The 40,585-nt window shown below is 69.7% G+C and carries 35 protein-coding genes and 1 other RNA gene (1 of these 36 only partly in view); 24 read left to right on the plus strand and 12 right to left on the minus strand.

Annotated elements, in window-relative coordinates; genetic code table 11:
• The 4 genes in view from cobC to GPZ80_RS25180 are tightly spaced (at most 2 nt apart) and all read left to right on the plus strand, a layout consistent with a single transcriptional unit that may run on beyond the window.
• Positions 1–858: the 3' portion of an Rv2231c family histidinol phosphate aminotransferase CobC gene (gene cobC, locus GPZ80_RS25165; RefSeq protein WP_187223546.1), read on the plus strand. Its footprint begins 207 nt before the window's first position; 858 of the gene's 1,065 nt are visible here — the last part of the coding sequence; the start codon falls outside the window, past its left edge; it ends in the stop codon at positions 856–858.
• Positions 855–1,691: a Nif3-like dinuclear metal center hexameric protein gene (locus GPZ80_RS25170; protein WP_187223547.1), complete on the plus strand. Its 837-nt coding sequence runs from the start codon at positions 855–857 to the stop codon at positions 1,689–1,691. Before cobC ends, GPZ80_RS25170 begins: the two co-directional genes overlap by 4 nt.
• Complete coding sequence (locus GPZ80_RS25175) at positions 1,688–2,425, plus strand: zinc ribbon domain-containing protein (RefSeq protein WP_187223548.1); 738 nt, start codon at positions 1,688–1,690, stop codon at positions 2,423–2,425. The genes GPZ80_RS25170 and GPZ80_RS25175 overlap by 4 nt, the downstream gene beginning before the upstream one ends.
• 2 nt (positions 2,426–2,427) lie before the next feature.
• Entirely contained in the window at positions 2,428–3,504 is a 1,077-nt protein-coding gene (locus GPZ80_RS25180; RefSeq protein WP_312880570.1) for a bifunctional RNase H/acid phosphatase, read from the plus strand.
• Positions 3,505–3,542: 38 nt separating this feature from the next.
• Here GPZ80_RS25180 and ssuE read toward each other — a convergent pair whose 3' ends face one another.
• Positions 3,543–4,097: an NADPH-dependent FMN reductase gene (ssuE, locus tag GPZ80_RS25185; protein WP_187223550.1), complete on the minus strand. Its 555-nt coding sequence runs from the start codon at positions 4,095–4,097 to the stop codon at positions 3,543–3,545.
• 118 nt (positions 4,098–4,215) lie between these two features.
• Here ssuE and rnpB point away from each other — a divergent pair.
• From rnpB to GPZ80_RS25245, 12 genes are all read left to right on the plus strand, one after another.
• Positions 4,216–4,601: RNase P RNA component class A (gene rnpB / locus GPZ80_RS25190), an RNA gene on the plus strand.
• Between the two features lie 363 nt (positions 4,602–4,964).
• The gene (locus GPZ80_RS25195) at positions 4,965–5,252 is read left to right on the plus strand and encodes a hypothetical protein (RefSeq protein WP_187223551.1); all 288 of its coding nucleotides are present in this window, start codon (positions 4,965–4,967) and stop codon (positions 5,250–5,252) included.
• A gap of 6 nt (positions 5,253–5,258) precedes the next feature.
• Positions 5,259–5,684, plus strand: coding sequence for a hypothetical protein (locus GPZ80_RS25200; protein ID WP_187223552.1), 426 nt, complete (start codon positions 5,259–5,261; stop codon positions 5,682–5,684).
• The gene (locus GPZ80_RS25205; protein WP_187223553.1) at positions 5,668–8,586 is read left to right on the plus strand and encodes an ATP-binding protein; all 2,919 of its coding nucleotides are present in this window, start codon (positions 5,668–5,670) and stop codon (positions 8,584–8,586) included. Before GPZ80_RS25200 ends, GPZ80_RS25205 begins: the two co-directional genes overlap by 17 nt.
• 73 nt (positions 8,587–8,659) lie before the next feature.
• Positions 8,660–10,660: a magnesium transporter gene (locus GPZ80_RS25210; protein ID WP_187223554.1), complete on the plus strand. Its 2,001-nt coding sequence runs from the start codon at positions 8,660–8,662 to the stop codon at positions 10,658–10,660.
• Between the two features lie 4 nt (positions 10,661–10,664).
• Complete coding sequence (locus GPZ80_RS25215) at positions 10,665–11,282, plus strand: hypothetical protein (RefSeq protein WP_187223555.1); 618 nt, start codon at positions 10,665–10,667, stop codon at positions 11,280–11,282.
• Complete coding sequence (locus GPZ80_RS25220; protein ID WP_187223556.1) at positions 11,282–12,286, plus strand: C40 family peptidase; 1,005 nt, start codon at positions 11,282–11,284, stop codon at positions 12,284–12,286. The genes GPZ80_RS25215 and GPZ80_RS25220 overlap by 1 nt, the downstream gene beginning before the upstream one ends.
• Before the next feature lie 225 nt (positions 12,287–12,511).
• Entirely contained in the window at positions 12,512–12,994 is a 483-nt protein-coding gene (locus GPZ80_RS25225) for a hypothetical protein (protein WP_312880568.1), read from the plus strand.
• 8 nt (positions 12,995–13,002) lie between these two features.
• A complete protein-coding gene (locus GPZ80_RS25230) occupies positions 13,003–13,206 on the plus strand; it encodes a hypothetical protein (RefSeq protein WP_187223557.1) in 204 nt (67 codons plus the stop codon).
• 37 nt (positions 13,207–13,243) lie between these two features.
• Positions 13,244–14,653 (plus strand): RNB domain-containing ribonuclease, encoded by a 1,410-nt coding sequence (locus GPZ80_RS25235; protein ID WP_376771717.1) that lies wholly within the window; start codon positions 13,244–13,246, stop codon positions 14,651–14,653.
• The gene (npdG, locus tag GPZ80_RS25240) at positions 14,650–15,318 is read left to right on the plus strand and encodes an NADPH-dependent F420 reductase (RefSeq protein ID WP_187223559.1); all 669 of its coding nucleotides are present in this window, start codon (positions 14,650–14,652) and stop codon (positions 15,316–15,318) included. The genes GPZ80_RS25235 and npdG overlap by 4 nt, the downstream gene beginning before the upstream one ends.
• 1 nt (position 15,319) lies before the next feature.
• On the plus strand, positions 15,320–16,081 hold the full coding sequence (locus tag GPZ80_RS25245) for a helical backbone metal receptor (RefSeq protein ID WP_187223560.1): 762 nt from the start codon (positions 15,320–15,322) through the stop codon (positions 16,079–16,081).
• Between the two features lie 31 nt (positions 16,082–16,112).
• Here GPZ80_RS25245 and pip read toward each other — a convergent pair whose 3' ends face one another.
• Positions 16,113–17,069 (minus strand): prolyl aminopeptidase, encoded by a 957-nt coding sequence (pip, locus tag GPZ80_RS25250; protein WP_187223561.1) that lies wholly within the window; start codon positions 17,067–17,069, stop codon positions 16,113–16,115.
• Positions 17,070–17,103: 34 nt separating this feature from the next.
• On the opposite strand from pip, the gene GPZ80_RS25255 reads away from it, so the two are divergent.
• Positions 17,104–18,039, plus strand: coding sequence for a glutathione S-transferase family protein (locus tag GPZ80_RS25255; RefSeq protein WP_187223562.1), 936 nt, complete (start codon positions 17,104–17,106; stop codon positions 18,037–18,039).
• 152 nt (positions 18,040–18,191) lie between these two features.
• Here the strand turns inward: GPZ80_RS25255 and panB are convergent, their stop codons facing one another.
• The 3 genes from panB to secA2 all read right to left on the minus strand — a co-directional run bounded on the left by panB (position 18,192) and on the right by secA2 (position 23,737).
• A complete protein-coding gene (panB, locus tag GPZ80_RS25260; RefSeq protein WP_187223563.1) occupies positions 18,192–19,067 on the minus strand; it encodes a 3-methyl-2-oxobutanoate hydroxymethyltransferase in 876 nt (291 codons plus the stop codon).
• Between the two features lie 546 nt (positions 19,068–19,613).
• Positions 19,614–21,335: an NAD+ synthase gene (locus GPZ80_RS25265; RefSeq protein WP_187223564.1), complete on the minus strand. Its 1,722-nt coding sequence runs from the start codon at positions 21,333–21,335 to the stop codon at positions 19,614–19,616.
• Between the two features lie 56 nt (positions 21,336–21,391).
• On the minus strand, positions 21,392–23,737 hold the full coding sequence (gene secA2, locus GPZ80_RS25270) for an accessory Sec system translocase SecA2 (RefSeq protein ID WP_187223565.1): 2,346 nt from the start codon (positions 23,735–23,737) through the stop codon (positions 21,392–21,394).
• A gap of 103 nt (positions 23,738–23,840) precedes the next feature.
• Between secA2 and GPZ80_RS25275 the strand changes: the two genes are divergently transcribed.
• From GPZ80_RS25275 to GPZ80_RS25285, 3 genes are all read left to right on the plus strand, one after another.
• Positions 23,841–25,397: an alpha/beta hydrolase gene (locus tag GPZ80_RS25275; RefSeq protein WP_312880569.1), complete on the plus strand. Its 1,557-nt coding sequence runs from the start codon at positions 23,841–23,843 to the stop codon at positions 25,395–25,397.
• 75 nt (positions 25,398–25,472) lie between these two features.
• The gene (locus GPZ80_RS25280; protein ID WP_222719849.1) at positions 25,473–25,715 is read left to right on the plus strand and encodes a type II toxin-antitoxin system Phd/YefM family antitoxin; all 243 of its coding nucleotides are present in this window, start codon (positions 25,473–25,475) and stop codon (positions 25,713–25,715) included.
• On the plus strand, positions 25,712–25,972 hold the full coding sequence (locus tag GPZ80_RS25285; RefSeq protein ID WP_187223567.1) for a Txe/YoeB family addiction module toxin: 261 nt from the start codon (positions 25,712–25,714) through the stop codon (positions 25,970–25,972). The genes GPZ80_RS25280 and GPZ80_RS25285 overlap by 4 nt, the downstream gene beginning before the upstream one ends.
• 8 nt (positions 25,973–25,980) lie before the next feature.
• Here the strand turns inward: GPZ80_RS25285 and GPZ80_RS25290 are convergent, their stop codons facing one another.
• Both GPZ80_RS25290 and GPZ80_RS33820 read right to left on the minus strand, forming a co-directional pair.
• Positions 25,981–27,267 carry a glycoside hydrolase family 1 protein gene (locus tag GPZ80_RS25290; RefSeq protein WP_187223568.1) on the minus strand — a complete coding sequence of 429 codons (1,287 nt, stop codon included), beginning with the start codon at positions 27,265–27,267 and terminating at the stop codon, positions 25,981–25,983.
• A 63-nt stretch (positions 27,268–27,330) separates the two neighbouring features.
• A complete protein-coding gene (locus tag GPZ80_RS33820) occupies positions 27,331–28,101 on the minus strand; it encodes a GNAT family N-acetyltransferase (protein WP_187223569.1) in 771 nt (256 codons plus the stop codon).
• Between the two features lie 146 nt (positions 28,102–28,247).
• Between GPZ80_RS33820 and GPZ80_RS25300 the strand changes: the two genes are divergently transcribed.
• A complete protein-coding gene (locus GPZ80_RS25300; RefSeq protein ID WP_187223570.1) occupies positions 28,248–29,846 on the plus strand; it encodes an alpha/beta hydrolase in 1,599 nt (532 codons plus the stop codon).
• 55 nt (positions 29,847–29,901) lie between these two features.
• Here the strand turns inward: GPZ80_RS25300 and GPZ80_RS25305 are convergent, their stop codons facing one another.
• The 5 genes from GPZ80_RS25305 to GPZ80_RS25325 are packed head-to-tail and all read right to left on the minus strand — an operon-like array spanning position 29,902 to position 33,798.
• Entirely contained in the window at positions 29,902–30,300 is a 399-nt protein-coding gene (locus GPZ80_RS25305; protein WP_187223571.1) for a type II toxin-antitoxin system VapC family toxin, read from the minus strand.
• Positions 30,288–30,560 (minus strand): AbrB/MazE/SpoVT family DNA-binding domain-containing protein, encoded by a 273-nt coding sequence (locus GPZ80_RS25310; protein ID WP_187223572.1) that lies wholly within the window; start codon positions 30,558–30,560, stop codon positions 30,288–30,290. Before GPZ80_RS25310 ends, GPZ80_RS25305 begins: the two co-directional genes overlap by 13 nt.
• A gap of 12 nt (positions 30,561–30,572) precedes the next feature.
• Positions 30,573–32,087, minus strand: a complete 1,515-nt coding sequence (locus tag GPZ80_RS25315; protein WP_187223573.1) for an MFS transporter — start codon at positions 32,085–32,087, stop codon at positions 30,573–30,575.
• A gap of 9 nt (positions 32,088–32,096) precedes the next feature.
• Entirely contained in the window at positions 32,097–32,804 is a 708-nt protein-coding gene (locus GPZ80_RS25320) for an LppX_LprAFG lipoprotein (RefSeq protein WP_187223574.1), read from the minus strand.
• Positions 32,805–32,841: 37 nt separating this feature from the next.
• The gene (locus tag GPZ80_RS25325; protein ID WP_187223575.1) at positions 32,842–33,798 is read right to left on the minus strand and encodes a GlxA family transcriptional regulator; all 957 of its coding nucleotides are present in this window, start codon (positions 33,796–33,798) and stop codon (positions 32,842–32,844) included.
• Positions 33,799–33,878: 80 nt separating this feature from the next.
• Between GPZ80_RS25325 and GPZ80_RS25330 the strand changes: the two genes are divergently transcribed.
• The 3 genes from GPZ80_RS25330 (at position 33,879) to GPZ80_RS33825 (ending at position 40,256) form a co-directional block, all read left to right on the plus strand.
• A complete protein-coding gene (locus GPZ80_RS25330) occupies positions 33,879–35,129 on the plus strand; it encodes an MFS transporter (protein WP_246477471.1) in 1,251 nt (416 codons plus the stop codon).
• A gap of 133 nt (positions 35,130–35,262) precedes the next feature.
• The gene (locus GPZ80_RS25335; RefSeq protein ID WP_187223577.1) at positions 35,263–36,606 is read left to right on the plus strand and encodes a glutamine synthetase family protein; all 1,344 of its coding nucleotides are present in this window, start codon (positions 35,263–35,265) and stop codon (positions 36,604–36,606) included.
• 164 nt (positions 36,607–36,770) lie between these two features.
• Positions 36,771–40,256, plus strand: coding sequence for an FkbM family methyltransferase (locus tag GPZ80_RS33825; RefSeq protein WP_187223578.1), 3,486 nt, complete (start codon positions 36,771–36,773; stop codon positions 40,254–40,256).
• Positions 40,257–40,585: the final 329 nt, after the last annotated feature.

A 40,585-nucleotide genomic window follows, 5' to 3' on the forward strand; every position in this document is an offset into this window, starting at 1 on the left:
CGGCACGGCCGTGACGCGGACCAAGTGCTCATCCTCAACGGCTCCGCCGAGGGCTTCGCGCTGCTGCCGCGCCTGCGGCCCACCCTGGCCGCGCTGGTGCACCCGTCGTTCACCGAGCCCGAGGTCGCGCTGCGCCAGGCCGGGGTGCCGATCCAACGGGTGCTGCTCAGCGCCGACGACGGCTACGCCCTGCGCCCGGAACTCGTGCCCGACGCGGCCGACCTGGTGGTCGTGGGCAACCCGACCAACCCCACCTCGACCATGCACCCGGCCGACCTGATCCGCGCGCTCGCGCGACCCGGGCGAGTGGTGCTCGTCGACGAGGCGTTCATGGACGCGGTGCCCGGCGAGGTCGAATCCCTGGCCCACGACCAGGAAACCCCCGGTCTGCTGGTCTTCCGAAGCCTTACCAAGACCTGGGCGCTGCCGGGTCTGCGCGCCGGATACGCGCTCGGCTCCCCGGCCCTGCTGGGCCGACTCGCCGCCGACCGTCCACAGTGGCCAGTCGGTACGCTGGTGCTCGAAGCTGTCATCGCGTGCAGCGAGCCGCCCGCGGTCGCCGAGACCGAGGTGGCCGCCGTCGAAGCCCTGTCACACCGCGAGGACCTCGTCGAGGCGCTGGAAGAACTCGGTGTCACCGTGACCGGCTCGGCGGCGGCGCCGTTCCTCCTGCTGCGCGTCCCCGATGGTGAGCGCGTGCGCCAAGGCCTGCGGGAACGGGGAATCGCGGTCCGCCGCGCCGACACGTTCCCCGGCCTCGGGCCCGACCACCTGCGGGTCGCCGTCCGCTCACCCGAGCAGTGCGCGCCGCTGGTGGCCGCGCTGAAAGCCGAACTCGCCGTGGAGGTCACCCTGTGACGACCGTCGCCGACGCGGTGGCCGCGCTCGACGCCGCCTACCCGCCCGCGCTCGCCGAGAGCTGGGACGCGGTGGGCCTGGTGTGCGGCGACCCCGCCGAGGAGGTCACCGGGATCCTCGTGTGCGTCGACCCGACCGAGTCCACAGTGGACGAAGCGATCGAACTCGGCGCGCAGCTGATCGTCGCGCACCACCCGCTGTTGCTGCGCGGCGTGCACGGCGTTCCCGCGGACACCCCCAAGGGCTCGCTCGTGCACCGCATGGTCCGCGCGGGTGTCGCCCTGTTCTGCGCGCACACCAACGCCGACGCCGCCGACCCAGGCGTGTCCGACGCGCTCGCCGAGGCGATCGGCCTCACCGTCACCGGCCCGCTCAACCCCAACGCCGACGGCACCACCGGCATCGGCCGGATCGGCACCCTCGACCAGCCCGAGCCGTTCGCCGTCTTCGTCGAGCGGGTCGCCCGCGCGCTGCCCGCCACCGAGGGCGGTGTGCGCGCCGCGGGCGACACCAACCGGCGCGTCCAGACCGTCGCGGTGTCCGGCGGCGCGGGTGACTCCTATCTCAGTGCCGCCGCCGCGGCCGGTGTCGACGCCTACGTCACCGCCGACCTGCGCCACCACCCGGCCAGCGAACATCTCGCCGCGGGCGGGCCCGCCCTGGTCGATGTCGCGCACTGGGCCAGCGAGTGGCCGTGGTGCGACCAGGCGGCGGGCATCCTGCGCGCGGGCCTCGGCGGTACCGTCAGCGTCACCGTCTCCACCATCCGCACCGATCCTTGGACCGCCCAGTCCGCCGGGGCGCCAACCCGAACCGGGAGGTTCACCGGGTGAAAGCCGATCCCGCTGTCCAACGCCGTCTCCTCGACCTCGCAGGCGTCGACGCCGAACTGGCGCGCGTGCAGCACCAGCGGCGCACCATGCCGGAGCTGGCCGAGGTCGCCGACGGCGAGAAGGCCGCGCAGGCCAAGCGGGACGCGCAGGTCGCCGTGCAGATGCAGCTCGACGACCTCGACCGCGAGGTGGCGCGGCAGGAGAAGGAGATCGACGCCGTGCGGGCCCGCGAGGACCGCGACCGCAAGCTGCTCGCCGGTGGCACCGTCGGCGCGAAGCAGCTGACCGACCTCGAACACGAGCTGGCCACCCTGGAGCGCAGGCAGGCCATCCTCGAGGACGACCTGCTCGAGCTGATGGAGCGCCGCGAAGCCGTCGAGATGGACGGAAAGCACGCCTCCGTCGAGCTGGCCAGGGCCGAGGAGGCGCTGGCCGAGGCCAACCGCCGCCGCGACGAGAACCTCGCCGACCTCGACACCAACGAGTCGCGCCGCGACGCCGAGCGCGCCAAGATCCTGCCGGACATCCCGGAGGATCTGCTGGCCCTCTACGAGCGCAAGCGCAAGCAGAAGGGCATCGGCGCGGCCCTGCTGCGCGCCCGCCGCTGCGGCGCCTGCCGCATCGAACTCGACCGCCGCGAGATCTCCCGCATCAAGGACACCGCGGGCGACGAGGTCCTCGAATGCGAGGAATGCGGGGCGATTCTGATTCGGACCCCGGAGTCCGGCCTGTGAAGGTGATCGTCGAGGCCGACGGCGGATCCCGGGGCAACCCTGGCCCCGCGGGCTACGGCGCCGTCGTGTTCGACGCCGCCACCGGCGCGGTCCTCGCCGAGCGGGCGGAGGGCATCGGCCGCGCGACCAACAACGTCGCCGAGTACATGGGCCTGATCGCGGGCCTGGAAGCCGCCGCGGAACTCGGCGCGGACACGGTCTCGGTCCGGATGGACTCGAAGCTGGTCGTCGAGCAGATGTGCGGCCGCTGGCAGGTCAAGCACCCGTCGATGCAGCCCCTGGCTCAGCGCGCCCGCGAACTGGTCCGAGCCTTCCAGAGCGTCGAGTTCGACTGGATCGCCCGCGGGAAGAACACCCACGCCGACCGCCTCGCCAACGAGGCGATGGACCGCCAGGCAGGCATCGAGCCGAAGGTCGCCAAGCCCGCCAAGGCCCCATCGTGGACCGGCGCGCAGGGCGAGCCGACACGGTTGCTGTTGCTCCGCCACGGCCAGACCGCGATGTCGGCGGAGCGCCGCTACTCCGGCCGGGTCGACGTGGCCCTGACCGAACTCGGCGAGGCCCAGACCGAGGCCGCCGCCAAACGGGTCGCCAAACTCGATCACGTCGACGCCACCACCCCGATCGTCGCCTCCCCGCTCTCCCGCACCAGGGCCACCGCGAACGCCGTCGCGGCGGCCACGGGCGCCGAGGTCACCACCCACGAGGGCCTGATCGAAACCAACTTCGGCGACTGGGACGGCCTGACCTTCGCCGAGGCGAGCGCCCGCGACCCGGAACTGCACACCAGGTGGCTGTCGGACACCTCGGTAACGGCCCCCAACGGCGAAAGCATGGACGAAGTCCACCGCCGAGTCCGCAAAACCCGCGACGATTTGATAACCCGATACGGCGGCAAGACCCTGATCGTGGTCAGCCACGTAACCCCGATCAAATGCCTGCTGCGCATGGGCTTGGATGTCGGACCATCGCTGCTGTTCAGACTGCATCTGGACTTGGCGTCGCTGTCAATCGTCGAGTTCTACCCCGACGGCAACGCCTCAGTACGCCTGGTCAACGACACCTCGCACCTGGCCTAGGGAGAAGCCAAACCATCCGACCGGCAACCAGGCCAAAGTCAGCCGGTGAGCGCGACTGGCAAACGAGTAGCGGCCATAAGCCGCGCGAACTCGGACAACGTCTCGTTCAGAGCCACAGCCGCCAACGGACGTACAAACCCGCCCTCCTCAGGCGCGGCAATCATCCGATCGAGCACGAAATGCCCCGGCAGCACGTCATCAGCCCCAAGCGCGCGCAACAACGGCAACAGCGCGAAGTCGATGGCGACGATGTGCCCCTGCGTCCCGCCATTGGCCAGCGGCAACACGGCGATGGACTCGAGCACCCCAGAGGGCAGCAGGTCGAGCAGCGACTTCACCAGCCCGCTGTAGGCCGCCCGATACACCGGACTGGCCACCACGAGCCCATCAGCGCAAGCCACAAGATCGAGCGCCGCCCGGATCTCCGGATGGTCGACATCCTCGGACAGCAGCGCGACAGTCGGCAGGTCCCGTACCGCGATCGTGTGAACCCGGTGTCCCGCCCGCCGTAGCTCGACCTCGGCATGGGCCACCAAGATGCCCGCCCGGGCGCTGGCCGACGGGCTCCCGGAGATGATCACCACCGATGCCATCGCACACCTCCTCATCCCTCTCACCTGAGTAGATCAGGACGCCGCGACCTGCTCAAAGAGCGTCCACACCATGGGAGTGCCAGCCCAGGAGACGCGCTCCGTATCCTTGGTGTGCGGGCGAGTCGGCAGGGCGGCCGCGGCGGTGTGAAAGCATCGGCGAGGAAAGTCCGGACTCCGCAGGGCAGGGTGGTTGTTAACGGCAACCCGGGGTGACCCGCGGGACAGTGCCACAGAAAACAGACCGCCTGGTGAGAGCCAGGTAAGGGTGAAACGGTGGTGTAAGAGACCACCAGCATCTCGGGTGACCGAGGTGGCTAGGTAAACCCCACCCGGAGCAAGGCCAAGAGGGAGCCTCCGGGCTCCTGCGCAGACGTTCGAGGGCTGCCCGCCCGAGTCTGCGGGTAGGCCGCACGAGCCTGCCGGCGACGGCAGGCCTAGATGGATGGTCGCCCACCGGAACTTCGGTTCCGGGGACAGGATCCGGCTTACATGTCGGCTCGCCCGCCCTGTCCGCTCGAAATTTTGAACGCTGGACATACACCGATCGGAGTAACTTCGCGCGAGACGCGCCAGAAGTTCACCTGTGAAATGTCACACCCCGCGTGCACGATGTGGTGCAGGTGGGTGAACTCCGGTGGTGACTGGGAAATTCGGGTGGTCATCGGCTCTGACCAGCCCAGTTCGACCGATGATGTGTGTATCCAGAACACACTCGACGGGAGGGCCTGGGCCAGGTGGATCTACGGAGCGCATCAACTCAGCTACCGATCGTAATGACAATCATGTGCTCCTCATGAGACCCTCCTTGGGGCACAGCACAGACCTGCCGCGCCGGGTGGCACCGTCCGGCGCACTTGGGAGATCGAAATGACCACCCCGACCCTGATGACACTCGTTGACCTCGCCCAACAGCAGCCGACCGACGTCGGCACCACGGGCGTGCGCGACTGGATCCTCAACAACATCATCCCCCTGCTTCTCCTCGTGGTCGCGCTGCTCGTGCTCTGGCTCGGTGGAGGTAAGGGCGACAACGCCGGCGTGATGCGCAGGCTCGGCGGGGTGATCGTCGCCCTGGGCATCATCGGCCTGGCGGTGACCACCAACGCGGGTGAGGGCATCGGCCGCTGGATCGCCGGCCTGTTCACCGGAGGGTGACCTGACGTGCGGATCCGCACCGACGACGAGGTGTACCGGGTCGACGCCGTGTGGCTCGGCCCGCCCAAGGCGACTTTCCCCTGGCGCGCCCGCTACGTGGCCTGGGGCATCGGCACGGTCGTCTTCCTCGTCATCCTGACAATTCTTCGCAACGTGGGGATCGGCCTGTTCTGGTCGTTCTCCTGGGGGATGGTCGCGACCATAGCCATCACCATGTTCATCTGCTCGCGGATCAGTCACGAACGACCCCTTGGTGCGGTTCTTGGCATGTGGGTGCGCGAAGTGACGGCCCCTCGCGAGATCATCGAGGGAATCGGCGGCGCGGCCAGCGCCGCCCAGGTCCGTGTGCGTTCCGAACTGCCCCGGCGACGCCCGCGGGGCCGGAAGCGGAACAACGGTTACAGGGAGGTCAGCGGTGTTCGGACGCGGTAAGCGTGAGCCGGATGTGCTCGCGCCGTACCCGGCGGGACATTCGCAAGGCCAAGCGCAGGGGCAAGGCAAGCACGCGCGCTACGAGCAGGCGGCCGCGCGCAAGCGCGGGAAGCGCCTGCCCGGTGAGCAGAGCCTGCCCAGCTACACCCCGGAGATCGCGACACGCACGATCGATGGCCACCTGCTGCGCACCGGCACCGACGTCTACGCCTGGTACCGGCTCGCCCCGCAGCGCTGGTCCTTCCGGTCGGACTCGCAGCGCCAGGACCTGATCGCGGCCATCGCGGGCCAGTACGCCGAGCTGTCGGGCCGGTGGATGCACCTGCGGGTCACCACCCGGCCGTACCCGATCCGCATGTGGGCCGAGGCGCACGTGCACAACGCGGTCAACCGCCTGCCGGACGTGCCGGGCGCGCTGTCCTTCGACGACTACCTCGTCGGTGAGCAGCAGCAGCTCATGGGCCGCTCGATGGCGGAGAAAGAGGTCTACCTGGGCGTCCAGGTGCAGACCCGCAACGTCATGGACCGCGCCGTGGAGCGCGCCGCGCCGCTGCTGCGCAAGGTCTTCCCCGAGGCCGTCGACGCCGAGCTGCTGGCGATCGAGAGCGAGGTCGAGCACCTCGACCAGGTCATCGGCTCGGCCGGGCTCGAAGGCCGACCGGTCACCGCCGAGGAGATCTCCTGGCTGATGCACCGGTCGTGCTCACTCGGCCTCCCGGCGCCCCGCAACATGCCCGCCGTCCCCGGTGCGGCGTGGGAGCCCGAAGACCTGGCCAGCTTCACCGACGCCGCCGACTTCCACCAGGACCCGTACTCGCCCACGGTCACCGTGCGCGGCCGCACGGGCTCCAACGCCGGGGTCAAACGGCACGTCGCGGTGCTGACCGTCGGCATGATGCACGGGCTGCAGATCCCCGAGATCGACGACCCGTGGGTCCAGCGCGCCGACCGGCTGCCCGCCGCGGTGGAGTGGTCCGCGCGCATCTACGTGCGCAGGCCCGAAGAGGTCCAGGGCGAGCTCGCGCGGCAGATGAACAAGGTCCGCTCCCAGGTCAAGCACTACACCGACGAGCACGAGTTGGAGCCGCCGCAGTCGCTGGCCCGGCAGGCGAGCCGGGTGCTGGAGATCGACGACGAGATGACCTCGGGCTTCACCGCCCTGGCCACCCGCGTCCGCTCCTGGTGGCGCCTTGCCGTGTCCGGCCCGACCGACCGCGACGCCCTGCGCCTGGCCCAGGAGCTGCTCGACCTCTACAAGCCCAAGATCGCCATCGAGCACCCGGAGGCGCAGTACGCGCTGGCCAGGGAGTTCATCCCCGGCGAGCCGCTCGCCTCCGCCGCCTACCTGCGCCGAGGCTCGGTCGTCTGGGCCGCGTCCTCCGTGCCCACGGCTACCGCCGAGGTCGGCGACCGGCGCGGCATCCTGCTCGGCGAGACCTGCACCGCGACCCGTCGCCCGGTCGCGTGGGACCCGTGGATGGCCCAGGAGATCCGCGACTCGTCCGGCCTGACCGCGATGGTCGCCGGGCTCGGTGGCGGCAAGTCCTTCCTCGGCGGTGGCATCGTCTACAAGACGCTGCGCGCCGGGGCGCACTGGACGATCCTCGACCCGTCCGGCCCACTGGCGAAGCTGTGCGAGCTGCCCGAACTGCGGCCCTACGCGCGGCCGATCAACCTGCTCAACGCCCAGGCGGGCATCCTCAACCCGTATCGGGTGGTGGCCGAGCCCAAACTCGACCACTTCCTCGACGAGGAGGACCCGGAGCGCGCCTGGCGCCGGGAGAAGGCGCTGGCCGCCGCGACCCGTCGACGTCTCGTGCTCGACGTGCTGTCCGGCCTGCTGCCCTACGAGGTCTCGCGGCTGCCGCAGAGCCGCATCGTGCTGCTGCGCGCGGTCCGCACGGTCGGCGGTCGCGCCGACGCCGACCCGAGCCTGGTCTTCGACGCGCTGCGCCGCGACGCCAGCGAGCACCACGAGCACGCCGTCGTCGTCGCCGACTTCCTCGACGAGATGAAGGAGCGCATGTCGCTGCTCATCCCCGAGCGCGGCGCCGACCCGTACGACGAGCAGCGCGACGACCGGCTGACGGTCCTGACCATGGCCGGGCTGACCCTGCCCAAGGACGGCGTCGGCCGCGAGCACTGGACTGACGCGGAGGCCCTCGGCGTCGAGATGCTCAACCTCGCCGCCTGGCTCACCCAGCGCTCGATCTACGAGAAGCCCAAGGACATGCGCAAGGGGGTCTGGATCGACGAGGCGTTCTTCCTCTCCGAGGTCCCGACCGGCCGCGTCCTGATGAACCGCTTCGCGCGTGACTCGCGTAAGTGGAACGTCCGGGTGCTGCTGTCCTCGCAGATCCCGGCCGACTTCCTCAAGATCCAGGGCTTCGTCGCCCTCCTCGACTCGGTCTTCATCGGCCGCCTCGACGACGACCAGGCCCAGTCCGACGCGCTGCGCCTGCTCAAGGTCCCGGTCAACGCGGGCTACGAACAGGTCATCGCCAGCCTGGGCAGGCGCCCCGCGCAGCGCGGCGTCGAGCGCGACACCGCTCCCCGCCAGTTCATCTTCGGCGACGGCGCGGGCGGCGTGGAGCGCATCCGGATCGACCTGTCCGGCTCCCACCTCGAGCACCTGCGCTCGGTCATGGACACCACGCCCGACGCCATGCGCGAGCGCAACGCCCGCGCCGCACTGCCCGCGGCCCCCACTGCCCCGGAGGTGCCCGCCCTACCCGAACCGGAGCCGCTCGACGGCTCCACGATGCCCAGTGACGAGGAGTTCGAACGCGCGGCGGAATTCGAGCTCGGCCTGAGTGAGGACGACTTCCTCCTCGAGCCGGATCCGGAACCGTCCGACAAGAAGGACGGCGAGAAGAAACGCGGTCGTGAGGACGCGGCATGAATGATGATGTGCCGTTGCGAGAGTTGATCAAGCTAGTGCCCGGTAGCCCGAGCTCGAGGTTGGTGGACGTCACATGATCACGTTCCTGATGGTGGTGGTCGCCGCCACGCTGCTCTACGCGGCGCGGCGGAGGAAGAGATCACCCCATTCACGCAAGCGGCTCACGATGCTCGCGGTCATCGGCATCATCGGGTTGCAAGCGGTGATCGGCAGTCCCGCCATGGCGCAGGACAACAGCTGTGTCCCCAACCCGGAGCGCCCCGGCGCAGGCATGGTCGGCGCGCTCGACCCGCCGCAGGGCAACGGCGAGGCGAACAGCCCGTACCTGGTCTACGGCTACGCCGGCATGGTCTGGCACGTCTACGACGAGTCGTGCGGCGGTCTGGTGCCCAATGGCGTCAGCGACCCGGGGTCCACGATCGACACGTGGGCGGGCAACGAGCTGTTCAACATCGCCAAGAACATCATCGGCGCCACCAATTCGCTGCACTACACGCTGCTCAACGGCGGTGTCCTCGGCGGACTGAACGAGCAGATCGGCAAAGCGGCCGACTCGGTCTTCAACAACCTCTACACGCAGCTGTTCAGCGTGTTCATGCTGATCCTCGCTGTGCTGATGTTCCGCCAGATCTGGAAGGGCGACCTGGCCACCGTCAGCAAACGTGCTCTCTTCGCGTTCGCGGGCATGTGGCTGGCGGCTTCGTCGATGGTCCTGGTCACCAATTACGACCGGATCGACGACCTGATCGTGCGCACCACCTCCGGCATCCAGGCAGGCTTCGTCGACCCCGAGGACGACCGGGTCGTGCGCCACATCCTGCCGACCGAGCTGCACAACAAGGTCGTCTACGAGAACTGGCTGCGCGGCGAGTTCGGCAGCCCCGACGACCCGAAGGCCGCCGAGTTCGGCAGGCGCCTGCTCGACGCGCAGGCCTGGACGCGGGACGACATCGTCTCCGGGCGCGACGCCGACAACAACGCCGAGCAGGCGAAGAAGAACGAGTACAAGCAGATCGCCACCCAGCTCGGCTCGGCGACCGGCTACTTCAAGGGCACCGACGGCAGCCGCACCGGCGCGGGCATCCTCGCGATGTTCCAGTCGATCGTCTACTCGCTGTTCCAGCTCTTCGCGAAGCTCGCCGTGCTGCTCGCGCAGTTGTTGCTGCGGATCCTCGCGCTGACCGCCCCGGTGATCGGCTTGGTGGCGCTGGTCCACCACGACATCCTGCGCAAGGTCGGTCGCGCGGTCGGCGCGGTCGTGCTGAACGTGCTGGTCCTGGCCATTCTCGCGGGCATCCACTTCAAGTTCCTCGAAATGATCTTCTCTCCGGACGCCAAGCTGTCCCTGCTCACCCAGATGCTGCTGGCCGCGATCGTCACCTTTGTGTTCTTCCTCGTCGGCCGCCCGATGCGCCGCATGTGGCAGATGCTGGAGATGTCGGTCGGCGCGGCGGGCGCGTCGATGCCCGCCGCCGGGTCGGGGATCTTCTCCCGGTTCCGCCGCAACAAGCACCAGGGCACGACCCCTCAGGACGAGTTCTGGGAGACCGTCCGCGAAGGCGAGGACGGTGAGTCCACCGGCCTGGTGAAGCACAGCCAGGGCAACCGCAGGCCCCGGCCCGAGGCGAGCAACCCGGTCACCGCGACGGCCCAGCGGATGGACACCCCCAGGGCCACCATCGGCGCACCGCGCCAGGCCCTCGAGTCGTCCATCACGCGGCTTGGCCCCGGCGACCACGACGTCGTGCTGCCCGGAGTGCCACGGTCCGGCCGCGGTGGTCCGGCGACGATCGTGCGGGCGAGCAGCCGCGTGGTCGACACGGTGCCTGTCGCCGACCGCAACTGGGACCGCGGCGAGGATGCCGTCGTCATCCCGTCGCGGGTGCCGAGCGCCGGATATGCCACGCCCGAGGCGATCTCGATCTCGACCCCGCGCCCCGCGGACGTGGAGATGGTCGCGGGCCGTCCTGTGCATGTCGTCTACCGGCCATCTCGCGGCCTTGAGGTCGCCGAGTCGCCCCGGCGGATGCCGTTGCACGACGGCCCGCGTGAGACCGATTCGGTGGTGAGGTAGCCCGATGCCGATCCGCACCAACCGCGGCCGTGCCGCGGTCTACCGAAAACTCTGGGGCTGGCCGATGCGCTCGCCCAGGCACCTCGCGATGACGGCGGTGATCGCGGCGGTGCTGATCACCGGGCTGGGCATCGTCATCCCGAAGCTCGGGGGCAAGAACGGCCTGCCCGCGTCCGCGTCCACCACGTCGGGACGTCCGGGTTCGGCCACCACCTACCTCGGCAGGCCTCCGCAACCCGGTGTCACCTCGGCGCCGACGTCGCTGCCTACTCGGCTGCCGTCACCCACCCAGCAGCCCTCCTCAGCGCCGGCCTCCCCGGAGGCGCTGGACACCGCCATCGCGTGGGCGGAGGCCTGGGTGTTCCACCCCGCGGGCACCACGACCGAGCGCTGGCTCGACCGGCTGCGCCCGCACACCACCGAGGAGTACCTCCTCGGGAAGCTGTCGACGGTGGAGCCCGCGAACGTGCCCGCGAACGCGGTCACCGGTCGGGCTGAGGTGAAGAACTCGTCCGTGGGCGCCGTCGAGGTCGAGGTGCCCACCGACAACGGAACTCTGCACATCACGGTCATCAAGACCGACAAGGGTTGGCGGGTCTCGGAACACAAGCGGGTGGGCTGATGCGAGCGACAGTGATGATCGGCGCGCTCGCGGCTGGCGGTCTCGTCATCGCCATCACCGCGGGCGTCGTCACCGTCGTGCAGAAAGACCAGATGGCCGACGCCATGCGGGTGGCCACGATGTCGTGCAACGCCACCCTCGGACCCGCGACGACCGGGCCCGCGGGCTCGGGCGCGGCCGACGCGGCGCGGCTCACCGACGAGCAGCGCGGCACGGTCGCGCACATCATCGCGATCGGCAAGCAGCGCAACCTCGCGCCCCGCGCCTGGCAGGTCGCGATCCAGGCCGGGATGACCGAGTCCGGCCTGCGCAGCCTCAATTACGGCGACCGCGACTCGCTGGGCATCTTCCAGATGCGTCCGTCCATGGGCTGGGGTTCGCCCGCCGAGGTCACCGACCCGGTTTACGCGGTCAACAAGTTCTACGACGTCCTGCTCAAAGTCCCGGACTGGGAGAACCAGCGCCCGGGGGAGTCCGCGCAGGACGTCGAGCGTTCCGCGTTCCCCGACCGGTACCACCGGTGGGAGGCGATGGCCGCGCACCTGATCGGCACGCTGGGCGAGGTCGTCAACGCCACCGGCTGCGGTCAGGGTGTCGGCAACCTGCTGCCCGCGCCGACCGCGGCCGCGGGCGGGGCGATCAACTGGGCGCTCGGCCAGCAGGGCAAGCCGTACCAGTGGGGCGCGCTGACCACGCACCAGAACTCGTTCGACTGCTCGAGCCTGATGGTGCAGGCCTACCGGTCCTCCGGGATCACGCTCCCACGCACCTCACGCGAGCAGTACTGGGCCGGGGCGATGCTGCCGGTCGAACAGGCGCAGCCCGGCGACCTGCTGTTCTGGGCCTACGACCGAAGCGACCCCCGCACGATCCACCACGTCGCCATGTACATGGGTGACGGCCGGATCGTCGAGGCGCAGCAGGATGGCGTGCCCGTGCACGTTCGGCCGTTCAAGTTCACCGAAGGCGGTCTGATGGCGCAAGCCGTCCGGCCAGGGGTCTGAGGGAGAAGTCGACATGAGCGAGCTCGCGCAGTGGAGCTATCGAACTTGTGAGGTGGCCGTATGAGCGAGCTTGCGAGTGAATCAGTGTCACAGTGCCTTCGCGAGTGGAGTCACCGAGCTTGTGAGGTGGCCGTATGAGCGAGCTTGCGAGTGAATCAGTGTCACAGTGCCTTCGCGAGTGGAGTCACCGANCGAGTGGAGTCACCGAACCTGTGAGGTGGCCGCATGAGCATGTACGCGCCCGATCCGCTTCCCCGCCACGCGGGACCGCCCGCGTCGAGCACGCCCATCCGCGACTTCCTCGACTCCGCGCCCCGGCCTGGGGTCAGCGAGGGCTACGTGGTCCTGCCCCGCGGGCTCGCCGAGGGCATGCCGCTGCCGTGGCAGCAGGCGATGTCGCACCTGCTGCACGAGTTCCACCAGGTGTACGCGCACCTGAACTGGCCGGAGTACCGGGTGGTGCCGTCGCGCCGGGAGCGGCTGGTCGACCTCGACGAGGAACAGTTGGCCGAGGTCGGCTGCCTGGTGGAGATCGACGTCGACGGCGAACTGGTCTACCGCGAGCGCAACGGCAAGCGGATCGACGACCCGGAGCGGCACGAAGTCCTGGTCTCCTGCCTGGACCCGATTCCCAGCCAGCACCTCAACGCGAACCAGGACACCCCGCCCCGGGGTTTCCCGGTGCAACAGGGCCCGCACTGGGGTTAGCTGGACCCATGACCACTGACCCGAACCCGGACCCCGGCTGGTACTACAACACCCGCACCGGACAGGTCGAGCACGGCGAGATCGGCCGTGCCATCGACCGTCTCGGCCCCTACCCCGACCGCGAGACCGCCGAGCGCGCCCTGCAGATCGCACGGGAACGCACCCAGGCCGCTGACAAGGCCGACCGCGCCTGGAACAACGACGATGACTGACCTCGCCGTTGGGTAGGGTGCGGGTGTGAACTCGCGGGTGATCGGGACAGACGGCGCCGAGGTCGACTTCGGGCGGGTGCGCGCGGATTTCAGCCTGCCGACGCACTTCCCGGCCGCGGCCCTGGCCGAGGCTGAGCGAGCGGTGTCCGACGGGCCGAAAGGCGACCGGGACGACGCCACCCACCTGCCGTTCGTGACCATCGATCCGCCCGGCGCCAAGGACCTGGACCAGGCGATGTTCGTCGAGCGAGTCGGCGACGGGTTCCGGCTGCACTACGCGATCGCCGACCTCGGCGCGTTCGTCGTGCCCGGCGGTGCCCTCGACACCGAGGTGCGCAAGCGCGGCCAGACGATGTACCTGCCCGACGGCAACGTCCCGCTCCACCCGACCGTGCTGTCCGAGGGCATCGCGAGCCTGCTGCCCGACCAGGTCAGCCCGGCCGCCCTGTGGACGATCGACCTCGACGCCGACGGCGAGCCGACGTCGGCCGACATCCGTCGCGCGTGGATCAAGTCCGTCGCCCAGTTCGACTACGAGACCGTGCAGGCGGCGATCGACGCAGCCGACCCGCACCCGTCCATCGCCGCACTGCCCGACCTGGGCAAGCTGCGCCGCGAGCACGCCGTCAAGCGCGGCGCCGTCGAGTTGCAGCTGCCCGAGCAGGAAGTCGAGCCGGACGGCGCGGGCGGCTGGCGGCTCGTGCTGCGCCCCCGCACCCAGGTCGACGCGTGGAACGCGGAGATCTCACTGCTCACCGGCATGGCCGCGGCGAAGATCATGCTCGACGCCGGTGTCGGCGTCCTGCGCACACTGCCCGACCCGGACGACAACGCGATCACCTGGCTGCGGCGCTCCGCGAAGAACCTCGGCATCGACTGGCCGGTGGAGCGCTCCGCCGCCGAGCTGCTCGCCGACCTCGACCCGTCGCGGCCCGACGCGCTGGCCCTGTTCATGGATGCCACCCGGCTGCTGCGCGGAGCCGGCTACACCGTGTTCGACGGCCAAGCCCCGGGCCTGAGCACCCACGCGGGAATCGCCGCGTCCTACGCCCATGTCACCGCGCCGCTGCGCAGGCTGGTCGACCGCTTCAGCACCGAGATCTGCCTGGCTGTCTGCGCGGGCGAGGAGGTGCCCGCCTGGGTCCGCGAGGCGCTGCCCGCGCTGCCTGCGCTGATGGAGGGCTCCGACAGCCTCGCGAGCAAGGTCGACCGCGCCTGCCTCGACCAGGTCGAGGCCTGGGTGCTCAGCGACCGCGTCGGCCACGAGTTCGACGCGGTGGTGCTGCGCGGCGACACCAACTCCGCGGAGATCTTCATCCCCGAGCCGCCGGTGCTGAGCCGGTGCCCGGGGGAGGGACTGCCCGAAGGCGCGACCATCCGGGTCCGGCTGACGGCGGCCGTGGTGGCGGAGCGCAGGGTCGAGTTCGAACGGGTGGAGGACGCGTGACCGAGGTCAGTCAGCTCAAGGTCGGGGTGCTGGGCGGAACCGGGCCGCAGGGCCGGGGCCTGGCGCTGCGCTGGGCGCGCGCGGGCATCAGCGTCGTGCTCGGCTCCCGTTCCGCGGAGCGGGCCGAGTTCGCCGCCGCCGAACTGCGTGAGCTCGCGGGCGTGGAAGCGATCACCGGGCTGGACAACGCCGCGTGCGCCGCGGCAGCCGACGTCGTCCTGGTCGCCGTGCCGTGGGACGGGCACCGGGACCTGCTGGAGTCGTTGCGCGTCGAACTCGCGCAGAAGATCGTCATCGACTGTGTGAACCCGCTCGGTTTCGACAAGCAGGGCCCGTTCGCCCTGCCGGTTGAAGAGGGCAGCGCCGCGCAGCAGGCGGCCGTGGTGCTTCCCGAGTCGCGGGTGACGGCGGCGTTCCACCACGTCTCCGCGGTGCTGCTGGCCGAGCTCGGCGTGTCCGAGATGGACATCGACGTGCTCGTGCTCGGCGACGACCGCGAGGCCACCGACACGGTGCGCGCTTTGGCCGACGCCATCCCCGGCATGCGTGGCATCTACGGCGGCAGGCTGCGCAACGCGCACCAGGTGGAGGCATTCACCGCCAATCTGATCGCCATCAACAAGCGCTACAAGGCGCACGCGGGAATCCGCGTAACGGACGTCTGAGGTGTTCTTCGACGACCTCGGCGAGCCGGTCGCGTTGACCGGGACCCCGTCGCGGGTGGTCAGTCTCGTCCCGTCGCTGACCGAGGCGGTGGAGGCGTCCGCGCCAGGCCTGATCGTGGGCGCGACGGAGTACTGCACCCACCCGCCCACGCTGGACGTGCCAAGGGTCGGCGGCTCGAAGTACCCGACCGTGGACGCGGTGCTCGACCTGCGGCCCGATCTGGTGATCGCCAACTCGGAGGAGAACCGGCCCGAGGACGTCGAGCGCCTGCGGGCTGACGGCATCGCGGTGTGGGTGACCCGGGCGGCCGAGACCGTCCCGGTCGGCTTGGCGTCGATCCGCAGGCTGCTGACCCAGGGCCTGGGGTTGGCGGAGCCGGACTGGCTGCCTGCCGCCGAGGAGGCCTGGCTGCACGCGGAGCCGGTGCGCGCCACCGCGGTGATCCCCGTGTGGCGCAAGCCGTGGATCGTCGTCGGCCGGGACACCTTCGCGGGCGATGTCTTGCTCAGACTCGGTGTCGCCAACGCCTACGCGAACCACGCCGATCGCTACCCGCGCCCGACACTGGCCGAACTGAACGCGACGCCCGCCGAGTTGGCCGTGCTACCGGACGAGCCCTACGAGTTCACCGCGACCGACGGCCCGGAAGCCTTCCCGGACAAGCGATCCGTGCTGATCAACGGCCGGTACCTGACCTGGTGTGGCCCGTCCCTGGTCGCCGCCCGGGAGTCCCTGAGCGCCGCGATAGCCGAGGTCTGCTGAGGCTGACCAAGCCGCTCTGGTGACCAAGTGTTCAAGTTCCGGCGAGGCGGAACTCGTCGGTGGCTTCGCGAAGTGCTTGCAGGACGCCGGGATCGGTCACGGCGTGGCCCGCGGTGGGCAGGGTCAGCAGCGAGTCCGGCCAGGCCTGCCGCAACTCCCACGCCGTCACCGGCGGGCACACGATGTCGTAGCGACCCTGGACGATGCGACCGGGGATGCCCGCCAGCTTCCCGGCGTCGCGGATCAGCTGGTCGTCGTCGAGCCAGCCGCCGTTGGTGAAGTAGTGCAGCGCGATCCGGGCGAACGGGACCGCGAACGAGGTGGCCGCGTACTGCGCGACCAAGGCCGGGTTCGGGATCAGGGAGACGGCCGCGCCTTCCCAGTTGCTCCACGCCAGCGCTGCGCGGGCACGCACGTCCGGGTCGTCGTCGAACACCATGTCGCGGTAGGCCACCAGGGGGTCGGCGCCTGCCGGGACGAGCGAGGCGAACTCAGCCCACGCTTCGGGGAACAGCGCGCTCGCCCCACCCCGGTAGAGCCAGTCCAACTCGCTGGGACGCAACAGGAAGACCCCGCGCAGTATGATCTCGCTGACCCGCCCGGGGTGGGTCTGCGCGTACGCCACGGCCAATGTCGCGCCCCAGGAGCCGCCGAACAGCTGCCAGCGGTCGATGCCCAGATGCTCGCGCAGCCGCTCCATGTCCGCGACAAGGTGCCACGTCGTGTTGGCCGACAGGTCGGCGTCCGGCTCGCTCACGTGCGGGGTGCTGCGGCCGCAGCCGCGCTGGTCGAAAAGGACGATCCGGTAGGTGCTCGGGTCGAAATGCCTGCGCTGGACCGGGTTGGTTCCCGCCCCCGGCCCACCGTGGACGACGACCACCGGCTTGCCCTTCGGGTTGCCGCTGACCTCCCAGTACACGCGGTGCCCGTCGCCGACGTCGAGCATCCCGTGCTCGTGCGGCTCTATACCGGGATACAGGACGTCCATGCGCCCATGCTGCCTTACGCCTAGGGTCGTCGATATGGCGAACGCGCAATTCGGCAAGGAGACCTCGGAGCGCGGGGAGTTCGTGCGCCAGCCGAACCGGTTCACCGACCGGATCACCGCGGACGGGTCCTCGGGGAGACGGCCCGAGGCGGGCCGCTACCGGCTGGTCGTGAGCCTGGCGTGTCCTTGGGCGCACCGGGCGGTCATCGTGCGGGGGCTGCTGGGGCTCACCGAAGTCATTTCGCTGGGGGTGGTCGATCCCATTCGGGATGAGAAGGGGTGGCGATTCACTCTCGATCCCGAGGACCGTGATCCGGTGCTGGGGATCTCGTATCTTTCCGAGGCGTATCTCGCGACCGACCCGGACTATTCGGGGCGCGTGACGGTGCCCGCGCTCATCGACACTCGTACCGGCACTGTCGTCACCAATGACTATCCGCGGATCACGTTGGATCTGAGCACGCAGTGGCGTGAGTTCCACGCTCCTGGAGCGCCTGATCTCTACCCTGGGCCGCTGCGTGCTGAAATTGACGCTCTGATCGAGCCGATCTTTCACCACGTGAACAACGGCGTGTACAAGGCAGGCTTCGCCACGGATCAGGGTGCGTACGAGAAGGCGTATTCGGCGTTGTTCGCCGAGTTGGATCGGCTGTCGGCCCGGTTGGAGCACTCGCGGTTCCTGATGGGGGACCGGATCACTGAGGTGGACATCCGGCTGTTCACGACGTTGGTGCGCTTTGACGCGGTCTACCACGGGCACTTCAAGTGCAACCGGCAGAAGCTGTCGGAGATGCCGGTGTTGTGGGCTTATGCGCGTGATCTTTTTCAGACGCCCGGCTTTGGTGACACCGTGGACTTCGACCACATCAAGCGGCACTACTACGTGACCCATCCGAAGATCAATCCGACTGGGATTGTCCCTGTTGGGCCGGATCCGGCTGCGTGGCCGGCGCCGCTCAGCAGGGTCTGATGGCCCGCCGGCCTGCTTTGGCTTGGGTGCCAATTTGGGTGGTTCGCCTGGTCAGGACGAGGGAGACTCACCCTGATGCCCCAAGGAAACCCGGCCACAGCTGGACCAAGCCCGGCCGCATGGCTGAACCACACGGCCGGGCTTGAAATCTTTTAGTGGAAGGCGTGTTCCGGGGCCGGGAACTCCCGGCCTCGTACGTCCGCCGCGAACTGTTCGGCCGCGTTCAGCAGGACGCTCGCCACATCGGCGTAGCGCTTGACGAACCGGGGGGCCTTGGCGCGGCGCATGCCTGCCATGTCTTGCCAGACCAGGACCTGTGCGTCGCAGTCCGGGCCTGCTCCGATGCCGACGGTGGGGATCTTCAGTTCGTGGGTGACCTTCTTGGCGACCTCTGCGGGCACCATCTCCATGACCACCGCGAACGCCCCGGCCTCCTGCAGTGCCACCGCGTCGGACAGCACGCCGTCGCCTGCGTCGCCGCGGCCCTGGACGCGGTAGCCGCCCAGGTTGTGTTCGCTCTGCGGGGTGAAGCCGATGTGGCCCATGACCGGGATGCCCGCGTTGGTGATGGCCCGCACGTGCGGCGCGAACGCCTTGCCGCCCTCGAGCTTCACCGCGTGGGCGCGGCCTTCCTTCATGAACCGGACGGCCGTGGCCAGGGCCTGCTCAGGGGAGAGTTGGTAGGAGCCGAATGGCAGGTCGGCGACGACAAGCGCCTTCTTCGCCGACCGTGTGACGGCGGATACCAGCGGAATCAGCTCGTCGACCGTCACCGGCAGCGAGGTCTCGTATCCATAGACGTTGTTCGCGGCCGAGTCGCCCACGAGGAGCACGGGGATTCCGGCCTCGTCGAACAGTTCGGCGGTGTACATGTCGTATGCGGTGAGCATCGGCCACGGTTCGCCGCGCTCCTTGAGCTCCTGCAGGTGATGGATCCGGACCCGCTTGGCAGGCTTCGCGCCTTGCGCCGCGGCGGCACCAGTCCCGTAGGGAGCGGCTACTTCGGCGGAGTTCTTCTCAGCGGACATCGCTGTCGACCGTCCTTCCCTCGAAGCCCGCGTCGTCGCAGGTCCCCGGGTAATCGCGGATGGCTTACGGGTAAAGCCTGACACTCGGGCGATCGACAAGCGACTCGGTGGGACGAGGGTCACAGGAGACGGAAACGACATCGGAAACACGTTTGCCGCCACGCCCGATACCGCGGGGGAAGTCATCCGGGGCAAACAGTTGGACGGCCTGCGGGCCAAATTCGCCGAGCGGGTCTCGGCGCGGATCTTCGCCGATGTCACCGAACGGCCCATGACCAGAACCGGACTCGACCGGGCGAGCATCGCGGCGGCGTCCGTCGCCGTCGTGGTGTCGGCGGCACTGTTCGGGCCTGCCCTGCTCATGCGCCCGCGGCTCGGGGACGCGGCCACGCGACCGCGTGGCTCACACCTTCGGCATCGACCGCGCCCTGCTGACCTGTGCGCCCGACAACCTCGCGTCCCGTCAGGTGATCGAACGCAACCGGCGGGGTGCTCGGCGACATCAGCCCGGCGGGCAGGCTGCGCTACTGGTGCGGGACGTGCTGATCAGGAGCCCTCTCGCCACGCGCTGGTGATGGGGAGGCGACGGTCGCGGCCGAAGGCCTTGAAGCTGATCTTGGTGCCGGGCGGGTACTGGCGCCGCTTGTACTCGGCTCGGTCCACCATCCGCAGAACCCGGTCGATCAGTTCCGGCTCGAAGCCCGCGGCGATCAGGTCGTCGTAGCCGCGGTCGCCCTCGATGTAGTCGTCCAGGACGTCGTCGAGCAGCTCGTAGTCCGGCAGTGAGTCGCTGTCCATCTGGCCGGGGCGCAGTTCCGCCGACGGGGGCTTGACGATGGAGTTCTCCGGGATCGGCGGGACTTCTCCGCGCTTCTCCGCTTCCGCGTTGCGCCACTTGGCCAGTTCCCACACCAGCGTCTTCGGGACGTCCTTGATCGGGGCGAAGCCGCCGACCGCGTCGCCGTAGATCGTGGAGTAGCCGACGGCCAGTTCGGTCTTGTTGCCCGTCGCCAGGACCAGGTGGCCGTCCTGGTTCGACAGGCCCATCAGCGTGACGCCGCGGCAGCGAGCCTGGACGTTCTCCTCGGCCAGGCCCGTGAGGCCCAGCTGACCGACGAACTGCTCGACCATCCCGGCGATCGGCTGTTCCGAGTAGTGCAGGCCCGTGCGCTCGGCCAGGTCCGACGCGTCCGAGCGGGAGTGGTCCGAGGAGTACACCGACGGCATCGAGACCCCGTAGACCGCGTCTGCCCCCAAGGCGTCCACCGACAGGGCCGCGCAGACCGCGGAGTCGATGCCGCCCGACAGCCCCATCACGACCGACCGGAAGCCGTTCTTCTGCACGTAGTCCCGCAGGCCTGTGACCAGCGCCGCCCACACCTCCGCCTCGTCGGGCAGCGGCTCGGCCACACCGGGGGAGTGCTGCGGCTCGTAGGCGGGCACCGGGTCCGCCGACACCGTCACGCGGCGGACGGTGAAGGTGTCGACCACCTCGGCGTCCGTGCGGGTCGCGCCGCCGGGGATGTCCATGTCGATGACCATCAGGTGCTCGACGAACTGCGGCGCGCGCGCCAGCAGTGTGCCGTCGACGCCGACGACCATCGAGTCGCCGTCGAAGACGAGGTCGTCCTGGCCGCCGACCTGGTTCACGTAGACCAGCGGCGCCCCGGCCTCACGGGCGCGGCGGGCGACCAGCGGCAGCCGGACGTCGTCCTTGTCGCGTTCGTACGGGGAGGCGTTCGGCGTCACCACGAGGTCGACACCGGCGCGGCCGAGCCCGGCGATGGGGCCGCCCTCCTGCCAGATGTCCTCGCAGATCGCCATGCCGATCTCCAGTCCGCGGACCTTCACGATGTCCAGGTTCTGGCCGGGCACGAAGTAGCGGCGCTCGTCGAACACGCCGAAGTTGGGGAGGTGGTGCTTGTACTGCCGCGCCACCACGGCGCCGCCGTGCAGCACGGCCGCGCCGTTGCGCGGGCCCGCCTCGTCGAGGTCGAGGTACCCGGCCCACACCGGGATGTCACCGCAGCCCGCCTCGGCCAGCGCCGCCGCCAGCGAGTCGAGGGCGGCGCGGGAGGCGTGCCCGAAGGAGGCGCGCATCGCGAGGTCCTCGACCGGATAGCCGGTCAGCACCATCTCGGGGAACACCACCAGGTGCGCCCCGGCCTCCACCGCCTTGCGCGTCCACTCGACGACCATGGCGGCATTGCCCACCAGGTCGCCCACGGTGGGGTTGACCTGGACCAATGCGATCCGTAGCTGCGGCATACCGTCATCCTCCACCATGTTTTCGCCCCTGAGGCGAAAATGTGACGGGGCTCAGACTAGCCCTTCCCGGCCTTCACGTTCCTGATGGCCGCCCGGACTCGCTGCAGTGCCTGCTCCGCGTCGGAGTCGAACGGATTGTCGTGCACCAGGTAGGTCCACGTCGAGGTCGGCCTGCGCAGCCCGGCCGCGGTCAGGTCGACGCCGTCGGCGGTGATCTCGGCTTCCTCGAATGTCTCGACCGCCAGTTCGCGGATCTCCTTGAGGATGCCCTTGAACTCGCCGATCGCCGCGCGGTGGAACTCGTCGATCGGGGTCTCCCTGGCCAGCGCGCGCAGGTGGATGGTCTCCCGCACGTCGGACAGGAACGCCAGGTGCCGCGACCAGCGCTGGTCGAGGTGGAACAGCAGGATCTGCCGCGCCGCGACCGTCAGCACGTCTTCGGGCACGTCCTTGGCGAGCTTCTCCCACCGGTCCGGGCACTGTTCCTTGAGCTGCTCGGCGGCGAGGTCGGTGCGCAGCACGTCGTCGCGGTAGGCCAGGACCAGGCCGCGCTGGTGCTCGATGAGCCGGGTGTAGCGCCACGTGTTGCGGTGGATGTCGAGATGCACACCCTCGGCGACCCGCTGGGCGTGCTCGATGAACCGCTTCGAGGTCTGGTCTTCGAGCCTGCCGTCCTCGGCGGGGTCGGCGCCCGCGGTGGCGTCCGGCGCGTACTGGGCGATCAGGTCGTCGCCGAGGCTGGCGAACACCACCGACCGCCCCGGGTCGCCCTGGCGACCGGACCGGCCGCGCAGCTGGTTGTCGAGCCTGCTGCTGGAGTAGTGCCCGGAGGCGATCACGAAGAGTCCACCCAGATCGGCGACCTTGTCGTGGTCGTTCTCGTCGCCGTCCGCGCCGCCGAGCTTGATGTCGGTGCCGCGTCCGGCCATCTGCGTCGACACCGTGACCGCGGCGTGCGCGCCCGCGTCGGCGACGATCGCGGCTTCCTCCGCGTCGTTCTTCGCGTTGAGGACGACCGTGGTCACCCCGGCCGCGGTCAGCTTCTCGGAGATCCGCTCGGACTCGGCCACGTCGAGCGTGCCGACCAGGATCGGCCTGCCTGTCTCGTGCTGTTCGACGATCTCGGCGACCAGCGCGGTCTCCTTGGCCTCGACGGTGTCGTAGATCCGGTCGGGCTCGTCGACCCGCACGCACGGCTTGTTCGGCGGGATCACCGACACCTTGAGGTCGTAGAACTCCCGCAGCTGCTCGCTGACCGCCGTCGCGGTGCCGGTCATGCCGCAAACCCGCTGGTAGCGGCCCACGAGTCCCTGCACGGAGATCGAGTCGAGGACCTCGCCACTCTCGGTCGGGTCGAGCCGCTCCTTGGCCTCGACCGCGGCCTGCAGCCCGTCCGGCCAGCGCTGCAGCAGCGCGATCCGGCCGCGGGAGGTGTTGATCAGGTGGACCTTGCCGTCGCGCACGATGTAGTCGACGTCGCGCTGCAGCAGGGCGTGCGCGTGCAGGGCGGCGTTGACCGCGGCGAGCCGGTCGCTGTGGTCGCCGGAGTACAGGTCCAGGCCGCCGAGCGCCTTCTCCACGATCTTCGCGCCGCGGCCGGTCAGCCACGCGTTGCGGTTGTCCTCGTCGCGCTCGTAGTCGCGGCCCGGGCGCAGCGTGCGGACGATCGCCGCGACCTCGGGGTCGCCCTGGGAGTCGTCGGTGGACCCGGCCATCACCAGCGGGACCCGGGCCTCGTCGACCAGCACCGAGTCGGCCTCGTCGATCAGTGCCACGTCGGGCTCGCGGTGGACCAGGTCTTCGACGTCGGTGCACAGCCGGTCGCGCAGCACGTCGAAACCGATCTCACTGACCGCGCCGTAGGTGACGTCCTTGCCGTAGGCGATGCGCCGCTCACCGGGGGTCGACTCCTGGTCGACCCAGCCCACGGACACGCCGAGCAGCTCGTAGACCGGCGCCATCCACTCGGCGTCGCGGCGGGCCAGGTAGTCGTTGACCGACATGACGTGCACGGCCCGGCCCTGCAGCGCGTATCCGGCGGCGGCCAGCGCGCCCGCGAGCGTCTTGCCCTCACCGGTGCCCATCTCGACCACGCGGCCGTGCAGCAGCTCCATGGCGCCGACGAGCTGCATGTCGTAGGGCCGCTGATCGAGGCCCCGGCGGGCGGCCTCACGGCCGAGCGCGCACAGCTCGACCATGCCGTGCGCGTCGAGCCCGCCCAGCGCCTTCTCCCGAAGCTCGCCCGCGGCCTCGGTCAGCTCGGCGTCGGTGAGCTTCGCGACCCGCTCTTCGCGCCACTCGATGGAGGTAAGGACCTCGGTGTACTTCTTGAGGTCGACCGTCGAGGGCCGTTCCATCAGATGCTGGAACAGGCCCTTGACCCGTGTCAGAAACGCAGCCACGTCTCCGGCCACCTCTCGTTCGTCTCGCAAGTGACGCCATTGTCGACCCTGTCACCTAACGGCGAAGTGTGGCGGATGAGTTCCCGGCTGACACACTGGTCGGGTGTTCCGACACAGGCTGAGCAGGCTGATGCTCCTGATGGTGGTGGCCGCGCTGAGCTCGTGCAGCGCGCAGGTCTCCGGAAACCCCGTGGCGGGTGACTCCGAGACCCTCGGTCCGAAGGGCCCGGTGCCCGCCGGGCTGGACCGGTTCTACGGGCAGACCCTGACTTGGCGAGCGTGCAGACCACTGGCGCACGACGACGAGAGCAAGCGCACCTTTGGCGACGAGGGCGTCAGGTGTGCCCTGCTCAGCGTGCCTTTGGACTACGCCAAGCCCGATGGGCGGACGATCACCATCGGCCTGCTGCGCAAGCAGGCGACGGGCGCCAAGGTCGGTTCCCTGGTGATCAACCCGGGTGGCCCGGGCGTCTCCGGGATGACCGCGGCCGCCTCGATCGCGGAACGGATCGCGGACACCGAGCTGGCGGAGAAATTCGACCTCGTCGGGTTCGACCCGCGCGGGATCGGCGTCAGCGAGCCGCGGATCCGGTGCCTGACCGACTCGGAGATGGACAAGGACCGCGTCGAGCCGGACAACACGACTGTCGCCGAGGAGGAGACCGAGAACAAGGAGTTCGCAGGCAAATGCGCCGAGCGCAGCGGCGGCGCGGAGGTCCTGGCCAACGTCGGCACCCGCGATGTCGCCCGCGACATGGACGTCCTGCGCTCGGCCCTGGGCGACGAGAAGCTCACCTATGTGGGTTACTCCTACGGCACCCGCATCGGCACCGCCTACGCCGAGGCCTTCCCCGGCAACGTCCGTGCCCTGGTCCTCGATGGCGCGGTCGACCCGCTGGAGGACCCGGTCAGCCAGGCCATCGGCCAGATCACGGGCTTCGACAAGGCCCTGGACGCCTACCTGGCGTGGTGCGGGCCCAAGCAGTCCTGCGTCGTCAAGGACGAGACCCGATTGCGTGAACTTCTGGAGACCCTCAAGAAGCAGCCGCTGGCCGTGGGCGACCGCCAGCTCTCGGCGAGCGACGCCACCACCGGCGTCGCCGCCGCCCTCTACAGCGACGAGACCTGGTCATTCCTCTCGGCCGCACTGTCGGCTCTGGCCAAGGGCGACGGCAGTCAGCTGCTGCTGCTCGCTGACCTGTACCTGGGCCGCGACACCGACGGGAGCTACACGTCGACGATGGCCGCACTGGTAGCCGTGCGCTGCGTGGATGAGCCTCGAATCACGGACCGGGCACAGGTGGAGGACGCGACCCGACGGATCATCGAGGGCACCAAGGACTCGTTCATGTCGGCCACCGACCCACCCCTGCCCGCCCTGGACTCGTGCGCGTTCTGGCCGGTCCCCAACACCAGCGAACCGCACCAACCCAAGGTGGAGGGTCTGCCACCGACGCTCGTCATCTCCACCACCGGCGACCCGGCCACGCCCTACACGGCGGGCGTGAACCTGGCGAAGGCCATCGGCGGCAGGCTGCTGACCTACGAGGCCACCCAACACACCGTCTTCATGCAGGGCGACAAGTGCGTGGACGACGCGGGCACCCGCTATCTGGTCGACCTCACGCTCCCGGCCGACGGCTTGCGCTGCAAGGGCTGAGCCAGGGCCTTGCCGAGCCGCGCTCGGCGACGTACAGTATCTTGTACGTCGAAAGGAGGAGTGCTAGTGAAGACCATGAGTTACTCCGAGTCTCGCGCGAAGTACGCCGAGACGCTCGACTCGGTCGTCAACGACCGCGAGGAAGTCGTGATCACCCGCGCCGGTCACGAACCTGTCGTGATTGTGTCGCTTGACGATTACCAGTCACTCAAAGAGACGGCATACCTACTGCGCAGTCCTGAGAACGCGCGTCGGCTGATCACCGCGATCGAGCGACTGGAGTCCGGCGGCGGTGCACAGCACGACATTGTTGAATGAGGCTCATCTGGGACGAGCATGCCTGGGCTGACTACCTCTGGTGGCAGACCGAGGATCGGAAGGTCCTCAAGCGGATCAACGAGTTGATCAAAGACATCGGACGCAACGGAAACGAGGGAATCGGTAAGCCCGAACCCTTGAAGCATGGTTTCCAGGGTTATTGGTCGCGCCGCATCACCGATGAGCACCGACTGATCTACAAGATCGCGGACGACGATATTCGGATCGCCGCTTGTCGGTACCACTACAGCCGGTAGGTCCTGGCTCACCGCACAGGAGGCCGAGTCAGGCACGTCCGAAGGTCGGCGAACACACACCAAGCGGGCCGCCGCACCGGCACATAGTCCGCAGGCACCCCGCCGGCGGCGATCGTCTCCCGATACGCCGCCACCGCATCCGTAGGCCGCCGAGTCAACGACGGATCAGTCAGAACGTCCACTGTGTACAACCCAAATCGAGCCCGGTAGTCGCCCCACTCGTAGTTGTCAGTCAGGCTCCAGTAGTTGTAGCCGATCACCTGAACACCCTCAGCCATCGCCCGCTGCACCCAATACAAGTGGTCACGCAGGTGCGCAGCCCGGCTGTACCCATCCGCCCGCGCCCCGTTGTCGGTCGGCATCCCGTTCTCCACGATGTACAACGGCAGTCGCGGATACTGCCGCTGGTACTCCTTGAGCGCGTAATAGATCCCATCCGGCTGCGGCGCGATCTTCCAGAACTCACCGCTCGCCCCATGGATCGCCGTGAGGTTGTCCAGGCTCAGCCCGTAGTAGTAGTCGATCCCGACGAAGTCGAGTTTGTCTCCGACCCGGTTGAGGAAGTCCGCGTCCGCGAACCCCTGCAACGGTGGCGGCAGGTAGGCGATGTTGCTGCTGACCCGGCTCCCCGGGTCGACCTCATGGATCACGTCGAACCCGGCCCGGTGCGCGGCCACCAGATTGGTCATCATCGTGCCCGCCTCGAACACGCCGACGCCGCCGTTCTGCCGCTCGTGGTGCCGGTACTGGGTCGGTTCGTTGAACGTGATCCACAAAGCGCCGAGGCCGCGGTAGCGGGTGGCGATCGCGCGCGCGTAGACCAGCCAGTCGGTAACCGTGCGGGGGTTCACCCAACCGCCCTGGTCCACGACCCAGCCGGGGTGCACGAAGTGCGTCAGCGTGATCATCGGCGTCATCCCCGCCGCGCGGACCTTCGCCACGACGTCGTCGTAGTACGCCAGTTCCGTCTCGTCCCACTGGCCGGGCCGGGGCTGCACGCGCGCCCACTCGACGCCGAACCGGAACGTGTTCACACCGAGCTGTCGTGCCAGTTCGATGTCCGAGGCGTACCGGTGCCGGAAGTCCACGGCGTCGCGGTACGGATGCTTGATCGCCGACGTGCCCTGCTCGACGTAGCGCCGCCAGTTGCTGTCGGGCGCGAAGCCCTCCGACTGGAAGCCGGACAGTGAGACACCCCAGTGGAAGCCCTGTGGTATGGGACTCGCCTGGGCGGGCACAGCACCCAACCCGAGCAGCAGGACGACGACCGCGAACAGGGGCAGCAGGCGCGACATGGATCACCCTCCGGCTAGGGATCACCCACTCAGCCAGAGATGAAGCGATTTCGCATCCGTCGGTCAGGGGGTTCGCTGGAAATAGTGAACCTCGTAGGCGTCCCGATAGCCCATCCGCCGATACCACTCGCGCGGCCAGCCCGTGGCCTCCGCGGTGAGGAAGGACAGGTCGCAGCCCGCGCCCCGGGCCCGGTGCAGCGCCTCGGTCACCAGGCCCCTCGCGTACCCCATACCCCGGTGCTCCGGCCGGGTGATGATGTTCTCGAACTGCGCCAACCCCTCCGACACGCACAGTTCGCCGCGGGCCACCACCTCCCCGGACGCGTCGCGGACACCGAGGAACGTGACGTCGGCGCCGCGCGAGTAGAGCCGCACCCGGTCGGCAAGTTGCGCGTGGGACTGCTCGCTGTCGCCGGGGAAGTCCGCCTTCCAGTCCTCCAACATCGATGGCCGCAACTCGTCGAACGTGAGCGCCTCGACCGGGCCGCGGACCCGCGCGGGCAGTTCCCCGGAGTGGATCATCGTGACGATCCGCTCCGCCTCGTATCCCGCCGCGGCGAACGCCTCTTCCGCCGCGGCGCCTCGGGGCCCGTCGGTGAAGTTGACCAGCCGGTGCGCGTGTCCGTTGTCGCCCAACACTTTGTCGGCGGCGGCGATCACCACCGCGGGATCGACTGCCCCCGTCACTATGACCCGGTTGTGGTGCCAGGACGCCGGATAGTCGTGCTGCAGCAACGCGTGTCCCCAGCCGAACTCGACGATCCCGGTCGCCTGCACCCGGGCGAACCGGTCCTCGAACGCCGCGATCCGACGCAGCGAAGCATTTGTGTCCACCCGCTCATCATGGCTCAGGCATCAGCCTCACGGATGCGAATTAACCATCCCCCAGGCTGACCAAGTCCAGACGAAAGTCAGGGGTACCCGCGTCCTCGGCCGGGACACAGTGGCTTCGGGATCACAAAACTCAGAGGGGAACCCGAATGTCGCAGAAAAAGAGAGTCCTGGCAGTGGGGGTCGCGGTCGCCTTGGCGTCCGCGGTGGCGCCGCCGATCGCGGCGGCCGACGCCGCGCACCTGCCCGTGCCGAAGATCCAGTGGCAGCAGTGCCCGGACGACAAGCACCTGCGGTGCGCGATGGTGCCCGTGCCGCTGGACTACGCCGACCCGCGGGCCAAGAAGATCAGCCTGCGGCTGGTCAAGCGGCCCGCGGACCAACCGAACCGCAGGATCGGCACGCTGTTCATCAACAACGGTGGCCCCGGTGGTTCCGCCGCGGACTTCGCCATCGGCGCGGGCGACATGCTCGGTGCGAGCACCCGGCAGCGGTTCGACATCGTGGGCATCGACCCGCGCGGCATCGCCGGTGAGCGCAACTGCCTGACCGAGGGCTGCGGCAGCGAGCCCGTCGTCTGCGCCGCCGCGCCGCAAGACCCGCCGGGCCCGCCCGCGCCGGCGGCGGCCTTCCCGCGCAGCGCAAGCGAAGTGACCGCCCAACTGGCGTTCGACGACTTCTACCGAGGCCTGTGCGACAAACGCGGCAACGAGATCCTCGACCACATGTCGACCGCCGACACCGCGCGCGACATGGACCTGATGCGCCAGGCCGTCGGGGACCGGCAGCTGAACTACTACGGCATCTCCTACGGCAGCGTCCTCGGCGCCACCTACGCCGCGATGTACCCGAACAAGGTGCGTGCGCTCATCGTCGACGGAGTGCTCGACCCGGTCGCCTGGTCCACCGGCCGCGGTGACGATGCCAAGTACGTCGCGTCCGCCCGGTTCGGCAGCGAGTACGGCGCCTGGGAGTCGCTGCACAGCGCGTTCGCCGAGTGCGACCGCGTCGGCGTGGCCCGGTGCCCGGCCGCGGGCCAGGCGAGCGGCAAGTTTCACAGGGTCGTCGAGCGGCTCAAGCAGGGTGACGTCGACACGCCGGACGGCAAGCTCAACTACCAGGAGGTCATGGGGACCCTGCTCGGCGCGATGTACCGCCCGGGCAACTACCCGCTGATCATGGACTTCGTCGAGGCCATGCACCAGCAGATCTTCGGCGCCGCCCGGGTGCCGAGCCGCGCGGGTGACACGTGGAAGAAGCTCCGCGCCGCCGAGCGTCCCGCGGTCCCGACCTTCGGCGACGAGGTGATCGCCCCGACGTTCCACGGCGTCCTGTGTGCCGACAGTGTCAACCCGACCGACCGCGAAGCCCCGGTCCGCTCCGCCGCCCACGCCGAGGCCAACGGCCCCGGCTTCGGGGAGCTGTGGTCGTGGATCTCCTCGCCGTGCGTCAACTGGCCGGGCTCGTCGAAGTCGGCGTTCCGCGGCCCGTACACGGTCAGGACGTCGACACCGCTGCTCATCGTCGGCAACACCCACGACCCGGCGACCCCGATCAGCGGCGCCCGTGCCCTCAACGGCCTGATGAAGGGTTCGCGGATGCTGACCCTCGACGGCTGGGGCCACGGCACCCTGCGGATGAGCGAGTGCGTCACCGGGAAGTTCGAGTCCTACCTGATCCACCGGAAGCTCCCGGTCCCCGGCACGGTGTGCCAGACCGACGCTCCACTGTTCCCGGCCGCTGGCTAGCCGCTGCGACACGGTCGCGTCCGCCGGTGCGGGCGCGACCGCGTCTTGGGCCCGTTTAGAGCACCTCGACCCTCGGGTCGATTCCCGCCCAACGCTTGTCGGCGGTCACGATCGAGGTCGCCCCATCGACCACCGCGACAGCGATGACCAACGCGTCGGGCAAACGGAGCGCGCGATGACGGGCACGAAGCCGCGCCGCGCCGGCGGCGACTTCTTCGTCGATGACTCTGCACGCGCCGAAGAGACGGCTCACAGCGGCCGTCCGGTGTTCCACGATCCCGCCGTTGCGCCTGGCCTCTCCCACCAGCACCTCTGCCAGCACGGAGGCAGGGACAAGGAATCGATGGCCATCGGCATGCGCCCGCTGGATCGCGCTCAGCGCGGGCAGATGATGCGTGTCGAGCGGGTCGAAGACGGCGATGATGACGCTCGCGTCCAGGACTACCGGTCCCACTCGTTCCTCAGTTCTTCAAGATTGGTGGCCTCGGAAAGGCCTGGAGCGGAGCCCGCGAGTTCGTTCAGGGCGTCGAGAAATGGATCGGAGTGTCGGATGAGCCGGAAGACGCCATCTGCTTCGACTTCCACCCGTAAGACGTCGCCAGGCCGCACGTGAGCTGCGGCAAGCGCGGCCACCGGCAGCGTGACCTGATTCTTGCTGCTGACCTTCGTCGTGCGCACGGGCTCGCCATCATGTTGCTTTACCTCGGTGCCCATAAGTAAAGCGTATCAGCTTTCGCGCCGCTTCGAAGTGATCAGCAGTGCCAGCACCGCACCCGCCGCGCACACGATCGACGTGATCAGGAAGATGTCGGTGTACTGCGTGACCAGGGCCTGCTTCAGCTGGGTCGTGTACGCCGCCATCTGCCGGGCGAACTCCGCCTCGTCCATCCCGAACGGCAGCGGCGGGCTCAGATTCGCTGTCAGGCTGTGGAATCGGTGCAGTCCCCACGCCGACAGCGCCGCGACACCCACGAGCATCCCCGTCATCCGCGCGACCACCACGGCGGCGGACGCAACCCCGTGCCGCTCAGCGGGAACCACGCGCAGTACCGCCGCCGACAGCGGGGCGATGACCAGCCCGAGCCCGAACCCGGCCACCGCGAGATCAGTGTCCAAAGTGGGCAGTCCCAGCACGTGCGTCGTCGACTCGACGTCAACGGTCCACCGAGACATCAGCAGGTACCCGACTCCGGCGACCAGCATCCCGATGACCGTCACGATCCGGTCGCCGTACCGCGCCGCCGCGAAACCGCCCACCAGCGCGCCGATCGGCAGCGCGATCAGGAAGCGCAGCAGGACGAACACCGCGCCGCTGTCGTCGTCGCCAAGCAGCGACTGGGCGAACAGGTCGACGTTCACCAGCGTCACCATCAGCGCCGCTCCGGCCGCCGCGGACACGCCGAGCGAGGCCAGGAACGGCCGCATGGACACCCCGGCCGGGTCGATCAGCTTGGTCCGCGCGCGCCGCTCCCACAGCAGGAACGCCACCAGCGCCACCACCGCGCCGACAAGCATCGCCGGACCCCACGAGGGCAGCACCGCATCGCGCGGGGTCGGGTTGTAGAGGCCGATCACGGCCAGCCCGAGTGTCACCGCGAGCAGCAGCCCACCGACCACGTCCACCCGCACGGGGTTCTCTGCGCGCTGGTGCGCGGGCACCGTCAGCTGGACCGCCACCATCGCGATCACCGCCAGCGGGACGTTCACCCAGAACACCGCACGCCAGCCGGAGATGTCGGCCCACAGCGGAAGACTCGCGATCGCCACCCCGTACAGCGGCCCCAGCACGCTCCCGAGTTCCTGCGCCGCGCCGACAGCGCCGAGCACCGTCGAGCGGCGGTTCTCCGCCCACAGGTCCGCGGCCAGCGCCATCGTCACCGGCAGCAGCGCCCCACTCGCGACGCCCTGGATCACCCGGCCGGTGACCAACACCGTCAGGTCACCGGACAGCGCGGTGACCACGGAGCCCACGAGGAACCCGAGTAGACACAGCTGCAGCAGCAGCTTGCGGCCGAACCGGTCCGAGGCCTGGCCCAGCAGCGGCATCGCCGCGATGTAGCCGAGCAGGTACCCCGTGACGATCGGGGTCACCTTCTCCAGCCGGTTGATCGGGATCTGCAGGTCCTCGATGATCTGCCGGATCACGCTGACCACCACATAGGTGTCCAGCGCGCCGAGCAGCACCGCGAGCCCGCCGGCGCCTATCGCGATCGAGCGGCCGCGCCTGGTGGTTCCCGTCATCGACCGGGCCTAGGCCGGGGCGGTGATGGTGACCGGCTTGCCCACGTCGGACAGCGTCAGGTCGACCGTCGCCTCGCCGCCGTCGGACGCGGGCAGCTTCACCGAGGCCTTGACCGGCAGCTTGCTGTCCTCGCGCAGCCAGAAGGTGACGTCGACATCGGAGGTCACGCCGGGCACGATCGCCGAGACCACGTCCTGGGCGCCGCGGCCCTTGACCCGGTAGGTCGACACGCCGTCGACGTCTTCCTTGGCCTCGGTCTTCGGGTCCTTGATCTGCGCGAGCACGTTCGCGATGCCCTTGTCGGGGTTCAGGATCGCCGACGGGTCGTACAGGTTCGACGTCAGCGCCGCCGGGTACTTCTGGAAGCCGCCGGTGGGGCCCTTGATGTAGAGGGAGTCGTCGACGAGGACGAACTCGCCCTCGATGAGCTGGCCCATCAGGGTCAGCTTGACCGTGCCCTTCGCCGCGCCCGACGGTCCGCCTTCGCGGGTCAGGTCGCCCTCGGCGTTCTGCACGGGGATGGCCGCGACCGTCCCGTTGACCTTGAGGGTGAAGTGCGCGCTGCGGACGTCGCGCGTCGCCGCGGCGGCGTCCTTCATCAGCGTCGCACCGTCCGGCAGGCTCGCGCCCCCGGGTGCGTCCGTGTCCGATGTGCACCCAGCGGCGAGGGCCGCGGTGAGCGCGAGGGCCCCAAGGAAGATCCGGCGCGTGACCATGGTGCGCATCGTAGGGCCAGCGGGCTGAGACCGTGTCTCAGCCGGTCCGGAACGTCTTGCGATACGCGAGCGGTGACACACCGACCGCGGCCCGCATGTGCTGGCGCAACGATGTCGCGCTCCGCAGCCCCGACCGTTCGGCCACCTGGTCTATCGGCAGGTCCGTCGTCTCCAGCAGGCGCAGCGCGTGCCGGACGCGCTGCTGGATCAGCCAGGTGCCGGGCGACTCACCCGTTTCCGCGCGGAAATGCCGGGAGAAGGTCCGCACGCTCATCTTCGCGTGGGCGGCGAGCGTGCTCAGTTCCAGCGACTCGTGCAGCCGGTCGAGCGCCCACGCCCGAGTCGCCGAGACGCCGCCCGCGCCCACGGGCAGCGGCCGGTCGATGAACTGCGACTGCCCGCCCTCGCGCCACGGCGGCACCACGCAGTACCGCGCCGCGCGGTTCGCGACCTCGCTGCCGTGGTCGGACCGCACCACGTGCAGACACAGATCGATGCCCGCGCTCAGGCCCGCGGAGGTCAGCACGTCGCCGTCGTCGACGAACAGCACATCCGGGTCGAGATGGACTGCCGGATATAGAGCACGGAACTGGTCTACGAAGCGCCAGTGGGTCGTCGCGGGACGGCCGTCGAGGATGCCCGCGGCACCCAGGACGAACGCGCCGGTGCAGATCGACATGACCCGGGTGCCAGGCCGGATCAGCGCGAAGGCGTCGGCCAGCGGGCCGGGCAGCGTGCCGTCGTGCCTCGGCCCCGGCGCGCGGGTGCCCGGCACGATCACAGTATCCGCCCAGGCCAGGGCTTCCGGTCCGTGGTCGAGCACGGCGGTGAACCCGGCGGTCACCGACACGGGCTTCGCGTCCACGCCGCACACCACGACCTCATAGAGCGGCGACCCGTCCGCGTCCAGCGAGGCGTTGAAGATCTGCGGCGGGATGCACAGGTCGTAGCCCACCGCCTCGTCCACCGCCAGCACGGCCACCCGATGCGTCATGGCCGAATTCTTTCACATAGTGGCAATCAGGCCACTTGTTCGATGTCCGACGAACCAACAGGCTGAGGCGCGTGACCCAACTGGATGTCCGTCCCCGCCTGCACCGGGCCTGGATCGTCGCGGCCGTCGCCTTCGTCGCCCTCGTCGGAGCCGCGGGCTTCCGCGCCGCGCCGAGCGTGCTCATCGACCCGCTGCACCGCGAGTTCGGCTGGTCGACCGCCACCATCTCGGGTGCCGTGTCGATCAATCTCATCCTGTTCGGGCTGATCTCACCCTTCGCCGCCGCGCTCATGGAACGGCTCGGCATGCGCAAGGTCGTCGCGGGTGCGCTCCTGCTGGTCTCCGCGGGCAGCGGCCTGACGGTCTTCATGACCGAGACCTGGCAACTGCTGCTGCTGTGGGGCGTCTGCGTCGGCACCGGCACCGGCGCGATGGCACTCGCCTTCGTCGCCACCATCACCTCCCGCTGGTTCGTCGCGAAGCAAGGCCTGGTCAGCGGGGTCCTCACCGCCGCGGGCGCGGCCGGGCAGCTCGTCTTCCTGCCGCTGGTCGCCCACCTCGCCGAGGACAGCGGCTGGCGCACCGCGAGCATGACCGTCTCCATCGCCGCGCTCGCCGTCGTCCCGCTCGTGCTGCTGGCCCTGCGCGACAACCCTGCCGACGTCGGCACCACCGCCTACGGCGCGGACCCGCTCGACCCGCCCCCGGTCTCCGCCACCGCCGATCGCACCGCGATGCGCGCGATCACGGTGTTGAGGAGCGCCGCGCGCACCCGCACTTTCTGGCTCCTCGCAGGCGGCTTCGCGATCTGCGGCGCGTCCACCAACGGGCTGATCGGCACCCACTTCGTCCCCGCCGCCCACGACCACGGCATGCCGCCCACCACCGCCGCGGGCCTGCTCGCCCTGGTCGGCGTCTTCGACGTCGCGGGCACGATCCTGTCCGGCTGGCTCACCGACAAGGTCAACCCGCGCGTCCTGCTCGCCGTCTACTACAGCCTGCGCGGCGCGTCCCTGCTCGTGCTCCCGCACCTGTTCGCCGCCACGACCGAGCCGCCGATGTGGGCGTTCATCGTCTTCTACGGCCTGGACTGGGTCGCCACCGTGCCGCCCACCGTCGCCCTTTGCCGCCGGGCCTTCGGCGCCGACGGCCCGATCGTGTTCGGCTGGGTATTCGCCTCCCACCAGGTCGGCGCCGCAATCGCCGCGCTCGGCGCCGGACTCACCCGCGACCACCACGGCAGCTATGACCTGGCCTGGTACGTCGCGGGCGGCCTCTGCGCGATCGCCGCTGTGATGTCCATGCTCGTCCCGCCACCCCGGAATTCTTGAGTCGGGTCACGTCGGTTTGTTCAGCAGCGGTCAGTGGGTCACCGTGGTCGATCGCCGTCACGGTCCCTTAGGTCACAGGGCGCGCGACCCTGGCTTGGCCCTCGGGGGAGGCCGGCCCGTCTAGGCTGCGCTTATGGATCGCCAGCAAGAATTCGTGCTGCGCTCGCTAGAGGAGCGCGACATCCGGTTCGTCCGGCTGTGGTTCACCGACGTTCTCGGTTTCCTCAAGTCGGTGGCCGTGGCACCGGCCGAGCTGGAAGGCGCGTTCGCCGAGGGCATCGGCTTCGACGGCTCGGCGATCGAGGGGTTCTCCCGGGTCTACGAGTCCGACATGATCGCGCGCCCCGACCCGGCCACCTTCCAGGTCCTCCCGTGGGAGACCCCGGAAGGCGAGCCCTACTCGGCGCGGATGTTCTGCGACATCGCGATGCCCGACGGCTCGCCTTCCTGGGCCGACCCGCGCCACGTCCTGCGGCGGACCCTGTCCAAGGCGAGCGAGGCCGGGTTCACCTGCTACGTGCACCCGGAGATCGAGTTCTTCCTGCTCAAGGACATCCCGGTCGACGGCAGGGAGCCGACCCCCGCGGACAACGGCGGCTACTTCGACCAGGCCAGCCACGCCACCGCGACGCACTTCCGCAGGCACGCCATCGAGACCCTCGAGGCGATGGGCATCTCGGTCGAGTTCAGCCACCACGAGGGCGCGCCCGGCCAGCAGGAGATCGACCTGCGCTACGCCGACGCCCTGACCATGGCCGACAACGTCATGACGTTCCGCTACGTGGTCAAGGAGGTCGCGCTCACCCAGGGCGTGTTCGCCTCCTTCATGCCCAAGCCGTTCTCCGACCAGCCCGGCTCCGGCATGCACACCCACGTCAGCCTGTTCGAGGGCGACCGCAACGCCTTCTACGACAGCGAGGACCCGTACCAGCTCTCCGCCACCGGCAAGGCGTTCGTCGCGGGCCTGCTCAAGCACGCCCGGGAGATCTCCGCGATCACCAACCAGTGGGTGAACTCCTACAAGCGGCTCATCGTCGGCGGCGAGGCCCCGACCGCGGTCTGCTGGGGCCACGCCAATCGGTCCGCGCTGGTCAGGGTGCCGATGTACTCGCCGAGCAAGGCGTCGTCGCGCCGAGTGGAGATCCGCTCGCTGGACTCCGCGTGCAACCCGTACCTGGCCTACTCGGTGATCCTCGCCGCGGGCCTCAAGGGGGTCGCCGAGGGCTACGAGCTGCCGCCCGCCGCCGAGGACGACGTCTGGTCGCTGTCCGACGCCGAGCGCCGTGCCGCCGGCTACGCCAACCTCCCGCAGAACCTGGGTGAGGCCCTGGCCGAGATGGAGAACTCCGAGCTGCTCGCCGAGACCCTGGGCGAGCACGTCTTCGACTTCTTCCTCCGCAACAAGCGCACCGAATGGGACGCCTACCGCCGCAGCGTCACCCCCTACGAACTCCGTTCCCTCCTCCCCGTCCTGTAAACCCGCGAGTCCCCAACTCCCGACAATGAGTCCTCAGTTCGCGCCCGCAGGCCAAATGAGAACTCACCGTCGGGAGTTGGGGACTCACGGATGTGGCGGGTTTGATCTATTTTCCCTCGACCGGGTGGTCCAAGATCGACGCTGAAGCGGTTAGGTTGGGCCCCGTGCTTCCCCCCGACGTGTCCCCGGTGATCGGCTGCACGGTGGTCGGGTGTGCGGATCTTCCCGCGGCCCGGATCGCCGCCGAGACCTTCCGCCGCCACCACCCGAGCGCCACCTTCGTCACGCTGCTCGTCGACGGGCCCCGCGCCGACGGCGTGATCGTGCCCGCCGACATGGGCATCGGCGCCGACGAACTCGCCGTCCTCGCCACCGGTCACACCGCCCGCGAAGCCTGCGTCGCGCTGCGGCCGCGGCTGATGGAGTGGCTGCTCGGCAAGCACGACAGTCCGGTGCTCTACCTCGACCCATGGGTCCGGGTCTACGCGCCGCTCGTGCCGCATCTTGGCGACGCGGCGCTGGCGCTCGTGCCCAAGGTGCTGCGCCCGCTGCCCGCCGACGGTCTGCGACCCGACGCCGAGGCCCTGCGCGCGGCAGGTGTTTACGACGAGGGCTTCGTCGTCGCCGCCCACGGTGCCGAGCATTTCCTGCACTCGTGGGCCGAGGCGTCCACCGCCGACCCGGCCTCGGCGGGCGCGTTCCTCGACGGCGCCCCCGCCCTTGTCGACCACCGCGTCCTGCGCGACCCCGGACTGGGCCTCTCCCGCTGGAACGCCGCCCAACGGCCGCTCGCCCTGACCGCCGATGGCTCGGTGACCTCGGGCGGAGCGCCGCTGCGGTCGGTCAACTTCGCAGGCTTCGACCCGACCCGGCCCTGGCTGCTCAGCGCCGACATCGCCGACCACCAGCGGGTCCTGCTCTCCGAGCACCCGCTGCTCAACCGCATCTGCGCGGAGTACGCGGGCGAACTGGGCGAAGCTCCCGAGCCCACCGTCCGCTTCGGCGCGCTCGCCGACGGCACCGCGTTCCCCCATTCGCTGCGGTCCGCGTACCGGCGGGCCAGGACCGGCCGGGACAAGCCACCCGCCGCGGGCGCCGACCCCGGGGGCTTCCTGCGTTGGGCCTGCGCGCCCGACCCCGAACTGCCGCGCTGGGCGGTCGCCCTGTGGCGCGACGACGAGGAACCGCGCGAACGCTTCGCCGACCCCTTCGGGGCCGACGCCGCCGCCTTCCGGGACTGGTGCGCCACAGACGCCGTCCTCACCGGCCGGATCCACCCGCGCGCGGTGCCCGGCCAGTCCGAGGTCGCACTGGTCGATCAGATCGGCGTCTCCGTGCTCGGCGACGGCCCGCTGGCCGACCGGGTCCGGCTGGCCGCCGGGGCCTCCGGGCTGCCGACGTCCGACCAACCCGTGTACCCGGTGGTGCTCGCCTGCGGAGGCACGTCCGGGATACCCCGGCAGCGGCACGTCATCGTGGTGCGCGACGAGTTCGGCCCGGTCCCGCCACGCGCCGACGAGCGCTGGCTGGCCTGGCCCGCCTCGGCCCCGGCCCCCGACGGCGTCGCCACCCACACCGTGCCGCTCCCGGCCGTCGACCCGGGCGCCCGCGACGACGGCGCCAAGGAGGACGCGCGGGCCAAGCTCGGCCTCGACGCGTCACCGGTCTTCGTCGCGCTCGCCGACCACGCCGACGACCTCATCGCGGCGTTCGCGGCGGCGTTCGGCGAACGCGCCGATGTCCGGCTGCTGCTGCTCGTCCCCGAATCGCGCGCGCGAACCGAGACCATCGAGCGGCTGCGCTCTTCGGCGGCGGGCAACGGCCGCGTCCGGCTGGTCACCGAGGCCTTCGACCGCGCGGTCGACGCCGCGGACTGGGCGATCTCGCTGCACGAACCGGGCTGCGCGGACACCGCGAAGGTCAACGCCTGGCTCACCGAGACGTCGCTGCGGGGTGTCCCGCTCATCACGATCGCCGGGGGAGTGGGTGCTGACCTGCTCGGCGGCGACGGCTGCGTCGCGCTGCCCACCGACGAGTTCGCCGCCGACACGATGATCGCCGGCGCCATCCGCGACCTCGCCGACGACCACGCCACCGCCGACAAGGTCGGCTCGGCCGCCCGGACGTCCCTGCTCGACAACCTCGCGCCCGCCGTCACCGGCGCCGCCGTCCGCAGGCGCATCGAGCTGGCCTACCGCAGCTGGCGGGCGGGTCGGGCGGTCGCCGGGGCCGCCGACGACGACCCGCTGCGCGCGCTCCGAGCCGCGCGGCACGCCCTGCTGCGCAGGCCCGACGCCGACGTCGGCCACCGGATCCCGATGGCGCCACAGCTGCGCCGGGCCGTGCTGCGCGTGCTCAACCACTACGACCAGCACCTGACGTCGGTCCTCAGTTCGCTCATAGACGGGGTAGAGCGCACCGCGGCCGAACTGGTCGAACGCCAGGAGAAGCTGGCCAACGCGGGCGCGGGCCACGACATCGACCTGCTGCGCGCCGATCTCGACCTGATGGTCGAACGCGGGGCACACCTGTCCAAACAGGTCTCCGCGAATGGCGAGGAGGTCGTGCGGCTGCGCGGCGAGGTCAGCCGGGGAACCCGCGCGGTCAAGGCGCTGTCAACTCAGGTGCGGGAGACCCCGCCGCCAACGGTGGACCCCGAGCACCTTCGCGCGCTCACGGAGATGCTGGCGGCCGGGCAGGCCCGGATCGATGCCCTTGAGGCCAAGCTCAACGAGCGCCTCGGCGAGCGCGACAGCAGGGTCGCGATGAGCACCTGGTCCTCGGATCAGGCCCTGCGGGCCACCGACGCGCTGCGCAGAGTCGTTGTGCGCCAACACGAACGGGTGATTCCACCGGAGCTGGCCGACGTGCCGACCTCGCTCGTCCTGTGCGACGCGGGCCTGCTGCGGCTGCCCGCGCACGACGCGGTGATGTCCCCGGTGCTGTCGAGCAACGGGGTCTGGGAGCCCGACGTCGCTGAGCTGGTCGATTCGCTCATCGAGCCCGACAGCGTCTTCCTCGACATCGGCGCCTATGTCGGTTACCACGCGATCCGCGTGCTCGGCAGGCTCGGCACCAGTGGCACCGTCGCCGTCGTCGAACCGTCCGGTGAGGCGGCGAAACTGTTGCGGCACAACGTGTCCGAGAACGTCAGTCCCACCGTGGCGGAACGCCTCGTGATGATCGAGGGAGCGGCGTGGGACAGCCAGTCTCCGCTGGTGGGGACCCCTGCGGCGGGTGGTGGGCTGGCCATCGGGCCACAAGATCCACAAAAGGTGATCACCACCACATCGGGTGAATATCCGATCGCGGGCGTTCGGCTGGACCGCGAGCTCGACGGTCTGGAAGCCACTCGCGAACAGCGTCTGTCGGTCGTGAAAGTCGACGTTCCGGGCCGCGGGCACCGCGCCCTGGGGGGTCTCGTGCGCAGGCTGCGCAAGGACCGACCGCACGTCGTCGTGGCCGTGGATGCGACTCTGACCAGGGAATACGGTGACGACCCCGGTGTGGTCCTCAGGGAGTTCCGCACCTGGGGCTACGAGCTGGTGCGGCTGGGTGAGGAACGTGCGGTGAAGGTGGAGGACGTGGTCGACGAGGTACTCACCGGGCAGGTGCGCACCCTGTGGCTCCGACCCTCCACAAGCCGCTGACCAGCCGATTTGACTTTGCGATCAGCTACCGCGTAACTTTCTCCTTGTCGCACGGAGCGCCGAACAGAACAGGACGCAAGAGCCTGGCGGAGTCGGAGTGGAAGAAAGCTTCTGGTAGTGTTCAGGAGCCGGACACCACCGGGTCGAGCGGGTTGACACCGCGAATCGAACCGGGTAAAGTTCTGCGGCGTTGCCTGAACCGGAATCCCTGCAAGGATCACTAGATCTCGCATGGGTCCGATGCAGACACAAAACTTGTTAGCAATACCAGCCTCTGATGCTGTCGCTCCTTATTTGGTGCGGTTAATTCGGATGTGCGTGTGTTGTTT

Origin of the sequence: Actinokineospora xionganensis, from assembly GCF_014323725.1 — a bacterium.
Taxonomy (GTDB): domain Bacteria; phylum Actinomycetota; class Actinomycetes; order Mycobacteriales; family Pseudonocardiaceae; genus Actinokineospora; species Actinokineospora xionganensis.

Excerpts from the sequence above, each read along its gene's own strand:
- GPZ80_RS25195 (WP_187223551.1), top strand. The coding sequence starts at position 4,965 with ATGACCACCCCGACCCTGATGACACTCGTTGACCTCGCCCAACAGCAG.
- GPZ80_RS25320 (WP_187223574.1), bottom strand. The coding sequence starts at position 32,804 with ATGGTCACGCGCCGGATCTTCCTTGGGGCCCTCGCGCTCACCGCGGCC.
- panB (WP_187223563.1), bottom strand. The coding sequence starts at position 19,067 with ATGTCCGCTGAGAAGAACTCCGCCGAAGTAGCCGCTCCCTACGGGACT.
- GPZ80_RS25215 (WP_187223555.1), top strand. The coding sequence starts at position 10,665 with ATGCCGATCCGCACCAACCGCGGCCGTGCCGCGGTCTACCGAAAACTC.
- GPZ80_RS25290 (WP_187223568.1), bottom strand. The coding sequence starts at position 27,267 with ATGTCGCGCCTGCTGCCCCTGTTCGCGGTCGTCGTCCTGCTGCTCGGG.
- GPZ80_RS25315 (WP_187223573.1), bottom strand. The coding sequence starts at position 32,087 with ATGACGGGAACCACCAGGCGCGGCCGCTCGATCGCGATAGGCGCCGGC.
- ssuE (WP_187223550.1), bottom strand. The coding sequence starts at position 4,097 with ATGGCATCGGTGGTGATCATCTCCGGGAGCCCGTCGGCCAGCGCCCGG.
- GPZ80_RS25230 (WP_187223557.1), top strand. The coding sequence starts at position 13,003 with ATGACCACTGACCCGAACCCGGACCCCGGCTGGTACTACAACACCCGC.
- GPZ80_RS25325 (WP_187223575.1), bottom strand. The coding sequence starts at position 33,798 with ATGACGCATCGGGTGGCCGTGCTGGCGGTGGACGAGGCGGTGGGCTAC.
- GPZ80_RS25300 (WP_187223570.1), top strand. The coding sequence starts at position 28,248 with ATGTCGCAGAAAAAGAGAGTCCTGGCAGTGGGGGTCGCGGTCGCCTTG.
- pip (WP_187223561.1), bottom strand. The coding sequence starts at position 17,069 with ATGGACGTCCTGTATCCCGGTATAGAGCCGCACGAGCACGGGATGCTC.
- GPZ80_RS25265 (WP_187223564.1), bottom strand. The coding sequence starts at position 21,335 with ATGCCGCAGCTACGGATCGCATTGGTCCAGGTCAACCCCACCGTGGGC.
- GPZ80_RS25285 (WP_187223567.1), top strand. The coding sequence starts at position 25,712 with ATGAGGCTCATCTGGGACGAGCATGCCTGGGCTGACTACCTCTGGTGG.
- GPZ80_RS25220 (WP_187223556.1), top strand. The coding sequence starts at position 11,282 with ATGCGAGCGACAGTGATGATCGGCGCGCTCGCGGCTGGCGGTCTCGTC.
- GPZ80_RS25310 (WP_187223572.1), bottom strand. The coding sequence starts at position 30,560 with ATGGGCACCGAGGTAAAGCAACATGATGGCGAGCCCGTGCGCACGACG.
- GPZ80_RS25210 (WP_187223554.1), top strand. The coding sequence starts at position 8,660 with ATGATCACGTTCCTGATGGTGGTGGTCGCCGCCACGCTGCTCTACGCG.
- GPZ80_RS25335 (WP_187223577.1), top strand. The coding sequence starts at position 35,263 with ATGGATCGCCAGCAAGAATTCGTGCTGCGCTCGCTAGAGGAGCGCGAC.
- GPZ80_RS25280 (WP_222719849.1), top strand. The coding sequence starts at position 25,473 with ATGAGTTACTCCGAGTCTCGCGCGAAGTACGCCGAGACGCTCGACTCG.
- GPZ80_RS25255 (WP_187223562.1), top strand. The coding sequence starts at position 17,104 with ATGGCGAACGCGCAATTCGGCAAGGAGACCTCGGAGCGCGGGGAGTTC.
- GPZ80_RS25225 (WP_312880568.1), top strand. The coding sequence starts at position 12,512 with ATGAGCATGTACGCGCCCGATCCGCTTCCCCGCCACGCGGGACCGCCC.